Consider the following 57,671-nt stretch of genomic DNA (forward strand, 5'->3'; position numbering starts at 1 on the left):
GCGTCGAGTGCGTTCATCTCACCACCGGTAGAACGACGCCACCGTACCGGCGGGCGCCTTGCCCTGCCCCGGTGGCAACTGCACGAATCCCTGCGTGCGCGGCAGGGACGAAAAATCACCCGAGGTGCGTGAAGGTACTGGATAGGCCATCAGCCTCCCCTGCGTGTCGGTTTGTACGCGCGCGGGCACGAAGCTGGCCAGCGTCGGGTTGATGTCCACCGCCTCGTCCAGGCACACGTATTCGGGTGCCGCGGGCGACGCTCCCAGCGCTGCGCGCAGGGCTGGGCGCGCATAGCGCGTGGCGCACACCAGGGCGGACACGGGGTTGCCGGGCAAGGCGAACACCGCCTGCCCGCGCGGGCCGATACCGAACCACATCGGCTTGCCCGGCTTCTGCGCAATGCGATGGAACACCTTGCGCACGCCTTCCGCCGCCAGCGCCGCGGGCACGTAGTCGCGCTGCCCCATCGATACGCCACCGGAAAGCAACAGCACGTCGTGCTGCAGCAGCAGTTCGGCGATGCGCACGCGCGTGGCGTCTTCATCGTCGACGATATGCTCGGCGACGACGCGGTCGAAGCCGTCGAGCCGCAGCGCCGCACGCACGGCGGTGTCGTTGGAGCGGCGGATCTGTCCTTCGCCCAGGGGCGCATCGACCTCCACCAGTTCATCGCCGGTGGACACGATGGCGACCGACGGCATCGCCGCCACCTCGACCATCGCCACGCCATTGGCCGCCAGCAAGGCCATTTCCGCCGGCCCCAGGTGCATGCCCGGCGAGAGCAACAGGCTGCCTTGCGTACAATCCGAGCCACGCCGGTGGATGAACTGCCCTGCGGCGGGCTGGTAGCCGTCCGCCAGCGCGTAGCTGTCGCCATCGCGGTGCAATTGCTCCACCGGAATCACGCAGTCGGTGCCGGCCGGCAGCATGGCGCCGGTCGTCACCTCGAGGCACGCGTCATGCGCGGACAGCGATTGCATCCGCATGCCTGCCATCTGCGCGCCTGCCACGCGCAAGCGGCGCGGCAAGGTGGCGGACCAGTGCACGGCGATGCCATCCATCATCACGCGGTCGAATGGCGGATGATCGTGTTCGGCGTGCACGGCTTGCCGAAGTATCCGTCCTGCGGCATCGCCCAAGCGCACGCGCTCACTGCCAAACGAGGGCATGTGTTCGGCGATCAAGGCTTCCGCCTGGCTGACGCTGATCAGGTCGCTCATGGTTCCCATTGTGCGAGGAAGTATGGCCGCGTGGCACTGAGCATAGCGCGCCCGTCAAAGTCCCAGCGCAACGGCCTTCACCTGCGCCCAGGCCGTGCTGCCCGGCGCCAGCGCCAGGGCGTACCAGGATCGGCGCGTGATGCGGGCCAGCAGCGTGTTGCCGCCGGCATCGAGCTGCACGAGCAACTGCGAGGGATGATCCGCGTCGGCCACGGCGATGATGCGGCACGGCAGCTGGTTGAGCGCGCTGGTGCCTTCCTGCGGAGCCTTGGTCAGCACCACGTCGCGGGCGCCGATGCGGCAACGCAGCCGCTGGCCCACGCTTTCGTGGCGATACGGCAGCCACAGGCGCCCGCCGGCGAACTCCAGCGCGACCAGTTGGTCCTGCGCGTCGACATCCACCACCTGCCCGTCGATGACCGCGCCCACGGCTTCGCCCAAGGCCGGCGGCAGGTCCAGCCGGGTCAGGGTGTCCTGCAGGCTGCCCTGCGCCACCACGTGTCCCGCTTCCATCAGCACCAGATGGTCGGCCAGCCGCGCCACCTCGTCCACGTTGTGGCTCACGTAGATCATCGGCACGCGCAGCGTGGCATGCAGCGATTCCAGGCAAGCCATGAGGTCACCGCGCGCCGCGCCATCGAGCGCGGACAACGGCTCGTCGAACAGCAGCAGGGCGGGATCGGAAAGCAGCGCCTGCACCATCGCCACGCGCTGGCGCTCGCCACCGGAGAGGTGATCCACGCGACGCGGCAACAGGGGCCGCAAGCCGAAGCGATCAATCAGGCCTTCGCGATCCAGATGCGCCGGGCGGCCCGCGCGCCGATAGCCGAAATCCAGGTTGCCGGCGACGCTGCGATGGGTAAACAGGCTGGGCTCCTGGAAGACATAGCCGAGGCGCCGACGATGCGTGGGCACGAATACGCGATGCAGGCTGTCCTGCCACAGCTGCGATCCAAAACTCATCCGGCCCGACGCGTCGCGTTCCAGTCCCGCGATGGCGCGCAGGCAGCTGCTCTTGCCCGCGCCGGAAGGCCCGAACAAGGCGGTGATGCCCTGCGGCGGCAAGCGCAGGTCGATATCGAACGCGAGCGCACCGCGGCGCCAGGCGAGCTTGGCTTCCAGGCCGTGCGGGGAATCAGTCACGCGTCTGCCTGCGGGTGCGCAAGAGCGACATGGCGAGCAAGGCCGCGAACGACACCGCGAGCAGGCACAGCGACAGCACGTTGGCCTGGTGGTACTCGCCCGCCTGCACATGATCGTAGATGCGCATGGACAGCACGCGCGTCTGGCCCGGAATGTTGCCGCCGATCATCAGCACCACGCCGAACTCGCCCACCGTGTGGGCAAAACTAAGCACCGCTGCGGTCACCACGCCCGGCAAGGCCAGGGGCAAGGCGATGCTGAAGAAGCGGTCCAGCGGCCCCGCACGCAGGCAGGCGGCCACTTCCAGCGGGCGGTTGCCCACCGCTTCGAAGGCGTTCTGCAGCGGCTGCACCACGAACGGCAGCGAATACAGCATCGAGGCCACCACCAGTCCCTTGAAGGTGAACGGCAACGCCGCCAGCCCGAGCGCGGCCATGGCCCGCCCCACCACGCCGTTCGGCCCCAGCAGCATCAGCAGATAGAAACCCAGCACGGTCGGCGGCAACACCAGGGGCAGGGCCACCACGGCGGCGATGGGGCGCCGCCAGCGCGAGCGCGTATGCGCCAGCCACCACGCCAGCGGCAGGCCGAACAGCAGCAACAGCACCGTGACCGTCGTCGCCAGCCGCAGCGTCAGCCCCAACGCCTCGATGTCCGCATCCGTCAGCCAGGCCATGAGGGGCGCTCAGTGCGCGCCGTCCTCCGGCAGGTTGAAGCCGTAGCGCGCAAGCAGGGCCTTGGCCGGCGCCGACTGCACGTAGCGTGCGAAGTCCTGCGCAAGCGGGTTGTCCGCGCCGCGCCGGGTCAGTACGAAACTCTGCTTCAGCGGCTCGTACAGCGATGCCGGCACGGGCTCGGACGTGCCCTTGACGGGCGAGTTGATCACCAGCGATTCCGCCACCAGCCCCACCTGCGCGTTGCCGCTCTGCGCGAACTGCGCGGTCTGGCCGATGTTGTCGCCAAACACCAGCCGCGACTGCAGCTTGTCCCATACGCCCGCCGCACGCAGCGCCTGTTCGGCGCGCTTGCCGTACGGCGCATGCTGCGGATTGGCGATGGCGATGCGTCCGAAGCGAGGCTGCGCCAGGTCGGCGACCTGCACGCCGCGCATGTCGATGCTCGCGCTCCACATCACCAGGTGGCCAAATGCATAAGGCACCGGCGTACCGCCTGCCTTGCCGTGCTCCACCAGTTGCTGCGGGTAGCCGCTGTCCGCCGAGAAGAAGATCTCGAAGGGCGCGCCCTGCTCGATCTGCGTCAGCAGGTTGCCCGAGGAGCCATACACCACGTCGATGCGGCTGCCGGGATGATCGTGGCGATACGCCGCCGCCACCTCGTCCAGCGCCTGATGCAGGTCGGCCGCGGCGGCCACCGTGATGTGGTTGTCGGCGGGCGCGGCCATCGACGCGGATGCGAACACCGCCCCGAGGGCCAACAGGGCTTGCAACAGCCGACGCTTCATCGTGTCACTCCTGGTGCGGTGGTTGAGGATAGTCCAGCCCATCGTCTACTTGGCGCGACGATGGCGCACGCTGTCGCGCACGTCCACGTCGAACAGCAGTTCCAGTGGCTCGCCCTCGCCGCTTTCCAGCACAAACGTCAGCCCGTCGCGGGACGGCAAGGTGGCCGCGTAGGCGCGCAGGGAGTCTTCGGGCAGGTCGATCGTCCAGGCGACCGCCGGCCCACTGAAGCGTGCCGCCGCGCCGGCCACCGCGCGCAGCGTGCACGACAGCGACATGTCGTGTGTAAAACGCGTATGCGAAACCACGGGCTGGCCCACCAGCAGGCTGGCCAGCTCCACCTCGCCGATGCGCACGCGCAGGCTCTGCCCTTCGATCTGCAGTTTCATGATGCGACTCCTTGAGGGTCTGATCCGCCGAGCAGCGGCTCGTCGGGATGCAGGCTCGCCACGATGACTTGCGCGCCTGGCGCGACGGGGCCGGCGTCTTCCGGCAGCACGATCCAGGCCCCGGCCTGCGCGAACGGCTGGATGCGGAACGGCTGCTGCTGCGCGAGCACCTGCGCATGAAGCCGGCCGGTTTCATCCTGCGTCACGCGACCCCGCAGGAAATGGCGCAAGCCGGGCTTGGGCTGCTGCGGCGTATCGAGCACGGCCTGCCACGCGGGTTCGGCCGCCTGCCCACGCATGGCGCGCAGCAGCGGCGCGATGAAAAAGCGCAACCCCACCGCCACGGCCATGGGCGTACCGGGCAGGCCGAACACCATCGCATCGCCCAGCATCGCCGCCAGTTGCGGCTTGCCGGGGCGAATGCCGACCTTGTGGAACAGCAGGCGCGCGTCGAGTTCCGCCAGGGCGTCGGGCACGAAGTCGTAGCGTCCCATCGACACGGCGCCGGTGCTGACGATCAGATCGACACCCGCGCGTTGCGCACGCCGCATGGCGTCGGTGAAGCTCTGTCCGGTGTCGTCCACCGTTTCGCAAGACAGCACGTGCGCGCCCATCGCGGCGAGCGCCGCCGCGAGATACGGACCGTTGGAGGCGTAGATCTCGCCATCGCGCAGCGGCTGCGACGGATCCGCCTGCAATTCCTTGCCGGTGCAGATGATCGCCACCCGTGGCGCGCGCACCACCTCCACCGCGGCGATACCAAGCGCCGCGAACAACATCACGTGACTGGCCGCCACGCGGGTGCCGGCGGAGGCGATCACAGTGCCTTTCGCAACGTCGCTGCCGGCGTAACGGACGTTGGCCGTCGGCATCACCGCATCGAGCAGGCGGATGCGCGCGGGCGAACCGTCAGGCCGGCGTTCCAGCAGTTCCGTATGCTCGACCGGCACCACGGTATCGAGCCCATCGGGTAGACGCGCGCCGGTCATGATTTCCCAGGCCATGCCGGCGGATGCGCGCCGCGCATCGCCCGCGGCCTGCGAACCCTGCACCGCATGCTCCGAACCTGCCGCAAGCGCTTGCGGGGCGTGCAGGGCATAACCGTCCATCGCCGAATGATCGAACGAGGGCAAGTCCATCGGGCTCACCACATCGCGCGCCAGCACCTTGCCCACGGCCTCGCCCACCGGGTACGACAGCGCCTCTAGCCGCCTGGCGTGCTGCAAGATCCGCTGAAGGGCGTCGTGGTAAGCAATCATCCGAAGTCGTGGCCTGTGTCGTCGCGCGGGAAGCTGCCTCCCCGCCATGCTCTGCGCGGGGGCTGCCGTATGCAAGCGGCCAAGCTACCTTGATACGATGCGCGGTGTCGACCGAGGCCGTCCGCGCCCGGTCGACACGCGACCGTTTGCCGCCGCAACCGCAGGAGAACCGCCCGTGTCCGACCGCGCAGAGACATCGCCGGGTGTTGCCGTCCGCACGGTCGACCGCTGGCGAAACGGCGCGTCGTCGCACGAGGAAGACCTCATCGCCGAGGAAATCCCCGTCGCCATGGTCTACAACGGCGCCAGCTTCGCCGTGATGATGGCCTCGCCGCACGACCTGGACGATTTCGCCCTGGGTTTCTCGCTGACCGAGCGCCTGGTCAACGACGCATCGCAACTGCTGCAGCTGGAAACGCATGCCCTGCTCGAAGGCATCGAGCTGGCCATGCGCGTCACCGACAACGCTCCGGGCGCGCATCTGGACAAGGCGCGGGAACGCCTGCTGCCGGGCCGCAGCGGCTGCGGCATCTGCGGCACGCGGGACCTGGAAAACGCGGTGCGCCACGACGGCGCGGCGGGCGCTGGCCCCAGTCTGACCCGCGAAGCACTGGAACGCGCGCTGCAGGAACTCAAGGCGCGCCAGCCGATGAACCTCGCCACCGGCGCGGTGCACGCGGCGGCCTGGGCCGATGCCTCGGGCCATATTCTTCATGTGCGCGAGGACGTCGGCCGCCACAACGCGCTGGACAAGCTGATCGGAGCCATCCATCGCGCTGGCGTTGATGTGGATGCGGGATTCGCCCTGGTCACCAGCCGCGCCAGCTACGAAATGGTGACCAAGGCGGCGAGCGTCGGCATCGCCGTGCTGGCCGCGATCTCCGCGCCGACGGCACTTGCTGTCGAACTTGCGCGCAGTGCGGGCATTACGTTGATCGGCTTTGCGCGTCCGGGGAGTCACAATGTGTATACGCATCCGGAGAGGCTGGGGCCCTAGCCTTTTTCGACATCACCGTTTCGACATCACCGCGAGGTTCACTCCCCTCACCGTCATTCCGGCGCAGGCCGGAAGGGCTTTTCAACAGCCGAAGGGCTGGTCATCCAGTGGCCTCGGTGCACGGTTTTCGCGAAAGAGCCAAAAGTTCTGGCTGCACGCGACAACCAACCATCGTCGCTACTGGATTCCGGCCTGCGCCGGAATGACGAGCAAGGTAATGGGTGCTCACACGAGATTTTGAACAAGCGCCTTGCAATCAAGGCCGATCGGTCGTCCCACCATCCACCACCTCGATGATGGTGACACTGCGCACCCAGCGCGCAGGTCGCTTGTCGCCGGGAACGAGCAGGCGCAGCGGCCCGTCCTTGTCCAGCGGCTTGCCGTCGCGCGTATCCACCAGCAGCACCTGCGTGTGCCCCAGCGTCGGATCGAGATCGGCCAGCCCGAACACCACCTGGTACTTGTCCGCGGCCGTGACTCGGACGAAGGATGCCAGCGCCTTGCCACGCAGCGGCTTGTCCAAGGGCACGCCGGCCTTGGCCAGCACGTCTTCCAGCTTTACGCCGCGCCACTGGGCGGCTGGCTCGTCGTGTGCCGAAGCGGTGACCTCTTCATGCGGCATGCCAGCCAACGCAGCGGCGTCGAGCGTCAGCGCGGGCTTGCCCTGCACCCTCACGCTTACGCCCGCGGGAGCGGGCGACACGGGCGCATCGGCAGCGTTCGCCAAGAAGGCGAGACACGTGGCAAGCATCAAGCACCCGAAGAAGTACTTAGTCGACAGCGTTGTTGCCATGCACAGCTCCTTTTGTCATGGAAATTCACATCGCCTCTACTGCCAAGCCGGCCGGCGATACGTAGACTTTGCCCGTTCGCATCCAAGCATGCTTTGCCAGCCGTCACCAAGATCGATGGCTGGACTGACTCAGGTCAGCACCCCAGGGGTTACATCGCTCTAGCTTAAGCGCAGATAGGGGTGAGCCGTCCTGCCGAGAGGAGGTGCGCGTGGAACCGACGACCAACCCAAGCTCGCGCCAGCAGGAACGCACCGCGTTTCTGCTGCTGCTCGTGCTGTTTCCCGTGCTGTCGGTGATGTTCATCGCCGCCTTCGGCTTTGCCGTGTGGTTCTGGCAGATGTTCGTGAGCGGGCCGCCCCATGTCTGACGCCATCGCCTCCCCGCAAGGGAATGCCATGAAGGACGAGCACCACATTTCCAGCCTCGTCGTGCTGCATCGCCCGGATGCCATCGCCGCGCTCGGCGCCTTCGTGGAGCAGCACGCCGCGCTGGACATCGCCGTTCAAGGCGATTGCCGCTGCGTGGTGGTGTGCGAGACCGACAGCCAGCGCGCCGTGATGGACCACATCGACGCGCTGGAAGCCCTGCCCGGCGTCATCAACGTATCGCTGATCTACCACCACGTGGAACCCTGCGCCGTGATGGACGACGTGGTGCACACCGCGGCAACGCCCCAAGGAGTCGACGCATGACGCTGAACCTGACGCGACGGGAATTCATCCGCAACACCGCCGTGGCGGTGGCCGCGAACGTGGCCGGGCTGGCCGTGCCCGCCAGCGCCACCAACGTGCTGCTGGAAGGCGACCTGACCCAGCTCAAGTGGAGCAAGGCGCCCTGCCGTTTCTGCGGCACCGGCTGCGGCGTCAATGTGGCGGTGAAGGATGGCCGCGTGGTGGCCACGCACGGCGACCAGCTGGCGGAGGTCAACCGCGGCATCAACTGCGTGAAGGGTTATTTCCTCTCCAAGATCATGTACGGCGCGGACCGGCTCACCGCGCCCCTGCTGCGCAAGAAGGATGGCGTCTACGCCAAGGACGGCACGTTCACCGAAGTGTCGTGGGACGAAGCCTTCGACGTGATGGCGCAGCAGTTCAAGCGCGTGCTCAAGGAGAAAGGCCCCGAGTACGTCGGCATGTTCGGTTCCGGCCAGTGGACGGTGTGGGAAGGCTATGCCGCCAACAAGCTGTTCAAGGCCGGCTTCCGCAGCAACAACCTGGACCCCAACGCACGCCATTGCATGGCCTCGGCCGTGATGGGCTTCATGCGTACCTTCGGCATGGACGAGCCGATGGGGTGCTACGACGACATCGAAGCCGCCGACGCCTTCGTGCTGTGGGGCTCGAACATGGCGGAGATGCACCCGATCCTGTGGACACGCGTGACCGACCGGCGGCTGTCCAACCCCAACGTCAAGGTGGCGGTGCTGTCGACCTTCGAGCACCGCAGCTTCGAGCTGGCCGATATCCCTATCGTCTTCACGCCGCAGACGGACCTGGTGATCCTCAACTACATCGCCAACCACATTATTCAGAGCGGCCGCGTCAACCAGGATTTCGTCGACAAGCACACCACGTTCAAGCGCGGCGTCACCGATATCGGCTACGGCCTGCGTCCGGACAATCCGCTGGAGGTGAATGCGAAAAACGCCAAGGATCCGAACGCCGGCGAAGCCATCGACTTCGAGCAGTTCGCCGCCTTCGTCAAGCCCTACACGCTGGAAAAAGCCGTCGAAATGACGGGCGTGGAAAAGGGCTGGCTGGAAAAACTGGCCGAGTTGTACGCCGACCCGAAGACCAAGGTCGTGTCGTTCTGGACCATGGGCTTCAACCAGCACACGCGCGGCGTGTGGGCCAACAACATGGTCTACAACCTGCACCTGCTCACCGGCAAGATTTCCACGCCGGGCAACAGCCCGTTCTCGCTCACCGGCCAGCCATCCGCCTGCGGCACCGCGCGCGAAGTGGGCACCTTCAGCCATCGCCTGCCGGCCGACATGGTGGTGACCAACCCCGAGCACCGCAAGCACGCGGAGGAGATCTGGAAGATCCCGCACGGCATCATCCAGCCCAAGCCCGGCTACCACGCCGTGCAGCAGAACCGCATGCTGCGCGACGGCAAGCTCAGCGCGTACTGGGTGCAGGTGAACAACAACGTGCAGGCCGGCGCCAACCTGATGCAGGAGACCTACCTCGGCTATCGCGACCCGCGCAACTTCATCGTCGTGTCCGATGCCTACCCTACGGTCACCGCGCAGTCGGCCGATCTCATTCTTCCCGCCGCCATGTGGGTGGAGAAGGAAGGCGCCTACGGCAATGCCGAGCGCCGCACGCAGTTCTGGCATCAGCTGGTGAAGGCGCCGGGCCAGGCGCGCTCGGACCTGTGGCAGCTGATGGAATTCTCCAAGCGCTTCACCACCGACGAGGTGTGGCCCGCCGACATCCTCGCGGCGAACCCGCAGTTCAAGGGCAAAACGCTGTTCGAGGTGCTGTACCGCAACGGCAACGTGGACAAGTTCCCCAGCTCGGACATCGAAGCCGGCTACGACAACGACGAAGCGGCCGCCTTCGGCTTCTACGTGCAGAAAGGGCTGTTCGAGGAATACGCCACGTTTGGCCGCGGCCATGGCCACGACCTTGCACCGTTCGACGATTACCACAAGGCGCGCGGCCTGCGCTGGCCCGTGGTCGACGGCAAGGAAACGCGCTGGCGCTATCGCGAAGGTTCCGACCCGTACGTGAAGGCGGGGACGCAGTTCCAGTTCTACGGCAACCCTGACGGCCGCGCGGTGATCTGGGCCCTGCCCTATGAACCGCCCGCCGAGATGCCCGACAAGGAATACGACCTATGGCTGTCCACCGGCCGCGTGCTGGAACACTGGCATTCCGGTTCGATGACCATGCGCGTGCCCGAGCTGTACCGCGCCGTCCCTGAGGCGGTGGTGTTCATGAACCCCGACGACGCCCGCGCGCGCGGACTCAAGCGCGGCGACGAAGTGAAGGTGATCTCCCGCCGCGGCGAAATGCGCTCGCGGGTGGAGACGCGCGGACGCAACCGCCCGCCGCCGGGCCTGGTGTTCGTGCCGTGGTTCGACGCCGGCCAGCTGATCAACAAGGTGACGCTGGACGCGACCGATCCCATCTCCAAGCAGACCGACTACAAGAAGTGCGCGGTCAAGGTCGTGGCCGTCTAGGAGAACCATCCATGCGCGACAAGTCTCTGATGCTCATCGCGGTGCTGGTGGTGCTCGTGGCCGCCGCCGTGGGCTTTGCCGTCGGCAGGAAATCCACGCCCGAGCCGCACGTGGCCGCCGCTAGTACGACGACAACGCCCGCCGCCGCGAGCACGGCCGAACCCGTGGCGGCCGGCGACCAGATCGACGCCATCCGCCGGGGCGCGCCGGTCAATCAGGAAATCGCACCGCCCTTGATGGCGCGCGTGGAAAACGCGGACGTCAAGCGCAACCGCGCCTACCCGATGCAGCCGCCGACCATTCCGCACGCGATCGACAACTACCAGATCGACAAGAACTCCAACCGCTGCCTGCTGTGCCACGCGCGCGCCAACGCCGACAAGTTCCAGGCGCCGCCGGTCAGCGTGACGCACTACATGGATCGCAACGACCAGTTCCTCGCCACCATTTCGCCGCGCCGCTACTTCTGCAACCAGTGCCACGTGGTGCAGACCGACGCCAAGCCGCTGGTCGCCAATACCTTCAAGGACATCGACACCATCCTGTCCGAAGAACAAGACAAGAAGGCGAACTGACCATGTGGCCACGACTCAAGCGTTGGCTGCTCGCGCTGTGGCGGACCGTTCGCCGCCCAAGCATCCACTACAGTCTGGGCTTTCTCACGCTCGGCGGCTTCATCGCGGGCGTGCTGTTCTGGGGCGCGTTCAACACGGGCCTGGAGATGACCAACACCGAAGCGTTCTGCACGGGTTGCCATGAAATGCGCGACAACGTGTTCCAGGAACTGAAGACGACCATCCACTACACCAACCGCTCCGGCGTGCGCGCCACCTGTCCCGACTGCCATGTGCCGCACAAGTGGACGGACAAGATCGCCCGCAAGATGCAGGCGTCCAAGGAAGTCTGGGGCAAGCTGTTCGGCACGGTGGACACGCGCGAGAAATTCCTCGACCACCGCCTTGAACTGGCCGAGCACGAATGGGCGCGACTCAAAGCCAACGATTCGCTGGAATGCCGCAACTGCCACAACTACGCGTCGATGGACCTGACGCGGCAATCGACGCGCGCCGCCGAGATCCACAAGCGCTGGCTGGGCACGGGCGAGAAGACCTGCATCGACTGCCACAAGGGCATCGCGCATCACCTGCCGGACATGACGGGAATTCCGCAGGGGTAAGCGCGGTCCGCGCCACTCAGGCGTGCGGCGGCCCCTTCAACTCGACCATGTTGCCCTGCGGGTCGTACAGGTAGATGGACGGGCCCTCGCCCTTGGCGCCGTAGCGCGAGCCCACTTCGCCCACGCGCACGCCGTGCGCCTTCAGGTGCGCCACGATGGCGGCTTCGTCGTAGCCCTCCACCTGCAGGCAGAGGTGGTCCATGTTGTGCCCCTCCGCGCCTGGGCCGGCGCCACCCACGCGGCCGAGCTTGCCGTCCAGCGCGACCAGATCGATCAGGGAATCCCCGGCACGCAGCTGCACCAGCCCGATCTCGTCCTGCCGGCGCTCCTCCCGGCAGCCGAGTACCTCGCAGTAGAAGCGCTGCATGGCGGCCACGTCGGCCACGCGCAGCACCACGTGGTCGATCCGGGTGAGCTGGAACGGGGGTTTGGGCATGGGAAGCTCCGTGAACAGATTGGCCATGTTAGAGCGTCGGACTGGCCTCAGCGCCTAATTCGCCTCACCGTCCTTCCGGCGCAGGCCGGAATCCAGTAGCGAATGCGTAAGATGGGCGCGATATCTCCCGCTCTTGGGCCCGTTCGCGAAAATCCAACGTGGAGGCCACTGGATTCCGGCCTGCGCCGGAATGACGGTGAGGGAGAATGGCGTGCGGGAAGATCATGAACGGTCTCTCAGCTCCCGCTGAGACCCAATCCGCACCCAGGGAAGCAATCCCGGCCAAGGCCCCCTATAATCGCCGTTTAGCGTGTGGTGGGAGAAGCGGCGGGAGCCGCTGCCGAAGGCGCAACGCCCGTAATCGCTCAGGCCCCATACCATCACCCGCACCAACACTCTGGAGAGACCGGTTCAATCCGGCGCCGAAGGGGCACGAAGCCTGGGTTTCACCGCCCTGCCTTCCAAACTCTCAGGCAAAAGGACAGAGGGGCGCTTCGCGTGCGGCTTGCACGTTTCCTACGGACGCCCCTGCCAATGAGTCAGAACGCCAACCCTTCCCTGCGCGACCTCGAGCACCACGACGCCTTCATCGAGCGTCACATCGGCCCCAACGAAGCGGAAATCGCCACCATGCTGGCGCTGCTGGGCTACGACTCGCTGGAAGCGATGACCGACGCCATCGTGCCGGGCAAGATCAAGTCGCCCGCGCCGCTCGCCCTGCCGGCGCCGATCACCGAAGTGGAAGCGATCGCCAAGATCCGCGCCATCGCCGACAAGAACCAGGTGTTCAAGAGCTTCATCGGCCAGGGCTACTACGGCACGCTGACCCCGAACGTCATCCTGCGCAACATCCTGGAGAATCCGGCGTGGTACACGGCCTATACGCCGTACCAGGCGGAGATCTCGCAGGGCCGCATGGAGGCGCTCATCAACTTCCAGACCATGTGCGCCGACCTCACCGGCATGGAGATCGCCAACGCGTCCCTGCTCGACGAGGGCACCGCCGCCGCCGAGGCGATGACGCTGGCCAAGCGCTCGGCCAAGTCCAAGTCCAACACCTTCTTCGTTTCCCGCGCCGTGCACCCGCAGACGCTGGAAGTGCTCAAGACCCGCGCCGAGGCGATGGGCATCGACCTGCACATCGGCGACGACAGCGAAGCGGCCAGCGTCGACAGCTACGGCGTACTGCTGCAGTACCCCGACACCTTCGGCCGGATCAACGACTACAAGGCACTGGCCGATGCCGTGCACGCGCGCCACGGAGTGGTCTGCGTGGCCACCGACCTGCTCGCCCTGACCCTGATCGCCGCGCCGGGAGAATGGGGCGCCGACATCGTGGTGGGCAATACGCAGCGCTTCGGCGTGCCGTTCGGCTTCGGTGGCCCGCACGCCGCCTTCATGGCCTGCCGCGACAGCTACAAGCGCTCCATGCCGGGCCGCCTGATCGGCGTGTCCATCGACGCCGAAGGCAAGCCGGCCTACCGCCTCACCCTGCAGACGCGCGAGCAGCACATCCGCCGCGAGAAGGCCACCTCCAACATCTGTACCGCGCAGGTGCTGCTGGCCGTGATGGCGAGCATGTACGCCGTGTACCACGGTCCGGAAGGCCTCACCCGCATCGCCCGCCACGTGCATCGCCTCACCGCGATCCTGTTCGCTGCGCTGCGCCAGGCCGGCGTCGCCGCCGACGCGCACTTCTTCGATACGCTGCACATCACCGGCGTGGATGCCGAAGCACTGCACGCCAAGGCACGCGCCGCCGGCTTCAACCTGCGCGCCATCGACACCAGCAGCGTCGGCGTCAGCCTGGATGAAACCACCACGCGTGCCGACGTCGTTGCGCTGGCCGAGGTGTTCGGCGCCAAGATCACCGATATCGATGCCCTCGACGCCAGCGTGCACGACGCGCTGCCGCCGCAGCTGCTGCGCACCACCAAGTTCCTGACCCACCCGGCCTTCAACACGCACCACAGCGAGCACGAGCTGCTGCGCTACATGCGTTCGCTGGCCGACAAGGACCTGGCGATGGATCGCACCATGATCCCGCTGGGCAGCTGCACCATGAAGCTCAACGCCACCGCCGAGATGATCCCGGTGACGTGGCCGGAGTTCGCCAACATCCATCCGCTGGCGCCGGCCGACCAGGCCAAGGGCTACAAGCAGCTCATCGACGAGCTGGAAGCGATGCTGGTGGAATGCACCGGCTACGACGCGGTCAGCCTGCAGCCGAACTCCGGTGCGCAAGGCGAATACGCCGGCCTGCTCGCCATCCGCGCCTACCACCGCTCGCGCGGCGAAGGCCACCGCGACATCTGCCTGATCCCGGAATCGGCCCACGGCACCAACCCGGCCTCCGCGCAGATGTGCGGCATGCAGGTGGTGGTGACCAAGTGCGACGCGAACGGCAACGTGGACGTGGCCGACATCCAGCGCGCCGCCGAGAAGTTCAGCGACCGCCTCGCCGCGCTGATGATCACCTACCCGTCCACGCACGGCGTGTTCGAGGAAGACATCGTCAAGATCTGCGAGATCGTGCACCAGCACGGCGGCCAGGTGTACACCGACGGCGCCAACATGAACGCGCTGGTCGGCGTGGCCAAGCCGGGCAAGTGGGGTTCGGACGTCTCGCACCTCAACCTGCACAAGACCTTCTGCATCCCGCACGGCGGCGGCGGCCCGGGCGTGGGCCCGTGCGCGGTGAAGTCGCATCTTGCCCCCTTCCTCCCGCGCACGTTCGGCGGCGAAGGCACCGTGGGCATGGTTTCCGCCGCGAGCTTCGGCTCCGCCTCCATCCTTCCGATCAGCTGGATGTACATCACCATGATGGGCGCCGCCGGCCTGCGCCGCGCCACCCAGGTGGCCCTGCTCAACGCCAACTACATCGCCAAGCGCCTGGCGCCGCACTACGAGACGCTCTACACCGGCCGCAACGGCCTGGTGGCGCATGAGTGCATTCTCGACCTGCGCCCGCTGAAGGACGCCACCGGCATCGGCGCGGAAGACGTGGCCAAGCGCCTCATCGACTTCGGCTTCCACGCCCCGACGCTGAGCTTCCCCGTCGCCGGCACGCTGATGGTCGAACCGACCGAAAGCGAGTCGCAGTACGAGCTGGACCGCTTCATCGACGCGATGATCCAGATCCGCGAGGAAATCCGCGCCGTGGAAGAAGGCAAGCTGGACCGCGAGGACAACCCGCTCAAGCACGCGCCGCACACCGCCGTGATGGTGTCGGCTTCCGAATGGACCCACGCCTACCCGCGCGAACTGGCCGCCTTCCCGCTGCCCAGCCTGCGCTTCCAGAAGTACTGGTCGCCGGTGGCCCGCGTGGACAACGTCTACGGCGACAAGAACGTGTTCTGCAGCTGCGTACCGGTGGAAGCGTTCAAGGGCGAGATCGAAGCCTTCAGCGAGCCGAACGTGGCGTAACGACGTTCCGCCTCGATGCGACACCAAGGGCCCCGCAGGGGCCCTTTCCTTTCACGTCCGAGTGCACGGGCCGCTTGAGTTAACTGGCGGCAAATGCCAACGGATCAGGCTGTCGCTAACGCCTACGGCGAGCCGCCATGATCAGGCTTGCTCCCGTGGGTAAGGTAGTGCCATGCGCAAGGCGATGACGCTCGCGTACGAGCAATCGCTCCATGGCGCGCACTATGAGGCCACCTTCGGTACCGTGAGCCACTTCGGCGGTCGTCGAGCGATGCAGCCCAAGCCTGTACGGCAACACGCGCACCACCGCAATCGGCAGGAGCAGAGGCGAGAAGAAATAGGAGGAAAACTCGATATCGAAGAACGGTGCCACCAATTTCTGGATCGATGCCTTGGTGTAACGCCGGAAGTGCCCTGCCAGTACGTCTGCATCCGACCACATCCAAGTGTAGGCCGGTACGGTAAGAAAGAGCATGCCGCCCGGTTTCAGGATCTCCGCCAGTTCGCGGATGAAGCCGTGGTCGTCCTCCACGTGTTCGATCACATCGAAGACCCCTACCGCAGCCGCCGAACCTTTGGCTACGCCCGCGTCCGACAGTGTCGAGCAGATCACGCGTGGTATGTGCCGCTTAAGGCGAGCGTTCGTCGCCCCTCGCTGGCCTGGCTCGACCAGCACCACGTCATGTCCCTCGTCCAGGAGCCGCCTGGCGACGTAGCCGTTGCCGCCGCCGACGTCATAAAAGACTCCATCGACGGGATAACGCCGCACCATCGACGCGATGCATTCGTTGCGATGACGAAACCAGAAGGACGTGTCCTCGACCCCGAAACAGGTGTCGTGGTCCTCGTCCGCATAAGAAACGTTATCAGGCGAGTGCGTCGGGTGCGTAGTCAACGGAAACAGGTCCTCGTGCCAGCCCGATCCAAAAAAAGAGGCGGTCGGCCTAGCTTACCGCCGCCGTCCGCTGGATAGCGAACGTGCGTTGCTCCCCGCGGCATTAATTGCCCACAAACCCTACGAACTGGGCAATCCGCTCAACCACATAGGCCTGCTGATCCGCACTGAGGCCGATCCAGAGTGGAAGGCGGATGATCCGCTCCGACAGCTCATCCGTAACCGCCAAGCTTCCCGACGTTCGACCAAAACGCAGGCCACCAGGCGAGGAATGCAGCGGAACATAATGGAATACCGCACCAATGCCCTGGTTCTTCAATGTAGCGAGCAAGGCTTGCCGGTCGAACTCGGGTGCAAGCAACACATAAAACATGTGGGCGTTGTGCTCGCAGCCGTCCGGGATGATCGGCCGCCGCAGGAAGCCTGCCCGCTCCAGCGGTTCGAGCATGTCGTAATAGCGTTGCCAGATGTCCAGCCTCTGCTGCGTGATGCCCTGCGATTCCTCCAACTGGGCCCACAGGAATGCCGCCACCAGCTCGCCCGGCAAAAAGGACGAACCGGCCTCCTGCCAGGTGTACTTGTCGACCTCACCGCGGAAGAAACGACTGCGATCGGTACCCTTTTCGCGGATGACCTCTGCCATGGACGCCATGGCCGGATCGTTCACCAGTAACGCACCGCCCTCGCCGGAAATGACGTTCTTGGTTTCATGAAAGCTGTAATTGCCCAGGTCGCCGATCGAACCCAAGGCGCGGCCATGGTAGGAGGCCATGACGCCTTGCGCCGCGTCCTCCACGACCTTGATGCCGTGACGGCGGGCCAAGGGCATGATGATGTCCATCTCGCAGCCGACTCCCGCGTAGTGCACGGGCACGATCGCCTTCGTTCTGGGTGTGATGGCCTCTTCTACAAGGCGCTCATCGAGGTTGAGCGTATCCTCCCTGATATCGACGAATACCGGCTTTGCGCCGCGCAATACGAAGGCATTGGCGGTCGACACGAACGTATATGACGGCATGATCACTTCATCGCCAACGCCAACGTCCAGCAGCATAGCCGACATTTCCAGGGCCGCGGTGCACGAATGGCTCAACAGCGCTTTGGACGTGCCGGTGTTGCGCTCCAGCCATGCGTGGCAACGCTTGGTAAAGGGCCCGTCACCCGCCAGCGCACCCTTGAAGTGCGCCTGCGAGATGTAATAGAGCTCCTTGCCCGTCATATGAGGCCGGTTGAAAGGAATGTAATCGCGTTCACTCATGGGTATGACCGGATTTGGATTGCCAAGCTAGGAGTGCCTTCGTGGCTAAAAGCAGTAGGAAGAATATCCAGACGTAGTTGACCAGATACGCGTAACGAGCCGCAGGGCGAAACGTCAGCACTATCTTTTCCGCATGATCCGGAACCATTACTCCCTGGAAGAAACCATTGACCGATAGTGCCGCCGCGGGCCGCCAAAGACCATCCACCAGGGCTAGCGCCTGCCAATCGGGATGATATTGCTGACTGATGATCAGCAGCGACGGCGATGCAGCGGAAACCGCCACCTCGATGGCATCGCCCTGATCTCTTACCACCCTTGATGGTAGGGACGGCAACGCCCTCGGATCGCCCACATCGGCATTCGACGTCTCTCGCGGCAGGGTCCGGTCGGCGAGCTGAAGCGACTGGCCCATATGCCGGGCCACATCGCACAGCCATATTCCATCGACCTGCGTCGAACAGGTCAGCGAGGGATCGGTCAGCCTGACCGAAGACAACACCAGCGCAACGTCGCTCATCCAAAATGCAGCCCCCGCGTAGTCGGGCGCGATCTGGCTGTTCCACCGCCCGAAGGTTACGGCCTCTCCCCCCAGGAGACGGAGAAATTGCTGGTAACGACGGGATGAAAGGCTATCGTAGCTATGCACCGAAGGCAGGCCGACGAGGGCGTTGAAGTTGGGCGGCAATGCAGCGATGCCGGGCGCTGCAATGGCAAAGCGCGCGTGGTCGTGCAGCCGCATAGCCACGGCTTCGACAAGGGGCGACTGCGTATGCATCTGGCTGGGGCGCTGCTTCAATAATGTAGGCGCCACCGCAAAGGCGAGCCAGCAGCCACAGGCAAGCATCAGCGCCGTAGCAAGGCGTATCCTCAAGCACACACCCATTACGAACAGCACGATAGTCACATCGACCACGAGCTGTGAACGGAGTATAGGCCATCCCTGCTGTACGCCGTAGGCGACGCTGCCGCCAATTAGCGCAAGCAAGAGCACGCCCGTGATCAGAGCAATACGCCACGAGCGGACCTGCTTATGCTCAAGTGCATCTATGGCATAAGCCTGGAGCATGACGCAGGGCATCAACAACATCGCCATCGGGTTGGTGCGTGACAACCCAAGCCCCAGATGGTCTACGCCGAACAGGTAGAGCGGCCGGACGGTCGCCACCAGGATGATCAGCACTACGGCGATCCACCACATGCGGCCGCCGCGAACCTTCGCGACGACGCCGGCGACAATCAAAGAGGTGGTCAGAAGACACAAACTGAGCCCGTTATAGACCACCGGATAATCTGGACGCGTGACGACACCGAACAGATTCGGCGTCGTCAGCAGCACGATCTCCCGACCAATATCGCCGAGCGACGACAAGTGCGGCAAGGCGGCCAGGAAGAAATCATTATCCGGCCGTAGCCGGGCCGATTGCAGCGTCGCATTGAAAAGATCGATCAGGATGGGTGCCGCCAACACGACAGCCGCCAGTCCGGCCAGCCCTGCCTGAAAGGCAAAGCGCAAGGCAACCCGCCGCCCTTCCCGATCGGACCGGAGCAGCAGAACGATCACGTAGCCACCCACGATGTAGGCCTGGTACACCGTCAGTTGCGGGTACGAGGTCATTAACAGGCTATAAGTGCAGAAGCACAAGCAAACCCAGCTGAAGAGATCGGCGCGGTCTGCCAACCGGCGCAACGACCAAGCACAACCCGCGCCCCAGCACCACGCGGCCAGGAACATCGGAAAAGCCAGCCAGTACGTCAACAGGGGCGAAGCTGCGTAGGTGATGGCCGATGTTAGCCCCGCGAGAGAAGTCAGGCCCAGTTGCCGACAGAACAGCAATATGAACCCTCCCGACAGGAAGGCCAGCAACAGGCTCCATGCAGTGATGAACCGCTCCGGCGACTGCGTCAGGGCTTGTAACAGCTGCGCAGGAAGGTAGACCGGACTGAAACCGGAAACATGGTATAGCGGCCTTCCCAGCTGGTTCTGTGAAGTCCAGAGCGCAACTCTGCCGGAACGCCTCCCATGGAGGAAGGCGTCGATCTCAGGAAGAAACGCGTTAGGGTAGTCGCTGAACTTCGCGTTCTCGAAACGTGGTTCCGTTTCGGCAGTGTCCTGAATGCCGAATTGCGTACCCAAGCGCGTGGGCGCCACCACTTCCCCACGCAGATAAGGCAGGAACAACAGAAGCATTATCAATGTGTAGCCCGCGAAGGACCCCGCATATGAGCGCATCCAGGCCATCACTGGTGCTTCCTGGGGAAGACAAAGAATTTCATCGCGAGGAAAAGGAGGGGAGCAACCACAATGATGGCCAACGCCTGAATCCATGCATGGGGATATCCCAGGTAATCCACGAAGATAAGAAGCAGACCGACATTGATGGCGTACCCTAGGCCCTGCGCCATCATGTAGCGTGCGCCGGAACTGACCATATTGCCCTGGTGCGAGAACGTCAGCTTTCGGTTGGCCAGGAATCCGAGCGAGGCGCACGACACGTACACGATGGTCATGGCGCCTTCCGGCCAGAACCCGAGTGAAGTCAGGGCCAGGTAGCACAGAAACGCCAATGCGTTGGTCGCCACGCCTATGACCGCATAACGGACAAGCTGGATCTGCCAATGGAGGCCTGTCACACCGGAATGTTTCCGCCGCGCGGACGGCAGCCCGGCGTCACACCTGAAACCCGGCGAACGTCACGCATGCAACGCCCCATTTTCGCTGGCAAGGTAACGTGCTTCGAGCTCAAGCAAGTCTTTCTTCCGGTCCTTGACCTTACGGGCGGGTACGCCGAAATAGATCGACCACGGATCGGTACTCTTGGTGACCATCGTCATCGCCCCCACTGCCGTGCCTTCTGCGAGCATGACCCCGGGGAGGATGATTGAAGACGTGCCGACAATGCTGTGCCTGCCGATCACGATCCTGGCCTTGGTCTCGCTCTTGAACTCGTCGGGCACCGTTGGATTGGTCATGGTTCGCCCAGAGTAGTCATCGCTCTGAGTGAATACATGGCAGCCGTATGCCAGCCCGGAAAAATCATCCATCATGACACCTTCTTCGCCACCGGCAAGATTCACGAACACAGCGAGGTGCACGTTGCGACCGATAGAGAGCTTTCCGGACAGCACGCAAAAATCGTCGATCCGGACGTTGTCGCCCAATGCAATCTGGTCCGCATTGTAGATGTTGGCCTTGTCGCTGATCAGGACGTTGGTACCGAGAGCTTTGAAGCCCATGGCCTCAAGCACCGGACGGGAGAGATAGCTCATGTTGGCATCGGCCTGTGTGTATTGTTCAAATCATCCCGGCGCAGTTGTGCCTGCACCCCCGGGGTGGTCCGGTACACGATGTAAAGAGGACGTCGCTTCGACTCGTCGAATGTTTTGCCCAGGTATACGCCCAAGACACCCAGCAAGCTGATGATGATGCCGCTGAGGAAATACATGGAGACGATCAGGCTGCTCCAACCGGTGATAGGTACACCGTAGACAAGCGCACGATAAGCGATGCAACCACCGTAGGCGAACGCTGCCAACGAAAGCAGAAAGCCTGCTTTGACCGCCAGGCGCAACGGCTTGTCCGAATGCGCGATGATGATTTCTGTGGCCAGCTTCCAGAGCTTGGCAAACGAATAGGACGTTTCACCGGCGAAACGATCGCCGTGAACGACGTCAATGCTCGTCGTCGGAAAGCCCACCCACGACACAAGGCCGCCGAAGAATCGCAGCCGCTCCCGCATCTGCCCAAGGCTTTCGACCACGCGGCGCGAGACGATCCGGAAGTTCCCGACCTCACCGTCGTACTTGATGTCAGCCAGATAACCGAACAAGCGATAGAACGCAGCGGAGGTCCAGCTCTTGAGGCGTGAATCCGTCCGCTGGCCTCGCCTGGCCAGCACCACCTCATAGCCTTCCTTTGCCTTGGCGTAAAGCCGAGGAATCTCCGCTGGATCATCCTGCAGGTCGCAATCCATCACCACGACCCAATCGCCATCACAGTGGTCCAGCCCAGCCGTAATGCCGTAGTGCTGGCCGAAATTACGACTGAACTGCAGGCCACGAACGCGCGGATCCGCCTCGGCCAGTTTCGTGATGATCTCCCACGAACCATCGCCGCCACAGTCTTCAACCAGGACAATCTCGTAATCGTCTGTAATCGATCGGAGCGCGACATTGAGCCGGCGGTAGAGCTCATCCAAGCATTCCTGCGCTTTGTATACCGGTATGACAACCGAAATGAGAGCCATGGTGGAGTCCGGTCACGTCGACCAAATCAGTGAATGCCCGGCGCGATCGACGGATCAACAACGGGAACGAAAAGGTAGGAGGATCCGGCCATCTCGGGCGATCGCTCAAACTTCCTTGAAAAATAAGCGAACTCGACAACATGAGTTCGCGAGAATCTCAAATCATCACGACCATCAAGGGGATCGTCCGCGACAAGGATGAAGGATGGAGGGGCCGCCCTCAACCGTAGGATTTCCTGTTCCTGGAACGCCTCTGACCTCGCGAACAGAGGATATAACTCCCACGTGGGCGAGCGGCGCCCCATCAACGCGTAAGCCCCCGGAAAAAAGGGCACGGCAATAAATGTTCCGCTATCGCCGGCATGCGCTGCTACCAGGGTCCTGAACAAGGAGACCTGGGCTGCGGTCGCTGCATCGACCTTGAGCGTATCGCCATAGGACTCGATCGTGACGGGCTGTGCTGCCGGCCGGTATTGCCATCCCGGGTGAAGTGATAGCGTGGCCATGATGCCCGTCGCTAGCATAACCGCTGTCACTCCCCATTTCAGCGTGAACGGCAAACGCAAAGCAAGGAGGCATACGCCAAGCAGCAGCGGAAAGAGACCCTGGGCAAGATGGCTGGCATCGGCCCGAGAAAAAGCAAAGTGCGCGTAGGGCAGACTGAGCATGGCGCAGGCGACGAACGCCGGTGGCACGGTGCGCCCCGCGAACCTCTGGCGAAAGCACCAGACGATAGAAAGCACACAGAACGCAGGCAATGCCAGGAAATAGAAGCCGACGAGAATCTGGGACACTACCTCCTGTCCTGGCGCCCCTCCCCAGGACAGCCTCCAGGGCCAGGGCACGGGCAACGAGATATTGGTACTTCCCTGGGCTAACAGCAGGAGTACCGAATCCGTGACTGCGCCAGCAAAACCGGGAAGGCAAAGCATCATCACGAACAATGGAAGCAAGCCTACGGCGAAGCCGATGCACCAGTAGCACAGGCCGCGGACGAAACTCATCACAGCCCCGCGACGGATGGACAGCCAGGCCATAGCGCCCACGCTCGCCACGCCTCCGTACAGACCGTGATTGCGTCCAAAACAGGCTACGAGGCCTACGATGGTGCCAACAGCGACATAGCGGGCGCGCACAGGGTGCTCAATCAACCATGACAAGGCTGCGAACAGGAACAGGCAAAGGGAGATGTCGAACAATTTGTGCCGGGGCACCATCCAGGCCAACAGCGTCAACGCCCAGGCCAGCACAAGCAAAAAGTGGCCGCGACGATCGTCAGGCAGCGTTTTGGCGACAACGCGAAGGGCGGCCCATAGGCCCAGAAACTCGAACCCCGCCAACGCCATGCGCACGCCGATAATGCCTTCGTTCCCCCTCAGTGCCATCCATGCTGCAGACCAATAGTAGCGACCGGGGTCATACGCCATGAAATCGCGCAGCGGAACCTCGCCATGCAGCACGCGCTGGACGCCATACCAAAGATAGCCCTCGTCGGACAGGCTCAAACCGAGCTTGCACTCCCATGCGAACATGAGGAGGACAAGTAAAAACGACGCGGCGAAGACATACGCGCTCCGCACCTTTATCAACTCAGTCATTGATTGGGGGTGGAAGCATTACTTGGAAATGCCCTCTGCGCGGGCATCATCGACAACATATACATAAGATTCGGCCCTCCCATTTCCGCGACGAGCAAGGCCATTGCGCACCCACAGCGACACAAGCCGACGATAGCCAATACGGGCCACCAACCGCTCTCCCTAGCCGATAACGATACCGCCTTGACCGAGGCACCGCAATGTAGCCGCTATCACGCTCAAGCTCCTGATTCCACGAGCAGTGCGCCTTGGTATCAGTGCTTCGTCCAAGGGCCATCGAGTTGCGTTCCGAGTTATACGGAACTGGCGGCCGGAAATGGACCGACAGCCCGGATAAGCGTCGCGAAACTCCCGGAAGACTCTCCGAAACCAACTCGCGAGCAACGCCTTTGCCGAGGACCTTCCACATGCATGCGAAGCCATTCTTCGACAACGTTGTCAGAAAAGCACGATATCGTTCTGAAGTCACCCAGGCGACTGAATCGGTCTAGTCGCGTCGCACCATTCCGCGCATCCATCCGTGACAGGCATTTCCGTCGAAATATCGCTGCATCGCCGCAAAAACGGCTGATTTGTGCGCATATGGCCATTCGTCCATATGCATGTCTCCCATCTTCGATTTTCACAACGAGCGTCACAGTTCGCGACCGCGTTTGCAGACAACGTTGTCATGACAGGACACCAAGGGGACATCGCCTCGGCACGGCAGGCCAGGCGAAACGGGATGTCCGGATCAGGGGAAACAGCGCCAGGGACAGCAGTCCATCCACGCGGAAAACCTCCGCCTCAGTGACGCAACACAACCAGGAGACGCTTCCATGCGATTGAAGAAGTCGGTTGTTTGGCTACGCACGGCACTCAATGCGATCGGCCCCACGGCAGGTGGCGCGATGGCGATGAGCCTGATGACGTTCGCTCCCGTGCAGACGGCGCATGCGCAAAGCACGCCCGCCTGCGCCGCGGCATGGAACGCGAGCACCGCCTACAGTGGCGGCGCCGTCGTCAGCGAGAACGGCACCAACTACGTCGCCAATTGGTGGACGCAGGGCAATGACCCGGCGACCAACAGCGGTCCCACCGGCTCGGGGCAGCCGTGGACCTCGCAAGGCGCGTGCGGCGGCAGCGGCTCGGGTGGTGGAAGCGGATCGGGCGGTGGCGGCGGCTCCTCGGGGACCTGCGCCGCGGCGTGGGTGTCCACCACGGCTTACAACGGCGGCGCCGTCGTCAGCGAGAACAGCGTCAACTACGTCGCCAACTGGTGGACGCAGGGCAACGACCCGGCCACCAGCAGCGGCCCCACCGGCTCGGGGCAGCCGTGGACGTCGCAAGGCTCCTGTACGGGCGGCGGCGGCACGGGTGGCGGTGGTACTGGCGGAGGCGGGACCGGTGGTGGCGGCACGGGCGGTGGTGGCACCGGTGGCGGCGGTACGACCAATCCGCCGGGTACAGGTGCAAACCTGCTCTACAGTCCGTACAAGGACGTGACGGTGAACCTCAACTGGAACACTAATGTCATGCAGACGGCAACGGCCACCGGCTCGGCGATTCCCGTCGTCGGCACCGGCAGCCTCAAGTCGAACTACGTGCCCAACCTGAGCGCCATCACCCTGGCCTTCGCCACCGGCCAGTGCGGCAGCGAGAACTGGGGCGGCGTGCCGGGCGCGAGCTTCGCCAGCGCGAACATCTCGGCACTGGCCAACGCCGGCCTGCCCTACGTGGTGGGCACGGGCGGCGCCGCGGGCACCTTCACCTGTGCAAGCACGTCGGCATTCGCGAGCTTCCTGTCGCGCTACATGTCCCCGCAGATGGTGGGCGTGGACTTCGACATCGAAGGCGGCCAGTCGCAGGCGGACATCAACAATCTGGTGGCCGCGGCCGTGTATGGCCAGAGCCTGTACCCCAACCTGCGCTTCTCGTTCACGCTGGCCACGCTGGCCTCGTCCGACGGCAGCTACGGCGGCCTCAACAGCCTTGGCGACATGACGGTCAAGGCGATCAAGGCCTCCTCGCTCACCAACTACACCATCAACCTGATGGTGATGGACTACGGCAGCCCCAGCGCGACCGTGTGCGTGGTGTCCAACGGCAAGTGCGACATGGGCCAGTCGGCCATCCAGGCCGTGACCAACTTGCAGCACACTTATGGCATCCCGGCCAGCAAGATCGAGCTGACCCCGATGATCGGCGTGAACGATGCCTCCGACGAGAACTTCAGCATCGCCAACACCGACACCATCACCAGCTACGCCGTGTCCAACGGGCTCGCCGGCCTGCACTTCTGGTCGCTCGATCGCGACAACCCGTGCAGCCAGACCACGGCTTCGTCCACCTGCAACTCGGTGCCCTCCACCACGCCGCTGCAGTACACGAAGCGTTTCCTGAGCGACCTGGGACGGTAAGCGACACCGCACTTGGGGGAATCCAGCGGGCGCCGCGTTGTGCGGCGCCCGTTTCTTTTCGAGCACCAACAAGCCAAACGTAAAGTTCTTTCAACACATCCGGCGGCAGACTGTTGCAAACTAGCGCCCGGAGCCCTGGCAACCAAGGACCCGGCTCCGCCCCTGTGCCACTGCCCGTGATGTATCGCCATGCAAGGACCCGCCCCGTTTTCCGTTCCGCCACCGATCCCGAGCCGGCAGACCCCGCCTGCTCCACCTGCGCCGACGCCCAGGCCACGCCGCGCCATCCCGCTCTGGGCGGGCATCCTGATCGGCGCCGTGCTGGCCGTGGTGCTGCTGTTCGGTGGGCTTGCCTGGTGGGGAGTGAAACTCTTCATCGGCCAGGCCACCACCGCGATGAACGAACACCCCGTGATCCAGCGCTGCATAGGCAAGATCGAGGATGTCTCGTTCGACATGGTCGCCACCGGCAACGACACGCGCGAGGACGGCTTCGCCTTCCGCGTGCGCGGCACGCGCGGCTCGGGCCTCGTGGATGCGGTGTTCACCTCGACGGATGCCGACCACGAAACGATCGATGCCGGCGAATTGCACATGGACAACGGCAAGACCGTGTCGTTGGGCGGTGATGATGACGATGAGGACGACGGCCAGGATCCTGGCTGCTCCTGATCGTTCCGGGCCTGTCCGCCGCGTCATCGACGTTTCGTAAAGAGGGCCTCGCGCAGTGAAGCCCTTTGCTCTTGGAGCCTGATCAAAATCTCCTGAGCAACGCCCGTTCCCTCACCGTCATCCCCGCGAAGGCGGGGATGACGGTGAGGGGAAAGGTGCACTCATGCGAGATGTTGAGCGCCCCTTACAGACGACTCGCCGCGCGACGAAGACGCATCAACCGCCGTTCTTGGGCAGCCACGCATCCACGTCCGGCAGGCGATAACCACGCACCATGATGCGATACTTGATGTTCGCCACAGCCGTTTCCGCATCGCGACGCGAACCGGCCGGCAGGTATTGGTTCGCATAGGCGTTGATCTTGTCGATCATCGCCGGGTTGAACGAGTTGCTGCCGAGCGCGGGGAAATAACGGCTGAGCGAACTGCCGTCGACCAGCTTCTCGACCTGTGCGCGATGTGCCAGCGCGAAGTCGAAGGCCAGCTCCGGATGCTGGCGCGAGACCGCGCTGATCATGCCGGCGCTGTTGGTGGCGCCGGGCTCATCGGTCAGGGCCAGATCCAGTGCACGCTGCGCCAGCGCATCGTCTTCCGCCGTGCCCAGCAGTCCGTACAGGCGATCCTTCACCAGCGGCGTCTTCTCCGCCTTCGCCTCGGCGTGCAGCTTGTCCCACGTGACGACATCCGCATGGCGCGCGACCACGGCGAGGATGGTCTTGCGCAGCGCTGCCGGCATGGCCTTGAGATCGGTCGCCTGCGCCGCGTAGCGACGGCGCGCTTCGGCCACCACGCTGGCATCATCGAGGCCAGACAACACGTTGATCAGATGCGAACGCAGGATGGTGGTCGGCACGCTCTCGCCGGGCTTGGCCTCCCAACCCACGCGCTGGAACACGGGATCCAGCAGCTTCACCGCGAAGGCGCGAAACGCCGCCTGCCGCTTCACGTCACCGCGGTAATAGGCATCCAGCCCCGAAAGATCGCCGGCAATCTCGTCCCATATCTGTGGATCGGCATCGAGCGGCGTGGCCTTGGCCAGGTCCAGGATGCCGGAGGCCGGCTGCAGGCCCGCCATGCCCAGCGCCCACGTATCGCCCATCAGGCCGAGCTGGTCGACCGGGGCGATCTTGGCGAAATCCTTCTTGATCGCCGCGAACTGCGCTGGCGCGTACAGCGTGCGGTAGTAGCCACTCTGCCCCGCGTTCATCAGCAAGGTGCCGCAGCCCGGCACGGTGAGCGTCGCCTGGCCATCCACCACGGTGCTCACTTCCTTGCCGCCGGCCGCGCGTGCGATCACCGGCACGTGCCAGTGCAACGGCTGCTTGTCCGGGCGATCACGGGTGAATTCGCCTTGCGTCAGCGTGATGTTGGTGGCGTGCTTGCTGCACGTGGCCGCCTCCACGCGTATCAGCGGAATGCCCGGCTGCAGCGTGAAGTCGTGCGCGATGGTGGTGATCTGCTTGCCCGGCGCCGCTTCATCCATCGCGCGCCACAGGTCGTCGGACACCGCGTTGCCGTACGCGTGGGCCTTGATGTAGTTGCGCACGCCGGTGCGCCAGTTGTCCTCGCCCACATAGGCCTCGAGCATGCGAATGACCGATTCGCCCTTGGAATAGGTGATCGCATCGAATGCCTGGCTGGCCTGGTCCACCGTTTCCACGCGCTGCACCACCGGATGCGTGGTGACCACCGCGTCGCGCGACATCGCCGACTCGCGCGCGCCGACGGTGTCCTGCAGCTTCGTGTTCCATTCCGGATGCAGCCGCGCGGTGGTGCGCGAGGCCATCCACGAGGCAAAGCCTTCGTTGAGCCAGAGGTCGTCCCACCAGCGCATGGTCACCAGATCGCCGAACCACTGGTGCGCCATTTCGTGCGCCGCGGTGCCGAACACGTTCTGCTTGTCCTGCAGGGTGGAGATGGACGGGTCCAGCAGCAGCGCGTATTCGAAGGTGTAGATGGCGCCCCAGTTCTCCATCGCCGAGAAGAACTGGCTGCTGCCCGGCGAGGCCACGTTGTCCAGCTTGGGCAGCGGATACTTCACGCCGAAGTAGTCGTTGTATTCCTTCAGCACCGCCTTGCCCGATTCCAGCGTAAAAGCGCCCTGCGACGACAAACCCTTCTGCGTGATCACGCCGATCTCGGTGCCGTCTTCGCTGGTGGTGACGCGATCGAAATCGCCCGCACCGAAGAACAGCAGATAGGTCGACATCTTCGGCGACGGCTGGAAGGTCACCTGGCTCAGGCCATGGCCCACGTCCTTCTTCGATGCCACCGGCATGTTGCTCACCGCCATCTGGTCGGAGGGCACGGTGGCGCTCAGGTTGAACGTGGCCTTGTAGTTGGGCTCGTCCCACGAAGGGATGAAGCGGCGCGCGTCGGAGTTCTCGAACTGCGTGTACAGCGCGCGCTGCTTGCCCGCCTTGGTGTCGTAGTCGATGGCGAACAGGCCGTTGGCCTGCGTGCCGATCTTGCCGGTGTAGCTCATCGCCAACTTGTAGCTGCCGACCGGGATGGGCTTGTCGAAGGTGAACGTGGCGGTCTGCGCCTCGTCGCTCACCGCCACCTTCGGCGCCTTGAACGCGCCCTTGCCTGTGGCGGGCGTCAGCGTCACCGAGGAAAAGCGCATGTCCAGCGCATTAAGCGTGATGCTTGCCGTGGGCTTGAGCACCTCGACATCGATGACCACCTTGCCGTCGAAACTCAGCGTCGCGGCATGCGGAACCACCGAGACGTCATAGTGCGTCGGACGCACGTCGCGCGGCAGTTGCGTGGTGGCCAGCGTCGATGCCGGCGCGTCCTGCGCCATAACGGCGCCAGCGGACGAAAGGCCGGCCAAAGCCAGCGCGATGGCGGATGCCAATCGAAGTCGCATGTCGGATCCCTGCAGTACGGGTTAAGCCCCATCCCCCCGGGGCACAAGGGCAAAGCTCAGCATGATGCGACAGGCGCCCCATATCGGGCAGCGCCGTAAGTCACGACCTCAGGCCAATATGACTGACAGGCGAGCCCTCCCGGTGAGAGACACGCGAAGCTGAGGGGCGCCACGGCCGGCAAGGCCGCCAACACACGCCGCCAAAACCGTCACTTTCGCCTGTCCGGCTCGCTCGCCAAGCGCTTGGCAGCCTGCGCGATGCCGGCGCTTATCGCGTCCCATACCACCGCTGGAAACGTCGCCGGCATTCGAGACGCGGCCTCGTCCAATGCTGCAGGCGTGCGCTGGGTCACCTCCTCGATCAGGCCGGGCGCCTCGGGCAATCCCAGTTTGTCCGCCATGGCGACCCAGTGCCACCGGTGAATGCCATAGAGATCGTAGTGACGGTTTCCTCCTGTAACCGACATGGCCATGCGGGCCTTATGGGGATCGAGCCTGTTCGCGCCCCGCCCCATGATGGGATAGGCGGAAAGGATGTCGTACAGCGGCGTCATGCGATACGTGCCGCCGGGGAGCAGGCGAAGGCTGAAGTTCTTGGCGTGGCCGTCAGTGGCTGCCATCAGCCAGAACAGCAACTGCGCCTTGAAAAAGGTGGCGCGATCTTCCGTGGCGCTCTGCGAACCGCGCAGAATCTCCATGATCTGGCGCATGCCGGGACCGCCATCGCTTTCGTACTTGAGCGATGGCGGCAGACCCAGAGCCTGGCAAAAATCTTCCTGGGGAATGCGCTGCCACCAGCGGCGGTCCCTGGATAGCGAACGATCGAAGCGCTCGACGACAAGTGCCTTCTGGTCTTCGAAGTGTCCGATCTCGGCGTTGGCGACAGGGAGACCAAAGGCACGCACGATCTCCATGCACAGCCATTCGATCTCCACCGAATGGCGCATGTCAGCCTGCATGTTGCCCACCAAGCCGAGTGGCAGCTTGAAGATGTGCGTGCTGGGTGTGGCCCCTTCGGGAATGCACCAGCGTCCACGATGCTTGAGCAGTGCGGTTTTTTCCTGCGCCCCTGCAATGGAAAGGCGGAAAGCCTCCCTTTCGTCATCCGCCAACGGGCCGCTGCTGGTGGTGTCGCGCAGCAACTGGGCAACGCCTGCTTCGCTCAGCGGATGCGCCTCGATGCGATGCGGATCGCCAGGCTCCTCACCCGCAGGCGTCAGTTGAAGGGCACCGGCGCAATCGCGGCCAATGGCGGCCAGCAGGTTGAAGGCCGATGTGGACGCGGCACGGTAGCGATCGCGGAGACGACGAAGAATGCGGTCGTTGTCAGGGATAAGGTTTTCGAAATAGGCCGCCACGGCGGGCGAGGACAAGGGAATGCTTTTGCCGTCCTCATAGCCAGGCGCAAACGGCAGCGAAAGCGACAGTGGCCGCCCTTCCGGTGCCTTTATCCAGCCTTCGTCATAGCGCAGGCGGTCATTCCCTTGCCGCCCGCGCTCCCACCGGCCCACGTAGAGGCCATTCATCCACAGGTCGAGAGCATTGATGCGTCGAGCCACGCGTTACCACTCCACCGTGGTTTTGGTTGCTTTCGGTGACGCCTTGCCCGCACGCGGCTGAAGGGCGATGTCCAGCCCAAGCAGCAGGCACAGCCTGTGGATACGATCAAAGGATGCACGGCCGGCATGGTTTTCCAGCTTGGACATGGCCTGCACCGAGATGCCCAGTTGCCCAGCCACATCAGCCTGGGTGAGTCCCTGGCGGATTCGCGCAGCGCGCAGAACGGTTCCGAGTTGGTCAGGGAGGCGAATGATTTCCATGATTCAACCTATAGGTTGAAAACGATAAAATCAACCTACAGGTTTAATAGGTTGAAATCAACCCCTAGGTTGATTTTCTGCCTGACCCACAAAAAACCCCGGACATCGCCGGGGTTCTTTGCTTATCGATCGAACCTCGATCAGGCGAACGGATCGTCCAGCACGATGGTGTCGTCGCGGTCGGCGCCGGTGGCGACGAGGGAGAGCTTGCAGCCCGACAGTTCTTCCACCGCGCGCAAGTAGGCGCGGGCGGCGGCGGGCAGCTTGTCCCATTCGCGGATGCCGGCGGTGGATTCTTCCCAGCCCGGGAACTCCAGGTACACCGGCTTGCACTCGGCCCAGCCGTCGGCGTCCAGCGGCGCCAGTTCGCGGCGCTTGCCGCGGTATTCGTAGGCGATGCAGACCTTGATGGTCGGCAGGCCGTCGAGCACGTCGAGCTTGGTGATGGCCAGGCCATTGATGCCGTTGATCTGCACGGCGCGCTTGAGCGCGACGAGGTCGATCCAGCCGCAGCGGCGCGGGCGGCCGGTACTGGCGCCGAACTCGTTGCCGACCTTGCGCAGGCGCTCGCCCATCTCGTCGTTGAGTTCGGTGGGGAACGGGCCGCCGCCGACACGCGTGGCGTAGGCCTTGCAGATGCCCAGCACGTAGTCGATGTCGCCCGCGCCCACGCCGGTGCCGGCGAGCGCGCCGCCCACGGTGGTGTTGGACGAGGTGACGTACGGATAGGTACCGTGGTCGATGTCGAGCAGCGCGCCCTGCGCGCCTTCATACAGGATGTGGCCACCGTCCTTGCGCACGTCGTGCAGGATGGTGGCGACGTCGTCGACCATCGGGCGGATGAACTCGCCATAGGCCAGGGCGTCGTCCAGCACCTGCTGGTAGTCGACCGGCTCGGCCTTCAGCCACTGGGTGAGGATGAAGTTGTGGTACTCCACGGCGGCCTTGATCTTCTCCGGCAGCTCGTGCGGGTACATCAGGTCGGCCACGCGCACGCTGCGGCGGGCCACCTTGTCCTCATAGGCCGGGCCGATGCCGCGGCCGGTGGTGCCGATGGCGCTCTTGCCGGCGGCGGCTTCGCGCGCCTTATCCACGGCGATGTGGTACGGCATGATCAGCGGCGTCGCCGGGCTGATCTTCAGGCGCGAGCGCACTTCCACGCCCTGCGCTTCCAGCTCTTCGATTTCCTGCTTGAGCGCCTGCGGCGACAGCACCACGCCGTTGCCGATCAGGCACAGCGCGTCGTCACGCAGGATGCCCGAGGGAATCAGGTGCAGCACGGTCTTCTTGCCGCCGATGACCAGCGTGTGGCCGGCGTTGTGGCCGCCCTGGAAGCGAGCGACGGCTTTGACCTCTTCGGTCAGCAGGTCGACGATCTTGCCCTTGCCTTCGTCGCCCCACTGCGCACCAAGGATGACTACTGACTTGCCCATGATGATCTTGCTCTCGTCAATTTGAAGAATCGGGTGCCCCTGGGGGCCAAATTGCCAAGGGAACGTTTCAACCTTGCCAGCGCAGGCTGGCCACCGGCGTCCACTCGCTCGCGAGCCACCGGAAGGATGATCACGCATCCCTGAAACCGTGATGGGTTGAGCGGCCCATCCGCCGCATTAACTCAATGCACCAGCTGCAACGCCACCAGGCCGATGATGATGGCCGCCGCGCCGAACAGGCGCAGCGCGCGCGGGCTGAGCTTCACCGCCTCGCGCATGGTGGCCTGCCAGCCACGCGGCGCGGCGAACAGCACCAGCCCTTCGATCACCAGCACCAGGCACAACGCGCCCAGCAATTCACGCGACATCGTCCGTCACCACTCAGTGCCGGGACGACGCGCCGTCGTTGAAATATTTCAGGAACTCCGAATCCGGCTTGAGCACCAGCACGCCCTTGCCGTCCTTGAAGGACGTACGGTACGCGGCCAGGCTTCGATAAAACGCGAAGAATTCCGGGTCCTGCCCATAGGCCTGCGCATAGATCGCCGCGGCCTGCGCATCGCCCTCGCCCTTCACCTTGGCTGCCTCGCGCTCGGCCTCGGCCTTGATCACCTGGGCCTGGCGATCGGCGTCGGCCTTGATGGTCTCGGCGGCCTGCTGGCCGGTGTAGCGCAGTTCGTTGGCGAGCTGGGCGCGTTCGGCGCGCATGCGCTTGTAGACCGACTCGCTCACTTCGTCGGGCAGGTCGATGCGCTTGATGCGCACGTCGATCACGGCAATGCCCAGGTTCTTGCGGGCGGCGGCGTCGGTCTGCTTGCGCACGCGCTCGGTGACGTCTTTGCGGCCGGCGGAAACCAGTTCCTGCAGGGTGCGGCCGTTGAACTCGAAGCGCAGCGCATCCTTCACGATGGGCGTGAGCCGGTTGGCCGCCTGCAGCTCGTCGCCGGCGGTGGCGCGGTAATAGGCAGCGTTGTCGGCGATGCGCCACTTCACGTAGAAGTCGACGTTGACGCTCTTCTTTTCCGAGGTGAAGTAACGCTCGGGCTGCGCTTCCAGGGTGAGGATGCGGTTGTCGAACGTCATCACCTGCTGGACGAACGGAAGCTTGGCGTGCAGGCCCGGCTGGTCGCCGGTGCGCACGATGCGGCCAAACTGCAGCACCAGCGCGGTCTGCCCTTCGTGCACCACGAACAGGCTGTTGAAGCCGAGCAGGACGATCAGCACGGTGATGATGGCGGAGCCGAACTTCATGGCTGCTTCTCCTTGCCGCCGCCGAGGCTGCTGTCGCTACCCGCCGATTGCATCACCGAGCCCACGCCCTGCACTTCCTTGCCGGTCGCGCGGTCCAGCGGGAGATAGATCATGTTGCGGCCGCCGGAACCATCCAGCACCTTGGGATTGTTGGACATCACGTCCTCGACGGTTTCCAGCCACAGGCGACGGCGCGTGACATCCGGCGCGGCCTTGTATTCCTTGAGGATGAGATTGAAGCGCGAGGCGTCACCGGTCGCGGTGGCCACGCGGGCGGCGGCGTAGCCCTGCGCTTCGGCGGCAATGCGCGAGGCGTCGCCGCGCGCCACCGGCACCACTTGGCTGGCGTAGGCGCGGGCGTTGTTCTCGGTGCCCTGCTTGTCTTCGCGCGCGGCGTTGACGTCGTCGAAGGCGTCCTTCACTTCCTGCGGCGGCGCGACATTCTGGAAGCTCACGTCGGTGACCACGAGGCCCGCGTCGTATTCGTCCAGCGTGGCCTGCAGGATCTCGCGGGTCTGCTGCTGCAGCGTGTCGCGGGTCTGCGCCTTGACGGAAGCCGGAATGGCGGCGGGCGCGACGGTGGCCACGGCCGGCGCGGAGGAAGCGCTGGCCACGCTGCTCGCCGATGCCGGTGCCGGCACGGCGGCCACGGCCTCGGTGCCCTGGCTGGTGAGGATGTTGTCCATCACGTTGGCGCCCACCACCGTGCGCACGGCGGCTTCGGCGGCCTGGCGCAGGGTGTCTTCCGGCGGGCCGCTCAGCGAGAACAGGAACTTGCGCGCGTCCGACACCTGGTACTGCACGTTGAAGTCGACCGAGATGATGTTCTCGTCGCTGGTCAGCATGCGTACCTTGTCCGACACCGAGCGGATTTCGGTGGTGCCGACCTTGGTGACGGTTTCGATGGGGCTGGGCGCCTTCAAGTGGAAGCCCGGCTGCAAGGTGCGGGCGTACTTGCCGAAACGCAGCACAACGCCGGCCTGGCGGGCGTCCACTATGGTGAAGCTGCTCATGCCGACCCACACGATCACGAAGGCCAGCAGGATGGTGAAGATGCCGCCGGCGCCGCCGCCGAGCTTGCCGAAGCGGTTGCGCAGCTGCTTGAGCATGTCTTCCAGCCCCGGCTTGTTGCCAGGCTGGCGGTTCCTGTTCCACGGATCACGTTGCCCGTTGTTGCCGGGTTCGTTCCAGGCCATGGTCAGTCTCCTTGAGGCCGCTGGGAGGCCGGCTGCATTGGCCGGAAAACACATTGAACGGGTTGGGACATGGTCTCGGGTGCTTGTCGTGGCAAGTGTGCCGTCCAGGCCCTGATGGCCGCACAAACGCCGTCCATTCTACCAGACCCGGGAGACGATTCCTCACTCGCCCGGCGCCTTGCCGCACCGCGGCGGCCCGCCGCGGCTCGCGGGAACGGGGCCACCGTTAGAGAGCTTCGGGCTCTTCCATCGTGCCAAGCAGGTCTTTCAGCAGGGCCGCTTCGGCCGCGCCACCGCCGCTCAGCGGCGCGATGACGCTGCGCGGGGCGTCGATGGTCAGGCGCCAGCCGTCCTCGTCCACCGTTTCGCCAACGATGGCGCCCGCCGCCTTGAGGCGAGCATGCAGGCGGCCTGCGGAATGCGGCAGGCGCAGTTCGGACTGCACGCGGTCGCCACCGAGCAATTCGCCCAGCGCCTGCCGCAGCAGATCCAGACCCTGCCCGGTCGCGGCCGATAGCCACACTGTGGTGGGACGGCCCTCGCCGTCGCGATCGATGCGCGGCTCGGCGCCGGCCAGGTCGATCTTGTTCATCACCCGCAGCTGCGGCAGGTCGCCCGCGTCGATTTCCTCGAGCACGCTGTCGACCACGTGCGCGAGGCGCTCGCGCTCCTCGTCCGCGGCGTCGCTCACGTGCAGCAGCAGGTCGGCGTCGCGCGCCTCGGCCAGGGTGCCGCGGAAGGCGGCCACCAGGTCATGCGGCAATTCGCGGATGAAACCTACCGTGTCCGCCAGCACCGCGGGGCCGCACGACAGGCCGTCCAGCTTGCGCACGGTGGGGTCCAGCGTGGCGAACAGCAGATTGGCGGCGAACACCTCGCCCTCGGTCAGCACGTTGAACAGGGTCGACTTGCCGGCGTTGGTGTAGCCCACCAAGGCGACCCTGGGCACGGTGTTGCGCAGGCGCGCGCGGCGCTGCTGTCCGCGCTGGGTCTGCACTTTCTCCAGGCGCTTGGTGAGCATCTTCACGCGCTCGGCCAGCAGTCGGCGGTCGGTTTCCAGCTGGGTTTCGCCGGGGCCGCGGTTGCCGATGGCGCCGCCGCGCTGGGCATCAAGGTGGGTCCAGCCGCGCACCAGGCGCGTGGCGAGGTGCTTGAGCTGGGCCAGTTCCACCTCGAGCTTGCCTTCGTGCGAGCGGGCGCGCTGGGCGAAGATGTCCAGGATCAGCCCCGCGCGATCCACCACGCGGATGCCCAGATGCTTTTCGAGGTTGCGCTCCTGCACGGGCGACAGCAGATGGTCGATCAGCACGAGGTCCGCGCCCATGGCGCGCGCGGCTTCGGCCACTTCGTCGGCCTTGCCGGTACCGATGTAGTAACGGGGATTGGGCACGTCCACGCGCGCCGTGACGCTGCCGAGGATCTCGGCACCGGCGGAACGGACCAGCTCGGCGAATTCTTCGGCGCGGCGCTCCGCATCGCCCATGCCACGGGCATGCGGCAAGACCAGGAGGGCGCGTTCGCCTTTCTTTTGACGATCAAACACGAGGGCGGAAAGACCTTTATGGAATCGTCGCGCCGTGGGCCCCGGCGGGGCCCACGGCGCGAATCGGAGTGGAAAGTGTATGTGGTTACGCCGCCGCGCGATTGCGGCCCGGGGCGCCTTCCCTACTCAGATGGGTCGACCGCCTCGATGAATCAAGCTTCCGCTTCGGCCGCGCCCGCGCCTTCGCCGTGCCCGTCGTGGCCATTGCCGACGCGGACGTTGCGGCTGGGTACCACGGTGGAGATGGCATGCTTGTAGACCATCTGGCTCACCTGGTTGCGCAGCAGCACGACAAACTGATCGAACGACTCGATCGTGCCTTGCAGCTTGATGCCGTTGACCAGGTAGATGGCGACCGGAACGCGCTCGCGGCGCAGTGCATTGAGAAATGGATCTTGCAACGATTGCCCTTTGGACATTTCTTGTTCTCCCCTCGCAACGGACGGACCGGGATAAAAGACGCATGCAGCGCCCCGGTCCAAGGCCGAGGAATATTAACCACTTTTAAATCGTTGATGAAAGAGCAAATGCACGCTTTCATCATGTGTGAAAAAGACGTTCACAAATTGCTGCGTAGCACTATGCACGATCGCCCACGAACAATGCCATCGCATCGGTGGCGATACGCAGAATATCCGGCTTTTCCGGGTCGATCACCCGTGCGTCGAGCTCGCTGCGCAGCCAGGTGATCTGCCGTTTCGCCAGCTGCCGCGTGGCGAAGATGCCGCGATCGCGACATTCCGCGGCGCTGGTTTGGCCGTCCAGATGCTCCCAGGCCTGGCGATACCCCACCGCCCGGATGGCGGGAAGATCGGCATGCAGGTCGCCGCGCGAGCGCAACGCGCGGACCTCGTCCAGGAAGCCGTGCTCGAGCATCGCATCGAAGCGCTGGGCGATCCGCGCATGCAGCGGCGCGCGATCGGCCGGCACGAGCGCCAGCTTGAGCACGCGCCAGGGAAAACGCTCGCCACTGCCACCGCGTTGCAGCTCGGACAATGGGCGTCCGGAGAGTTCGATCACTTCCAGCGCGCGCTGGATGCGCTGCGCGTCATTGGGGCCGATGCGCACGGCCGCCGTGGGATCGAGCCGTTGCAGGCGCGCGTGCAACGCGGGCCAGCCCTCCGCCGAGGCCTCCGCGGCAAGACGCTCCCGGATGGCAGGGTTGGCCTCCGGCAACGGGGACAAGCCCTGCTGGAGCGCGCGGAAATACAGCCCGGTGCCGCCCACCAGCAAGGGCAGCTTGCCCTGCGCGGTGATGTCCTGCATCGCGGTGACTGCATCGCCGCGGAAATCCGCGGCCGAATAGGGCTCGGCCGGATCGCGGATATCGATCAGCCGGTGCGGATAACGCGCCAGCGTCGCCGCGTCGGGCTTGGCGGAGCCGATATCGAGGCCGCGATAGACCAGCGCCGAATCCACGCTCACCAGCTCCACCGGAAAGCGGTCGCTCAACGCGCAGGCCAGCGCTGTCTTGCCCGACGCGGTCGGGCCCATCAGGAACACGGCGAGCGGGCGCTGATCGATCGGCATCCGCCCATTGTAGCGGTGAACCCGCCGCCGCCCGCAGCAACGCGCCCGTCAGGTGTAGAACTCCACCTTGCCGCCGACGAGGTGGTACATCGAGCCGACGATCTTGATCTTGCCGTCTTTCTCCAGCCCGGCGAGCACATCGCTGCGGCGGCGAATCTCGTCGACGGTGCGGCGGACATTGGTCGCCGCCACTGCGTCCACGAAGGCGTCGTTCTTGCTCGAACGCTCGCCGTTGAACGTAGTGGCGTCCACCGCAGGCCAGATCTTCTCGAGCAAGCCGGTGAGGTTGCCCAGCTTGGCGCCATCGATCGCGCCCTTGATGGCGCCGCACGCGGTGTGGCCCATCACCAGCACCAGCTTGGAGCCGGCGATGGCGCAGGCGAATTCCAGGCTGCCCAGCAAGTCGTCATTGGCGATGTTGCCGGCGACGCGCCCGGTGAAGGTTTCGCCGATGCCCGTGTCGAGGATGATCTCGGTGGGCGCGCGCGAGTCGATGCAGCCCAGGATGACCGCCGCGGGATACTGCCCGCCCGCGCTGGCCTTCTTTTGCGCCAGGTAGTCGTGGCCCTGCATCTTGCCTGCGCGGAAACGCTCGTTGCCTTCGCGGAGCATGGCGATGACCTGATCCGGCGTCATCGCGTCGCGCTGCTCACGGGTCAACGCGGCTGCCTGGGCGAGTCCAGGCAGCAGCCACGACGCGCCGCCCACGGCCGCAAAGGCGGCCATACCCAAAGAGGAGGTCAACAGTGCGCGGCGCGAGGCGTCCGCTGCACCCGCGCAACAGCCTTCGTGCTGAGGATTCATGACGCCCCCGAAGCGAGATGAGTCCCTCAACTTCGCGCCAGGGGCGATGAAACCGGCGTGAACCCTGCGCGCCGGTAGATACCTTCGCGGGTCAGTGCGCGGGCACGCCCATTTCCTTCAGCAACTGCGGCGCGGGATAGACCTTGTCCATCAGCCAGCGCATATAGCGCAGGTCGACGTGGATGGCACGCTTGTAGCGCGGATCGAACATCCAGCTCGCACTCACCGCTTCCCAATTGCTGTCGAAGTTGAGGCCGACCAGTTCACCCTTCGCATTGAGCACGGGCGAGCCGGAGTTGCCGCCGGTGGTGTCCAGGTTGCTCAGGAAGTCGACCGGCATGGCGCCCGACTTCGCATCGGCGTAGCCCTCGTAATCACCCTTCGCGATGGCGTCGAGCAAGGGCTTGGGCGCATCGAACGGCACCGCGCCGGTGTTCTTCTCCACGATGCCGGCCGTGGTGGTCAACGGTTCGTACGACACGGCGTCGCGCGCTTTCAAGGGCGTGACCTTGCCGTAGCTCACGCGCAGCGTGGAGTTGGCATCGGGATACACCGCCCTGCCCTGTTTTTCGCGGAAAGCGATGAGTGCATCCATATAGGCGGGGCGCAGGCGCAGCAGATCGCCCTCGCGTGCCTTGCGTTCGTCTTCCACGCGCAACAGGGCGGGCTGCAACTGCGCCGCGAGCGACAGCAGTGCGTCGTCGGACGTGCGCACGGCCTCCGGCTCGGCTTTCAGCCAGGCCAGGCGCTGCGCTTCGTCGCCAAGATGCGTGGCGCCGTAGAGCTGATCCAGCTTCTGCGACAATGCCTGGGGCGTGCGGCCGAACGCGGCGTCGAATTCCGGCAGGCGCTGCGCATCGGGCAGCTGCTGGTAGCGGGTGAGCAAGGCGGTGAGCAAGCGCTTCTCGATCTTCGGATCGTAGCGGCGCTGCACCTGTCGCAAGGTGCCGCCGATCAGCTCCTCGTCGCGCACCTGATAGCCCGCCTCGCGCTGGGCGTCCGGGCTGGCACGCTCATGGGCCAGGCGTTGCAGCGTGATCGCCGAACGCATCAGCTGCGTCTGCGACTGCATCAGGGCCAGCAGAAGATCGCGCTCGCGCGTGGCATTGGCGGCGGCGATCAGCCGGCTCACCTCGTCGATCTGCGGACGCAGCATGGCTGCCTGCGGCTGGCTGGCGAGCCACGCGAGCATGGCGTCTTCGTCCTTGCGGCGCACGGCGACCGCATCGCTGCGCTTGAGCCCGTCCAGCTCGCCCTGGAAACGCTTGATGCTGTTCTTCAGCGATTGCAGCTGGGAGGCATAACGGATCGCCGCCTGCCGGTCGTCGCGGCCGGTGTCCTCGATGATGCGCTGCAGTTGCTGCATCACCTCCACCGTGGTCGGCAGGCGCCACTGCACCTGATCGGCGAACTCAGCCGCCGTGCGATGGCGATAGGTGATGCCCGGATAACCGGCCAGCATCACGAAATCGCCTTCGCGCACACCGTCGCGCGCGACCTGCAGGTGCGCCGGCGGGTGATAGGGAACATTGTCCTTGGCGTAATCGGCGGGCTTGCCGTCCGGGCCGACGTAGGCACGCAGCAGCGTGAAGTCGCCGGCATGACGCGGCCAGACGAAGTTGTCCACCTCGTCGCCATAGTTGCCGATAGCGCGCGGCGGTGCGTACACCAGGCGCACGTCGCGCAGCTCGAGCTGCTTCACCAGGTAGAAATCGCGGCCATAGAACATGTTGACCACGCTGCAACGCACGCCGGGCTCGCGTTCGCATTCGGCCACCAGCGTCTTGCTGATCGCATCCACCGCGTCGAAATACGCGCGCCCCCTCTTGCCCTTGGCCGCCGCGAGCACCTTGTCGCTGATCCTGTCGAAGCCGGTGGTGACGCGCAGCCGGAAATCCGGGTTGGCGGGCAGCTCTTCCCCGCGCTCGTGCGACACGAAACCGTTCTGGATCAGGTCGCGCTGTGCATTGCTGTTGTACTGGATGACGCCGAAGGCCACGTGATGGTTGGTAAGCACCAGGCCATCGTCGCTGACGAAGGAGCCCGTGGCGCCGCCGACCTTCACCACCGCGTTGAGCGGCGCCTTGGTCAGGTCGGCCAGGTCGGCCGGGTTGCCCTGGAAACCGGCGGCGCGCAGCGGCTTGCTGATGGAGGGCAATTGCGAAGGCATCCACATCCCTTCGTCCGCCTGCGCGGCGGGCGCAAGCACCATGGCCATCGCCAGACCCAGCTTCCTCAAACGCATCATATTCCCTTAAGTCACCGCAATAACTTGCGACATTAGAACGAAGCCGCCCGTGTCGGCAACGCTGCGCCGCACACCGGATCACCGGCAGGATGGCGCGCCTTCGCCCACCGGTGGCGGCAGAGCCAGGAACACCGTGCTCCACAACTGTGCAGCGTTGGATTCGTCCTCGTGCGCGCCCTCCGCGCCGAACGGTTCGATGCGGTAATGGCCGTTGGCATACGACCAGGACCACAGCTCCGAGGTACGCATGGAACCGGCCGCGCAGATCACGCGCCACAACGCGGTTTGCGCGGCCGTCAGGTGTGCGCGGGTGGTTTCGGGCAGGTCGGTGCGCGCCAGCTGGCGCTTCAGTCCGGCCGCCATGATCGCCTGTTGCCAGGCCCAGACCACGGTGCCGTGATATGCGTTGTTGCCGAAGCGCGGCCACACCTCGTGATCGGCATACGCGGGATTGGCCACCACCATGCCGGCGTCGGTGATCAGCCCCGCCGGAAAGGGACGCATCAAGGTGCCGACGTCACGATCCAGCGTGGCCGCATCCGGATGGCCAAACAGCAGGCCAAAGCCTTCGTCCGAATTCAGCACGGGCACGGGATGTCCCTCGGCATCCAGCGAAATGGCGGGAAACTGCAGCGGCGCGTTGCCCAGCGACTTCAATGCGGCGGCATCCGCCACGCCGATCTGCTGGGCGTAGTCGCGCACCTGTTGCGCGGCGCGCTCGTTGGATAGATTGACGGTGAACAGCGCGCCGGCATGACGCTCCCAATCGCCCGCGCTCGCGGCGGCGGCGCGCAGGCGCGTGCGTTGCGCCGGCGTGGTGTAGTCGTCCAGCAGGCCCGCGTCGAGGAACTGGCCGATGGCGCGCAGCGCCGCCGGCATCCACACGGCATTGACGTCGTAGGGATAGCGGCCACGACCAATGCCTTCATTGCTGTCGCGCCACTGCCCCACCTTGGCGTTGGGCTTGAGCGCGACCAGGTTGGAATACACCGGCTTGCGCGCGAAGGCCTCGCTGCTGGCCGCGACGAACAGCAGGTTGCGCACCAGCGCGTCGCCCTGCCGCTGCCCGTCGACCTTGCTGGCGAGGAACGCGCGTGCGCCATCGCGGCCGCGCGGATCCTCCAGCAGCCACGCGGCGGCGACCGGCGGCAGCATGTAGTCGTCGTCCACCATCACATAGTCGTAGATCGGCGAGGCCGAAGATTTGCCCTGCTCCTTCAGATGCTGGAGCACCGCGAATTCGCCGATGCCCTCCTCGTGCGCGACCTGGCCGTCCGGCGAAAGCCGCGCCAGCACCGACGCGATGCCCGCATCCACGGCGGCGGGCTGCAGCACCGGCATCAGCAGGCGCAGCGACATCAGGGTGTCGCGTCCGAAATAGGTGTCGAAGCGCCAGGAGCCGGCGAGGAACTTCTCGCGATAGCTGAGGAACTGCAAGGCCTGGCGGCTGCGCGCGTCCGGCTGGGCCTTGTCGTTGAGCAGATCGGTGAACGGCGTCAGCGGCGTCTCGCCGGTGCTGGCCTCGATGCGCAGATGCACGGCCTCGCCGGCGCGATCGGGGTGCAGCGCGATACGGCCGTCCTCGCGCACGAAGCGCCCGTCGTTCGTGCTCAGCGCGATGGCATAACCCGGGGCGCCGTCCAGCCGCGGACGTTCCCAACGGACGGAGCGCTCCGTCAGCTGCGGCTCGGCGACGATCTTCGGCGTGGCGGCGGCCTGTTCCGCATAACCCTGGCCCAGCTGGTAGTCGCGCAACACGCGGATGCTGCCCAGCACGGCGTCCTTGATCACCAGGGTATCGCCCGTGACGGTGGCCTGGGCGGCGATGCCGTTCAACACGTGGCCGTTGACGGTGTGCGTCAGGCCGGTGACCGGCCCCAGCGTCCACCGCACGCGCGTGATGGTGGGCTCGAACCAGATTCCGGCGCCGCTGTTCCCGGCGGGAAACGCCACCAGGATGCGCGGCTTGTCGCCGGAATTGAGCAGCAGATTGGCAGCCACGTTGCCCTGCTGGAAGAACGCGTTCTCGATGTTGCCCTCGGTGATGCGGAACTGCAGCGGCGCCGCAGCCGCGGGTGCCTGGGGCTGCACCGCCCATGCCGCCGGCAACGCTGCCAGGCCCACGACCAGCGCCATCGAAGCGGCGGCCGAACGCCACCAGCCTTTCCGCCCCGCCGCCCCTGCCGGCCGGCCCATCGTCTTCAAACGCATGCTCCCACCTCCGTCCAGCGACGTGCAAAGCTGCGACAGTAAAAGGCAAGGTACCGGATGGGCAACGCTGCAGTGCAGGAAGCCCCGGCTCCGCCCGGCTTCTATAATGTCGGTTTTCCCGCCCATCCCCACGGAAATCCCATGCCTCAGATGATGAAAGCCCTGGTCAAGCGCAACCCCGAACAGGGCATCTGGATGGAAGAAGTGCCCGTCCCCGAGGTCGGCCCCAACGAGGTGCTGATCAAGATGGAGAAAACCGCCATCTGCGGTACCGACCTGCACATCTACAAGTGGGACGACTGGTCCCAGCGCACCATCAAGCCCGGCCTGACCATCGGCCACGAGTTCGTCGGGCGCATCGTGGAAATCGGCCCCGGCGTCACCGGCTACAAGATCGGCGACCGCGTCTCGGCCGAGGGCCACATCGTGTGCGGCCACTGCCGCAACTGCCGCGCGGGCCGCCAGCACCTGTGCCCGAACACCATCGGCATCGGCGTGAACCGCAACGGCGCCTTCGCCGAATACATGACCATGCCGGCCTCGAACCTGTGGCCGATCCCGGACCAGATCCCCTCCGAGCTGGCCGCCTTCTTCGACCCCTACGGCAACGCCGCGCACTGCGCGCTGGAGTTCGACCTGATCGGCGAGGACGTGCTGATCACCGGCGCCGGCCCCATCGGCATCATCGCCGCCGGCATCGCCAAGCACGTGGGCGCCCGCAACGTGGTGGTCACCGACATCAACGACTACCGCCTGAAGCTGGCGGCGGACATGGGCGCCACGCGCGTGGTGAACGTGGCCAACCAGTCGCTGAAGGACGTAATGAAGGACCTGCACATGGAAGGCTTCGACGTGGGCCTGGAAATGAGCGGCAACCCGCGCGCCTTCAACGACATGCTCGACTGCATGTACCACGGCGGCAAGATCGCCCTGCTTGGCATCCTGCCCAAGGGCGCCGGCATCGACTGGGACAAGGTGATCTTCAAGGGCCTCACCCTGCAGGGCATCTACGGCCGCCGCATGTACGAGACCTGGTACAAGATGACCCAGATGGTGCTCACCGGCTTCCCGCTGCAGAAGGTGCTCACCCACCAGATCCACATCGACGACTTCCAGAAGGGCTTCGACCTGATGGATGCCGGCAAGTGCGGCAAGGTCGTGTGCTCCTGGAACTGAGCGAATCCTGTCACACCCCGGGTTTCCAACCGGAAAATCCATGCTGAAATCTCGGCCGCCCTAGTACACTCGGGCTCAGGGCGGCCGACAGAATCGCTGGGATTGTGAAGGTGCAGGGCATTGAGCCTGTTCACGGTCCTCGCGTGGTCCGCGCCGGGAGTTGTTTGCCCGCCAGACAAGGAAGAACGAGGGAGTGTATGTCGATACACGACCGAGTGATGACGCGGGCTGGTGGGCAAACAAACCCGGCCCAGAGGGTTGCTCACCTGCGGCTGCCTGGACATGGCCCGCGGCTTGACCTGACCACCAGTCAGGCGCCACGCCACGATCCATGCCCAGGCAGCCGCAGGTGAGCAACGCGAACGACGCGAGGACCGTGAACAGGCTCAGAAGCCATGCACGGTCGGCGCGATGTCATGGGAGCATCGTGATGGCAGGCCTTTTCAGCAACCCTCGTCTGGCCGCAGGACGCGACCGCGCCCTCGCCATCGCCAAGTCGCGCCGCACGCGCAAGATCAGCCTGATCCTTGCCATCGTGGTGGTCGTGTTCGGCGTTCTGGGCTTCCTCGCCGCGCCGGGCATCATCCGCAGCCAGATCGAGAAGCATGCCTCGGCGGCGCTGCAACGCCCGGTCACGCTGGGGGCGGTGCATCTGAATCCTTATACCTTGCGGCTTGAGCTGGACCAACTGCACATCGCCGACCAGGACGGCAAATCATCCTTCGTCGATATCGACCAGGCCGTGATCAATGCGTCGTGGTCGTCCGTGTTCCGCCTGAAGCCGGTGCTGGACGAGCTGTCGCTGCAAGGGCCGCGCATCCACTTCGTGCGTACCAGCGACCAGCGCTTCAACTTCAGCGACATCATCGACCGACTGAACGCCACGCCGTCGGACCCGAACGCCCCGCCCACGCGGTTCGCCATCTCCAACATCAGCGTGCACAACGGCGACATCCAGTTCGACGACGACGCGCTGAAGACCAAGCATCACGTCGAGAACCTGGAACTGGGCATTCCCTTCATCGCCAACCTGCCCAGCGACACCGACGTCTTCGTGCAACCGCTGCTGTCGATGAAGGTGGATGGCAGCCCGCTGCGCGTGGAAGGCCATACCAAGCCCTTCGCGGACAGCCGCGAATCCACCGTGGGTTTCCGGCTCGACCGCTTCGACCTCGCGCGCTACATGGGCTACGTGCCCGCCAAGCTGCCGGTGGCCATACCCAAGGGCCTGCTCAGCGGCGATCTCACCCTGCACTTCGTGCAGGCCAAGCCGGCGCCGCAGCTGCAGCTGACCGGCAAGCTCGCATTGGATGATTTCGCGCTCAACAGCAGCGACGGCCAGGCGATCCTGACTCTCGGCAAGGGCGCGGCGGACCTGACCGACGTGCAACCGCTGCAGTCGCGCTACGTACTGGGCACGCTGACGCTGGATCAGGCGCAGCTCTATTACACGTCCACGGCGGATGGCCGCAGCAACTTCGACACGCTGACCGCGCCTTCGCCGCAGCCCGCCAACACCAAGGCCCAGCCGACCGACTTGCGCATCGGCTCGATCACGCTGGCCAACAGCGCCATCCACTACGGCAACGCCACCGGCAAGATCGACCTGGGCAAGCTGCATGGCGGCATCCAGGGCTTGAGCATGCTCCCCGCGCCACCGGCAAAACTCGATGTGACGTCGGAGTTCTTCGGCGGCGAGCTCTCCATGAAGGGCACGGTGGATCTTGCCAAGGACAAGCTGCTGGCGACGCTCAACACCAGGCAGGTCGACCTGGCGCCGCTGCAGGCCGCCACCTACCAGGGACTCGCGGCGCGCCTGACCGGCGGCAAGCTGGACTCGATCGGCCAGCTGCAGGTGGATTGGGGCAAGCCGTTCAACGTGCACCTGAGCGACGCCCATACCACCGTCACCGATTTCGCGATGGAGCCGCAGTTCAAGGGTCACGGCTCGCCGGTGGCGTGGAAGACGCTGGAGTCGGAGATCAAGCTGATCGACCTGGCCACGCAACAGGCGCAGCTTGGCACGGTGAAGGCAACGGGATTGGCGCTCGACGTCCAGCGCAACAGCAACAAGTACATCAGCCTCGTCGACCTGTTCGCCGCCAAGGACGCGCCCAAGAAGAAAGCCGCGGACAACAGCCCGCCCTGGCACTGGAGCATCGAGCACCTGGCGTTCGACAACGCCGCCGTGGTGTTCACCGACCTCGCCGCAGGCGGCAAGCCGGTGAAGATCAAGATCGACTCGCTCAGTGGCGGCATGGACAACCTGAGCGACAAGCTCAACGAACCGCGCGAGATGAAGTTGTCGGGCAACGTCGACAAGGGCAGTTTCACCGCCAACGGCAAGGTGCAGCCGCTGCCGACGCTGGCGGACATCCAGCTCGATACCAAGCGCCTGGATATCTCCACCTTCCAGCCGTACATCAGCGTGCCGCTGAACGTGACCATTTCCAGCGCGCGCGTCAGCAGCAGCGGCAAGCTGCATTACGACGGCCGCAGCGCCGAACCCAAGCTCACCTACAAGGGCAATGCCGCGCTGGAACAGGTGCGCATCCAGGACAAGCTCACCGGCGACGACTTCCTGCGCTGGCGCACGCTCAGCGGCAACCAGCTTGACGTCTCCTACGGCTACGGCGCGCCGCGCATGCACGTGGGCACCCTGGTGCTCAGCTCGTTCTACGCGCGCATGATCGTCAACTCGAACGGCACACTGAACCTCACCGAGGTCGTGGCCAATCCGGAACAGGCCCCCGTGTCGGTGACGCGCGGCGAGAACGAGCAGCCCGTCGCCGGAGCCAAACCCGCCGAGGCGACGCCTGGGCCCGCACCGGCGCCTGCCCCGGCGGTCGCAGCGACGCCGGCGCCCGCCTCCTCCGCGCCGACGGAGCCGGCGGCCGATATCCGCATTGGCGGCGTCACGCTGGTCAACGGCCAGCTCAACTACACCGACAACTTCATCAAGCCCAACTACACCGCCAACATGACCAAGGTGACCGGCAAGATCGGCGCCTTCGGCACCAAGCCGGGCGATCCGCCGGCCGACCTGTCGGTGCAGGCGGCGTTGAACGACGACTCCCCGATCGACATCGACGGCACCATCAACCCGCTCCAGCCCGTGGCCTTCCTCGACATCAAGGGCAAGGCCAACGAGGTGGAGCTGACCGGCATGAGCGCGTATTCCACCAAGTACACCGGCTACCCCATCACCGCGGGCAAGCTGACGGTGGACGTGCACTACATGCTGGACCAGCGCAAGCTCAATGCGGACAACCACATCTTCATCACGCAGCTGACCTTTGGCGATCGCGACGAGAGCCCGGGCGTCAAGCATCTTCCCGTGAAGCTCGCCGTGGCGCTGCTGAAGGACACGCAGGGCAATATCGACGTGAACGTGCCGGTGTCCGGCTCGCTGGACGATCCGCAGTTCAGCATGGGCGGCCTGATCTGGCGCGCCATCGGCAACCTGATCGCCAAGGCGGCCACCGCGCCGTTCCGACTGCTCGGCGCCGCCTTCGGCGGCAGCAACCACGAAGACCTGGGCTATGTGGAGTTCGATCCGGGCTCGGCCGTGCTCGACAAGAACGCGCAGGAGCGCCTCGGCAAGATCGTCGCCATGCTCAACCAGAAAACCGCGCTGAACCTCGACATCATCGGTCGCGTCGATCCGTCGAAGGATCAGGACGGCCTGCGCAAGGTCACCGTGGACAACATGGTGCGCCGCCAGAAGGCGCTCGACGACGGCGGCAAGAACGCCGACACCTCGGACGCGGCGCTCGCCGCGGTCAACGTGACGCCCGACGAGTACGACAAGTACCTCAAGCGCGCGTACAAGGACGACGACTTCAAGGGCAAGCCGAAGAACTTCATCGGCCTCAAGAAATCGCTCGAACCCGATGACATGCGCAGCCTGATGGAAACCAACGTGGCCGTTGACGATGCCGCCATGCGCGACCTCGCACAGCGCCGCGCCGCCGCCGTGCAAAGCTGGCTCAAGGGCAAGCTGGACGACAAGCGCGTATCGATCAAGGACCCCAAGCTCGATGCCAAGGGCATCGACGACAAGGGCCGGACGACGCGGGTGGAGTTCGGGTTGCATCAGTGATGCTTCGGCGTGGCAGAGCACGCCAAAGCAAGGCCAAAGCGCCAATCCGGCGAAACACCACCTGAGCCGTCATTCCGGCGCAGGCCGGAATCCAGTGGCGAGAGCATTCGGTTTTCGCCACAGGGCAGACGCCCTTTTGAAGATCCCTGTGGCGCCTCGTGAAAACCGGGCGATGTCGCTACTGGATTCCGGCCTGCGCCGGAATGACGGCCCATTGCAGCCCACGGCGAGTCGGCCAGCCGATTCCTTCCCACCCAGCCCCCAAGGGGTCAAAATAGCCTTTTGACCCAGCTGGAATTCCCCCATGAGCTACCCCGGCCAGTCGCGCTTCGCCAGCGAACTCGAATCGATCCGTGAGCAGGGCCTGTTCAAGGCCGAGCGCATCATCACCTCGCCGCAGTCGGCGAAGATCCGCCTCGACAGCGGCAAGGAAGTGCTCAACTTCTGCGCCAACAACTACCTGGGCTTGGCCGATCATCCCGACGTGATCCAGGCGGCCAAGGACGCGCTGGACACGCACGGCTTCGGCATGGCTTCGGTACGCTTCATCTGCGGCACGCAGGACCTGCACAAGGCGCTGGAGAAGAAGATCGCCGACTTCTTCGGCACCGAGGACACCATCCTCTACGCCGCCTGCTTCGATGCCAACGGCGGCCTGTTCGAGCCGCTGCTGGGCGAAGAAGACGCGATCATCTCCGACGCGCTCAACCACGCCTCCATCATCGACGGCATCCGCCTGTGCAAGGCCAAGCGCTTCCGTTACGCCAACTGCGACATGGCCGACCTGGAAAAGCAGCTGCAGGCCGCCGACGCTGCCGGCGCACGCACCAAGCTGATCACCACCGATGGCGCCTTCTCGATGGATGGCTTCATCGCGCCGCTCGACCAGATCACGGCGCTGGCCGAGAAGTACAACGCGCTCGTGCACATCGACGAATGCCATTGCACCGGCTTCCTCGGCGACACCGGCCGCGGCTCGGCGGAAGTCAACGGCGTGCTGAACAAGATCGACATCATCACCGGCACCCTGGGCAAGGCGCTGGGCGGCGCGCTGGGCGGCTTCACCACCGGCCACAAGGAAGTGATCGAGATGCTGCGCCAGCGCTCGCGCCCGTACCTGTTCTCCAACTCGCTGCCGCCGCACGTGGTCGCTGCCGGCATCAAGGTGTTCGACATGCTGTCCGCCGCGGGCGACCTGCGCGAACAGGTCAAGGAGAACACGCGCTATTTCCGTGAGCAGATGACCAAGGCGGGCTTCGACATCAAGCCCGGCGTGCACCCCATCGTGCCGGTCATGATCTACGACGCGAAGAAGGCGCAGGCGATGGCGAGCGAACTGCTCGACGAAGGCATCTACGTCACTGGCTTCTTCTACCCGGTGGTGCCGCAGGGCCAGGCGCGCATCCGCACGCAGATGAGCGCGGCGCATACGCGCGAACACCTCGACCAGGCCATTGCGGCCTTCACCAAGGTCGGCAAGAAGCTGGGCGTGATCTGAAACTCGAGCCGTCGCCTTGCCTCACGGGGCAAGGCGACGCGTTCCTGACCAATGCCTGCCAGGAGCCGCCTTCAAGCCCCGGCCTCGCCACCCAGCCGCCGGGCCTCCTCCGGCGACAGATGCCTCCACTGCCCTTTGGGCAACTCACCGAGCGCCAGCGGCCCGATCGCCACGCGTATCAAGCGCAGCACGTCGATACCGTGCGCCCCCAGCAGCCGCCGGATATGCCGGTTGCGCCCTTCGTCCAGCACGATTTCCAGCCACGCGTTCTTTTCACCATGGCGCAGCAGCGTCGCGCGCCGCGCGGCCAGGCGCTCGCCTTCTTCCACGATGCCCTCGACCAACCGGTCGAGCAGCACCTGATCCGGTATATCGTTGACCTGCACGTGGTAGGTCTTGTCCACGTGATGCCGCGGTTCGGTAAGGCGCGCCGCCCACACGCTGTCGTTGCTCAACAGCAGCAGGCCTTCGCTGGCCTTGTCGAGCCGGCCCACCGGTCCCAGCCAGGGCAAGCCGGCGTCCTTCAGCAGGTCATAGACCGTGTCCCGCCCACGCTCGTCGGCGGCACTCACCACGATGCCGCGCGGCTTGTTGAGCGCAATGTAGACGCGCGTGCTCGCGGCCACCGGTGCATCGTCGAGCAGGATGCGCTGCCGCTCCGGATCGGCGGGACGCTCCGGATCGAGCACCACCTTGCCGTCCACCCGCACCCTGCCCTCGCGTATCGCCTTCTCGGCCTGGCTGCGCGAGCACACGCCCATCTTGCTGAGCACACGCGCCAGGCCGTGGCGTGGCGCCGACGACGTGGAGGCGCGTGATGAGGGACGGGACGAACGCATGGGGAAACTCAGGCCAAAGAACGACACCGCGCATGGTAGGCGATACCGCCCACGCTTCGCGCAAAAAGAAAAGCCCGGCTTGCGCCGGGCTTTTCGGTACTGCTGAACAGATCCGATTACTGCTGGACCTGGAGTTCGGTGCGACGGTTCTGAGCGCGGCCAGCGTCCGTACCGTTGTCGCCGATCGGGTCGTTCTTGCCGTGACCGATGGGACCGACCAGACGATCGGCAGTGATGCCGTGCGCGGTCAGGTACTTGTACACGATGGCGGCGCGACGCTCGGACAGATCCTGGTTGTAGGCGTCCTTACCGACCGAGTCGGTGTAGCCGGCAACCGTGACCTTGACCTGCGGGTAACGCTGCAGGGTGTCGACAGCCTGGTCGAGGATGGCGACCGAGTCAGCGGTCGGCTCAGCCAGCGCCTTCTTGATGTCCGTCTCGCCCTTCTTCGGGCGGTCGAACTTGAAGTTGACGCCGCGCAGGTCGATCACGACCTTCTGCGGGCAGCCATCCGGACCGACGATCGTGCCTTCCGGCAGATCCGGGCACTTGTTGTCGCACAGGTTCACGCCGTTGCGGAACTGCTTGGAGCAGTCCGGAGCAACCGGAGCCACCGGGGCCGGGGCCGGAGCAGCAGCCGGCTCGCCGAAGCGGGACACGATGCTGAAGCCCAGGAACCAGTCGCCGTAGCCGTTCTTCGACGGCTGGCTCTTGTCGTCCCAGTCGTAGCGGTAGCCGGCTTCCACGCGGAAGTCGGTGCTGTCGGTGATGGTCTTGGAGACACCACCGCCGAGCTCGGCGGCCGGCGACCAGGCCTTGTCGGCCGGGTTCGAGTGGTAGCTGCCCATCACGCCCACGAGGGCGTACGGACGCCATGCGTTCCAGTCGCCGTAGTAGAAGCGAGCGGCGACGCCGACGTTGTTGTTCGACCAACGCTGGCTGTTGCCACCGTCGATGGTGCGCTTCGTGCGATCGAAGAACACATCGAGCGAGGTGTACGAGTTAATGAAGCGACCAAAGCCCAGGCCGTAGTAGACCTGACGGCTGTTGGTGTTGCGATCGGTATCGTTGTAGTAGCCGCCCACGGTCGGAGCGATGTACCAGCGGTCATCATAGCTCGGCGTGGTCGCACCAGAGGTGCTGTCTTGCGCATGCGCGGCACCCACGCCGCCCAGGGCCAGGGCGATCAGGAAATACAAGCCCTTACGATTCATCAGGTGTCTCCTCGTTTTATTGGTATTTCGCGTCCGTTCCACCCCAGACGGAAAACGCGCGTCAAAACTGACTTCTACTCCGGGACTTTTCCTATCCCGTGCTTTGCGTCCCGATCGAAGGAAGTGTCACAAGATCAAAGCGCGGCGGAGTGTAGCAAAACCGTTAAGAGCATCGCACGCATAAATAGACGCAGGTGGTGAACGCCTGTTCAGGCAGTTGATCGAAAAGCGAACACGCTATCGATCAACTGCGACAATGTGTCACCACAAAACAACGCGTTACTTCGCGATGCGCGCTTGCAAAAAAAGAAAAGCCCGGTTTTCACCGGGCTTTTCTGACTTTCCGAGAGTTGTCGGATTACTGCTGAACCTGCAACTCCGTACGACGGTTGCGGGCGCGGCCTGCATCCGTGTCGTTGGTGTCGATCGGATCGTTCTTGCCGTGACCGATCGGACCATCCAGGCGGCTGGCAGCGATGCCATGCGCAGTCAGGTAGTCGTACACGATCTTCGCACGACGCTCCGACAGGCTCTGGTTGTACGCGTCCTTGCCGATCGAGTCGGTGTAACCGGCGACGGTCACGCGCACGTTCGGATAACGCTGCAAGGTGTCGACGGCCTGGTCGAGCACGGCCAGCGAGTCCTTGGTCGGTTCGGCCAGCGACTTGGCGATGTCCTTCTCGCCCTTCTTCGGACGGTCGAACTTGAAGTTGACGCCGCGCAGGTCGATCACGACCTTCTGCGGGCAGCCGTCCGGACCGACGATCGTGCCTTCCGGCAGATCCGGGCACTTGTTGTCGCACAGGTTCACGCCGTTGCGGAACTGCTTGGAGCAGTCCGGAGCCGGCGGCGGCGGCGGCGGAGCCGGCGGGGCCGGCGGCGCACCGATGCGCGACACGATGCTGAAGCCCAGGAACCAGTCGCCGTAACCGTTCTTGTTCGGCTGGGTCTTGTCGTCCCAGTCGTAGCGGTAGCCGCCTTCCACGCGGACATCGGAACTGTCGGTGATGGTCTTGGACACACCCACGCCCACTTCGGCGGCCGGATCGAAGCCGTGATCGAAGTTGTTGATGTGCTGGCTGCCCATCACGCCGCCGAGCAGGTACGGGCGCCATGCCGTCCAGTCGAGGAAGTAGTAGCGGGCGGCCAGGCCGTAGGTGTTGTTCGACCAACGGCCGCCACCGGCAGCCGCGTCAACGGTGCGCTTGGTGCGGTCGCCGAAGAAATCCAGCGAGAAGTTGGGCGAGAAGAAGCGGCCGAAACCGATGCCGTAGTAGAACTGGCGGCTATTCGTGTTGCGGTCGGTGTCGTTGTAGTAACCGCCAACGGTCGGTGCGATGTACCAGCGATCGTCGTAGGTCGGCGTTGTGGTCGGAGCGGTGCTGCTGCCAGCGGCAGTATTGTCCTGCGCGTGAACGGCGCCTGCGCCGCCCAGGGCGAGGGCAATCAGGATGTACAAGCCCTTACGTTTCATCAGGTGTCTCCTCGTTTATTGGTGTACGCGTCCGTTCACCCCAGACGGGAAAAGCAATCAGGCCGAGGTTCCGAGTTCCCGGTGAAACACGACCTGACTTGAACCAGTGGTGCTTGTTTACCCGAAACGGGCGCGGAGTAGTTTAGCAAAAGTTAAACAATTGCAAATCGACCCCAAACGCCCGTTCATTTTCTGCTCACGCCGTCTTTACAGCGTGAAGAAACCCAGGAAATCCGCGATGGGCATTGCGTCCAGCCCGGCCGGGTCGGCGGTGGCGTTCAGGATGGTCCGGACCTGGCGGGCCGGCAGGTGACCGCGCAGAGCCCCCTCGAACTTCCTCAGCAGGAGCGGGATGCCCTCGGCTCGGCGCCTGCGATGGCCGATGGGATAGTCGACGGTGACCTTCTCCGTATGGGTGCCGTCCGTGAAGAACACCTGGACCGCGTTGCCGATGTAGCGCTTGCCGGGGTCGAAGTAGTCGCGGGTGAACTGCGGGTTCTCGCGGACCACCGTCTTGGCGCGCAGCGCATCGATGCGCGGGTCGGCGGCCACGTCGTCGGTGTAGTCGTCGGCAGTGAGACGACCGAAGATCAGCGGCACGGCCACCATATATTGAATGCAGTGGTCGCGGTCGGCGTAGTCCGCCAGTGGGCCGGTCTTGTCGATGATGCGCATGCCCGCCTCCTGCGTCTCGATCTCTACCCGCTCGATCTGGTCGATCCTGCCCGCCACGGCAGCATGGAGGCGCATGGCGCATTCCACCGCCGTCTGGGCGTGGAATTCGGCCGGAAAGCTGATCTTGAACAGCACGTTCTCCATCACATAGCTGCCGAACGGCCGTTCGAACTGGAAGGCGTCACCCTTGAAGGCCACGTCGTAGTAGCCCCAGGTTTTGGCGGTCAGAGCCGAGGGGTAGCCGACCACATCGCGGTACACCGCATTGATGGCGTGGGTGACGGCGCGCCGGCAGGCGTCGCCCGCCGCCCAGCTCTTGCGCGGCCCGGTATTGGGGGCGTGGCGGTAGGTGCGCAAGGCGCCGTTGTCGATCCAGCTGTGCGATACAGCCGTGATGACCTGCTCCCGCGTGCCGCCCAGCATGGCCGTGGCGACGGCCGTGGAGGCCAGGCGGACCAGGATCACGTGGTCCTGGCCGACGCGGTTGAAACTGTTCCTGAGGGCGTAGCAGCCCTGGATCTCATGGGCCTTGATGGCCCAGGTCAGCACCTCGCGCACTGTCAACCGCCTACCACCCTCGCGCGCGGCCTTGCGGTCGAGGTAGTCGGCGACGGCGAGGATGCTGCCCAGGTTGTCCGATGGATGGCCCCACTCCGCCGCCAGCCAGGTGTCGTTGAAGTCCAGCCAGCGGATCTGGGTGCCGATGGCGAAGGCGGCCTGCACCGGATCCAGCTCGTGGCTAGTGCCCGGCACGCGCGCACCGCCCGGCAGGACGGCACCGGGCACGACCGGCCCCAGATGCTTGACGCACTCGGGAAACCGCATCGCCATCATGGCGGTGGCCAGTGAATCCAGCAGCACGTAACGCGCCGTGTCGTACGCCTCGGTGGAGTCGATCGTGCCGTCGAGCACGTAGCCGGCCACGTCGACCATCTCCTGGTCGGGATCGGGACGCCGGGCGGAACGAAGGTCATGCGCATTCATGGGAAAGCCTCGCAACCTCAAGGGATGTGCCGCACGGATTGTCGAACGGGCGACCATGTTCGCGGCGTGCAGGCCATGGGGCCGTCATCGATAGGCGTCGCCACTCGACCAAGGTCGCGCACGCACCCTGCGGGTGGGTCTCGCCTGGGAGGCTGCAGTAGAATGGCGGGCTTGATACCGCGATGTCTCCATCGTGCCTTCGTATCGGGCAGCGGCGCGTGCGCCGTGTGTCGGCCTGCCATCCGCCGAGCGTCAACTCCAGGGTTCTCGACATTATGAATACCGTCTACCGCACTTCCCTTCCCGGCACGTCGCTGGACTATTTCGACGCGCGCGCCGCCGTGGAGGCGATCCAGCCCGGCGCCTATGACACGCTGCCCTACACCTCGCGCGTGCTTGCCGAGAACCTGGTGCGCCGTTGCGATCCGGCCATCCTCACCGAGTCGCTGAAGCAGATCATCGAGCGCAAGCGCGAGCGCGATTTCCCCTGGTTTCCGGCGCGCGTGGTCTGCCACGACATCCTGGGCCAGACGGCGCTGGTGGACCTGGCGGGCCTGCGCGATGCCATCGCCGAACGCGGCGGCGACCCTGCCAAGGTGAATCCGGTGGTGCCGGTGCAGCTGATCGTCGACCATTCGCTGGCGGTGGAATGCGGCGGCTTCGACCCGAACGCCTTCGCCAAGAATCGCGCCATCGAGGATCGCCGCAACGAAGACCGCTTCGACTTCATCAACTGGACCAAGAAGGCGTTCGAGAACGTCGACGTGATTCCGCCGGGCAACGGCATCATGCACCAGATCAACCTGGAGAAGATGTCGCCGGTGATCCAGGTGCAGGAAGGCGTCGCCTATCCGGATACCTGCGTGGGTACCGACAGCCACACGCCGCACGTGGATGCGCTGGGCGTCATCGCCATCGGCGTGGGCGGCCTGGAAGCGGAAAACGTGATGCTCGGCCGCGCCTCGTGGATGCGCCTGCCCGACATCATCGGCGTGGAGCTCACCGGCAAGCGCCAACCCGGCATTACCGCCACCGACATCGTGCTCGCACTCACCGAATTCCTGCGCAAGGAAAAGGTGGTTGGCGCGTACCTGGAATTCCGCGGCGAAGGCGCGTCCAGCCTGACGCTGGGCGACCGCGCGACCATCTCCAACATGGCACCCGAATACGGCGCCACCGCCGCGATGTTCTTCATCGACAACCAGACCCTCGACTATCTGCGCCTCACCGGCCGCAGCGACGAGCAGGTCAAGCTGGTCGAAACCTATGCCAAGACCGCCGGCCTGTGGGCCGACACGCTGGCGCATGCACAGTACGAGCGCACGCTGACCTTCGACCTGTCCTCCGTCGTGCGCAACATGGCGGGCCCGTCCAATCCGCACAAGCGCCTGCCGACGTCCGATCTCGCCGCGCGCGGCATCGCCGGCGAGTGGAAGGAAGAGCCGGGCCAGATGCCCGATGGCGCAGTGATCATCGCCGCCATCACCAGTTGCACCAACACCAGCAACCCGCGCAACGTGATCGCCGCCGCCCTGCTCGCCCGCAATGCGAATGCACGCGGCCTTGCGCGCAAGCCGTGGGTGAAGAGTTCGCTCGCGCCCGGCTCCAAGGCCGTGGAGCTGTATCTGAAGGAAGCGAACCTGCTGCCGGATCTGGAAAAGCTTGGCTTCGGCATCGTCGCCTTCGCCTGCACCACGTGCAACGGCATGTCGGGCGCGCTGGATCCGAAGATCCAGCAGGAAATCATCGACCGCGACCTGTATGCCACCGCCGTGCTGTCCGGCAACCGCAATTTCGACGGCCGCATCCATCCGTATGCGAAGCAGGCCTTCCTGGCTTCGCCGCCGCTGGTGGTCGCCTACGCCATCGCCGGCACCATCCGCTTCGACATCGAAAAGGACGTGCTGGGCGTGGACGCCAACGGCCAGCCGGTGACGCTCAAGGACATCTGGCCCAGCGACGAGGAGATCGACGCCATCGTGTCCTCCAGCGTGAAGCCCGAGCAGTTCCGCAAGGTCTACGAGCCGATGTTCGCGCGCAGCGGCAGCACGGGCACCCGGGCCGCGCCGCTGTACGACTGGCGTCCGCAGAGCACTTACATCCGCCGCCCGCCGTACTGGGAAGGCGCCCTCGCCGGTGAGCGCACGCTCAAGGGCATGCGTCCGCTGGCCGTGCTCGGCGACAACATCACCACCGACCATCTGTCGCCGTCGAACGCCATCCTGGCCAACAGCGCCGCGG

The 57,671-nt window shown here is 65.0% G+C and carries 46 protein-coding genes and 1 riboswitch (2 of these 47 cut by a window edge); of the genes, 13 read left to right on the forward strand and 33 right to left on the reverse strand.

The window, feature by feature from the left end; all coding sequences use genetic code 11:
• The 7 genes in view from moaA to glp are tightly spaced (at most 54 nt apart) and all read right to left on the reverse strand, a layout consistent with a single transcriptional unit that may run on beyond the window.
• Positions 1 to 17 carry the start of a GTP 3',8-cyclase MoaA gene (gene moaA, locus BDW41_RS02020; RefSeq protein ID WP_074547137.1) on the reverse strand. The gene continues 1,030 nt to the left of window position 1, outside the view, so the window shows 17 of its 1,047 coding nt (coding positions 1-17); its start codon is at positions 15 to 17; its stop codon lies off the left edge, out of view.
• A 1-nt stretch (position 18) separates the two neighbouring features.
• Positions 19 to 1,221, reverse strand: coding sequence for a molybdopterin molybdotransferase MoeA (locus tag BDW41_RS02025; protein WP_074547136.1), 1,203 nt, complete (start codon positions 1,219 to 1,221; stop codon positions 19 to 21).
• Positions 1,222 to 1,275: 54 nt separating this feature from the next.
• Positions 1,276 to 2,364 carry a molybdenum ABC transporter ATP-binding protein gene (gene modC, locus BDW41_RS02030; protein WP_074547135.1) on the reverse strand — a complete coding sequence of 363 codons (1,089 nt, stop codon included), beginning with the start codon at positions 2,362 to 2,364 and terminating at the stop codon, positions 1,276 to 1,278.
• Positions 2,357 to 3,040 carry a molybdate ABC transporter permease subunit gene (modB, locus tag BDW41_RS02035; protein ID WP_074547134.1) on the reverse strand — a complete coding sequence of 228 codons (684 nt, stop codon included), beginning with the start codon at positions 3,038 to 3,040 and terminating at the stop codon, positions 2,357 to 2,359. Before modB ends, modC begins: the two co-directional genes overlap by 8 nt.
• A gap of 9 nt (positions 3,041 to 3,049) precedes the next feature.
• Positions 3,050 to 3,826 carry a molybdate ABC transporter substrate-binding protein gene (gene modA, locus BDW41_RS02040; RefSeq protein ID WP_074547133.1) on the reverse strand — a complete coding sequence of 259 codons (777 nt, stop codon included), beginning with the start codon at positions 3,824 to 3,826 and terminating at the stop codon, positions 3,050 to 3,052.
• 45 nt (positions 3,827 to 3,871) lie between these two features.
• On the reverse strand, positions 3,872 to 4,213 hold the full coding sequence (locus BDW41_RS02045; protein WP_074547132.1) for a hypothetical protein: 342 nt from the start codon (positions 4,211 to 4,213) through the stop codon (positions 3,872 to 3,874).
• Positions 4,210 to 5,472: a gephyrin-like molybdotransferase Glp gene (gene glp / locus BDW41_RS02050; RefSeq protein WP_074547131.1), complete on the reverse strand. Its 1,263-nt coding sequence runs from the start codon at positions 5,470 to 5,472 to the stop codon at positions 4,210 to 4,212. The genes BDW41_RS02045 and glp overlap by 4 nt, the downstream gene beginning before the upstream one ends.
• Before the next feature lie 175 nt (positions 5,473 to 5,647).
• Here glp and fdhD point away from each other — a divergent pair, with 175 nt between their 5' ends.
• Positions 5,648 to 6,469 carry a formate dehydrogenase accessory sulfurtransferase FdhD gene (gene fdhD, locus BDW41_RS02055; RefSeq protein ID WP_074547130.1) on the forward strand — a complete coding sequence of 274 codons (822 nt, stop codon included), beginning with the start codon at positions 5,648 to 5,650 and terminating at the stop codon, positions 6,467 to 6,469.
• A 256-nt stretch (positions 6,470 to 6,725) separates the two neighbouring features.
• Here fdhD and BDW41_RS02060 read toward each other — a convergent pair whose 3' ends face one another.
• Positions 6,726 to 7,262 carry a molybdopterin-dependent oxidoreductase gene (locus BDW41_RS02060; protein WP_199535247.1) on the reverse strand — a complete coding sequence of 179 codons (537 nt, stop codon included), beginning with the start codon at positions 7,260 to 7,262 and terminating at the stop codon, positions 6,726 to 6,728.
• 209 nt (positions 7,263 to 7,471) lie between these two features.
• On the opposite strand from BDW41_RS02060, the gene BDW41_RS02065 reads away from it, so the two are divergent.
• Genes BDW41_RS02065 through BDW41_RS02085 form a run of 5 tightly spaced genes read left to right on the forward strand, consistent with a single transcriptional unit; the run spans position 7,472 to position 11,630 of the window.
• Complete coding sequence (locus BDW41_RS02065) at positions 7,472 to 7,630, forward strand: nitrate reductase (RefSeq protein ID WP_074547128.1); 159 nt, start codon at positions 7,472 to 7,474, stop codon at positions 7,628 to 7,630.
• On the forward strand, positions 7,623 to 7,955 hold the full coding sequence (locus tag BDW41_RS02070) for a chaperone NapD (protein WP_233496738.1): 333 nt from the start codon (positions 7,623 to 7,625) through the stop codon (positions 7,953 to 7,955). Before BDW41_RS02065 ends, BDW41_RS02070 begins: the two co-directional genes overlap by 8 nt.
• Entirely contained in the window at positions 7,952 to 10,453 is a 2,502-nt protein-coding gene (gene napA, locus BDW41_RS02075) for a periplasmic nitrate reductase subunit alpha (protein WP_233496739.1), read from the forward strand. Before BDW41_RS02070 ends, napA begins: the two co-directional genes overlap by 4 nt.
• Positions 10,454 to 10,464: 11 nt before the next feature.
• On the forward strand, positions 10,465 to 11,028 hold the full coding sequence (locus tag BDW41_RS02080; RefSeq protein WP_074547126.1) for a nitrate reductase cytochrome c-type subunit: 564 nt from the start codon (positions 10,465 to 10,467) through the stop codon (positions 11,026 to 11,028).
• Between the two features lie 2 nt (positions 11,029 to 11,030).
• Complete coding sequence (locus BDW41_RS02085) at positions 11,031 to 11,630, forward strand: cytochrome c3 family protein (protein ID WP_074547125.1); 600 nt, start codon at positions 11,031 to 11,033, stop codon at positions 11,628 to 11,630.
• A gap of 16 nt (positions 11,631 to 11,646) precedes the next feature.
• Here BDW41_RS02085 and BDW41_RS02090 read toward each other — a convergent pair whose 3' ends face one another.
• Positions 11,647 to 12,066: a VOC family protein gene (locus BDW41_RS02090; protein WP_074547330.1), complete on the reverse strand. Its 420-nt coding sequence runs from the start codon at positions 12,064 to 12,066 to the stop codon at positions 11,647 to 11,649.
• Between the two features lie 387 nt (positions 12,067 to 12,453).
• Positions 12,454 to 12,561: riboswitch (glycine riboswitch) on the forward strand.
• 39 nt (positions 12,562 to 12,600) lie between these two features.
• Between BDW41_RS02090 and gcvP the strand changes: the two genes are divergently transcribed.
• Entirely contained in the window at positions 12,601 to 15,492 is a 2,892-nt protein-coding gene (gcvP, locus tag BDW41_RS02095; RefSeq protein WP_074547124.1) for an aminomethyl-transferring glycine dehydrogenase, read from the forward strand.
• A 115-nt stretch (positions 15,493 to 15,607) separates the two neighbouring features.
• On the opposite strand, the gene BDW41_RS02100 is transcribed toward gcvP, so the two are convergent.
• The 7 genes from BDW41_RS02100 to BDW41_RS02130 form a co-directional block, all read right to left on the reverse strand.
• Entirely contained in the window at positions 15,608 to 16,387 is a 780-nt protein-coding gene (locus BDW41_RS02100) for a class I SAM-dependent methyltransferase (protein ID WP_074547123.1), read from the reverse strand.
• 103 nt (positions 16,388 to 16,490) lie between these two features.
• Complete coding sequence (gene rffA / locus BDW41_RS02105; RefSeq protein WP_074547122.1) at positions 16,491 to 17,645, reverse strand: dTDP-4-amino-4,6-dideoxygalactose transaminase; 1,155 nt, start codon at positions 17,643 to 17,645, stop codon at positions 16,491 to 16,493.
• Complete coding sequence (locus BDW41_RS02110) at positions 17,638 to 19,887, reverse strand: hypothetical protein (protein ID WP_074547121.1); 2,250 nt, start codon at positions 19,885 to 19,887, stop codon at positions 17,638 to 17,640. The genes rffA and BDW41_RS02110 overlap by 8 nt, the downstream gene beginning before the upstream one ends.
• Complete coding sequence (locus BDW41_RS02115) at positions 19,887 to 20,279, reverse strand: GtrA family protein (RefSeq protein WP_074547120.1); 393 nt, start codon at positions 20,277 to 20,279, stop codon at positions 19,887 to 19,889. The genes BDW41_RS02110 and BDW41_RS02115 overlap by 1 nt, the downstream gene beginning before the upstream one ends.
• Before the next feature lie 60 nt (positions 20,280 to 20,339).
• Positions 20,340 to 20,915: an acyltransferase gene (locus tag BDW41_RS02120; protein ID WP_074547119.1), complete on the reverse strand. Its 576-nt coding sequence runs from the start codon at positions 20,913 to 20,915 to the stop codon at positions 20,340 to 20,342.
• Complete coding sequence (locus BDW41_RS02125) at positions 20,912 to 21,892, reverse strand: glycosyltransferase family 2 protein (protein ID WP_074547118.1); 981 nt, start codon at positions 21,890 to 21,892, stop codon at positions 20,912 to 20,914. Before BDW41_RS02125 ends, BDW41_RS02120 begins: the two co-directional genes overlap by 4 nt.
• A gap of 26 nt (positions 21,893 to 21,918) precedes the next feature.
• Positions 21,919 to 23,490, reverse strand: a complete 1,572-nt coding sequence (locus BDW41_RS02130) for a hypothetical protein (RefSeq protein ID WP_074547117.1) — start codon at positions 23,488 to 23,490, stop codon at positions 21,919 to 21,921.
• A gap of 818 nt (positions 23,491 to 24,308) precedes the next feature.
• Between BDW41_RS02130 and BDW41_RS23485 the strand changes: the two genes are divergently transcribed.
• Together BDW41_RS23485 and BDW41_RS02140 are read left to right on the forward strand one after the other, a co-directional pair.
• The gene (locus BDW41_RS23485) at positions 24,309 to 25,889 is read left to right on the forward strand and encodes a carbohydrate-binding protein (RefSeq protein ID WP_074547116.1); all 1,581 of its coding nucleotides are present in this window, start codon (positions 24,309 to 24,311) and stop codon (positions 25,887 to 25,889) included.
• Between the two features lie 189 nt (positions 25,890 to 26,078).
• The gene (locus BDW41_RS02140) at positions 26,079 to 26,561 is read left to right on the forward strand and encodes a hypothetical protein (protein WP_146217285.1); all 483 of its coding nucleotides are present in this window, start codon (positions 26,079 to 26,081) and stop codon (positions 26,559 to 26,561) included.
• 216 nt (positions 26,562 to 26,777) lie between these two features.
• Here the strand turns inward: BDW41_RS02140 and BDW41_RS02145 are convergent, their stop codons facing one another.
• From BDW41_RS02145 to BDW41_RS02205, 13 genes are all read right to left on the reverse strand, one after another.
• Entirely contained in the window at positions 26,778 to 29,432 is a 2,655-nt protein-coding gene (locus BDW41_RS02145; RefSeq protein ID WP_074547114.1) for a M1 family metallopeptidase, read from the reverse strand.
• A 209-nt stretch (positions 29,433 to 29,641) separates the two neighbouring features.
• Entirely contained in the window at positions 29,642 to 30,991 is a 1,350-nt protein-coding gene (locus tag BDW41_RS02150) for a type II toxin-antitoxin system HipA family toxin (protein ID WP_233496740.1), read from the reverse strand.
• Between the two features lie 3 nt (positions 30,992 to 30,994).
• Complete coding sequence (locus tag BDW41_RS02155) at positions 30,995 to 31,252, reverse strand: helix-turn-helix transcriptional regulator (RefSeq protein WP_074547112.1); 258 nt, start codon at positions 31,250 to 31,252, stop codon at positions 30,995 to 30,997.
• A 140-nt stretch (positions 31,253 to 31,392) separates the two neighbouring features.
• Positions 31,393 to 32,685 carry an adenylosuccinate synthase gene (locus BDW41_RS02160; protein ID WP_074547111.1) on the reverse strand — a complete coding sequence of 431 codons (1,293 nt, stop codon included), beginning with the start codon at positions 32,683 to 32,685 and terminating at the stop codon, positions 31,393 to 31,395.
• 182 nt (positions 32,686 to 32,867) lie between these two features.
• Positions 32,868 to 33,053, reverse strand: a complete 186-nt coding sequence (locus tag BDW41_RS02165) for a DUF2065 domain-containing protein (protein WP_074547110.1) — start codon at positions 33,051 to 33,053, stop codon at positions 32,868 to 32,870.
• Positions 33,054 to 33,066: 13 nt separating this feature from the next.
• Positions 33,067 to 33,936, reverse strand: a complete 870-nt coding sequence (gene hflC / locus BDW41_RS02170) for a protease modulator HflC (protein WP_074547109.1) — start codon at positions 33,934 to 33,936, stop codon at positions 33,067 to 33,069.
• Positions 33,933 to 35,132 carry an FtsH protease activity modulator HflK gene (gene hflK, locus BDW41_RS02175; protein ID WP_074547108.1) on the reverse strand — a complete coding sequence of 400 codons (1,200 nt, stop codon included), beginning with the start codon at positions 35,130 to 35,132 and terminating at the stop codon, positions 33,933 to 33,935. The genes hflC and hflK overlap by 4 nt, the downstream gene beginning before the upstream one ends.
• 226 nt (positions 35,133 to 35,358) lie before the next feature.
• Positions 35,359 to 36,675, reverse strand: coding sequence for a ribosome rescue GTPase HflX (hflX, locus tag BDW41_RS02180; RefSeq protein ID WP_074547107.1), 1,317 nt, complete (start codon positions 36,673 to 36,675; stop codon positions 35,359 to 35,361).
• 152 nt (positions 36,676 to 36,827) lie between these two features.
• Positions 36,828 to 37,094, reverse strand: coding sequence for an RNA chaperone Hfq (gene hfq, locus BDW41_RS02185; protein WP_074547106.1), 267 nt, complete (start codon positions 37,092 to 37,094; stop codon positions 36,828 to 36,830).
• Between the two features lie 160 nt (positions 37,095 to 37,254).
• The gene (gene miaA, locus BDW41_RS02190; protein WP_074547105.1) at positions 37,255 to 38,205 is read right to left on the reverse strand and encodes a tRNA (adenosine(37)-N6)-dimethylallyltransferase MiaA; all 951 of its coding nucleotides are present in this window, start codon (positions 38,203 to 38,205) and stop codon (positions 37,255 to 37,257) included.
• Positions 38,206 to 38,253: 48 nt separating this feature from the next.
• On the reverse strand, positions 38,254 to 39,009 hold the full coding sequence (locus BDW41_RS02195) for a carbonic anhydrase family protein (RefSeq protein ID WP_074547104.1): 756 nt from the start codon (positions 39,007 to 39,009) through the stop codon (positions 38,254 to 38,256).
• A gap of 91 nt (positions 39,010 to 39,100) precedes the next feature.
• A complete protein-coding gene (locus BDW41_RS02200) occupies positions 39,101 to 41,254 on the reverse strand; it encodes a S46 family peptidase (RefSeq protein ID WP_074547329.1) in 2,154 nt (717 codons plus the stop codon).
• Between the two features lie 81 nt (positions 41,255 to 41,335).
• Complete coding sequence (locus tag BDW41_RS02205; protein ID WP_074547103.1) at positions 41,336 to 43,468, reverse strand: hypothetical protein; 2,133 nt, start codon at positions 43,466 to 43,468, stop codon at positions 41,336 to 41,338.
• Between the two features lie 141 nt (positions 43,469 to 43,609).
• Here BDW41_RS02205 and tdh point away from each other — a divergent pair, with 141 nt between their 5' ends.
• From tdh to kbl, 3 genes are all read left to right on the forward strand, one after another.
• A complete protein-coding gene (gene tdh / locus BDW41_RS02210) occupies positions 43,610 to 44,644 on the forward strand; it encodes an L-threonine 3-dehydrogenase (protein ID WP_199535249.1) in 1,035 nt (344 codons plus the stop codon).
• A 430-nt stretch (positions 44,645 to 45,074) separates the two neighbouring features.
• The gene (locus BDW41_RS02215; RefSeq protein WP_074547102.1) at positions 45,075 to 48,746 is read left to right on the forward strand and encodes a DUF748 domain-containing protein; all 3,672 of its coding nucleotides are present in this window, start codon (positions 45,075 to 45,077) and stop codon (positions 48,744 to 48,746) included.
• Between the two features lie 304 nt (positions 48,747 to 49,050).
• Positions 49,051 to 50,244, forward strand: coding sequence for a glycine C-acetyltransferase (kbl, locus tag BDW41_RS02220; RefSeq protein WP_074547101.1), 1,194 nt, complete (start codon positions 49,051 to 49,053; stop codon positions 50,242 to 50,244).
• Positions 50,245 to 50,315: 71 nt separating this feature from the next.
• On the opposite strand, the gene BDW41_RS02225 is transcribed toward kbl, so the two are convergent.
• The 4 genes from BDW41_RS02225 to BDW41_RS02240 all read right to left on the reverse strand — a co-directional run bounded on the left by BDW41_RS02225 (position 50,316) and on the right by BDW41_RS02240 (position 55,430).
• The gene (locus tag BDW41_RS02225) at positions 50,316 to 51,083 is read right to left on the reverse strand and encodes a pseudouridine synthase (RefSeq protein WP_074547100.1); all 768 of its coding nucleotides are present in this window, start codon (positions 51,081 to 51,083) and stop codon (positions 50,316 to 50,318) included.
• A 116-nt stretch (positions 51,084 to 51,199) separates the two neighbouring features.
• Entirely contained in the window at positions 51,200 to 52,297 is a 1,098-nt protein-coding gene (locus BDW41_RS02230) for an OmpA family protein (protein WP_074547099.1), read from the reverse strand.
• Positions 52,298 to 52,655: 358 nt separating this feature from the next.
• Positions 52,656 to 53,771 carry an OmpA family protein gene (locus BDW41_RS02235; protein ID WP_074547098.1) on the reverse strand — a complete coding sequence of 372 codons (1,116 nt, stop codon included), beginning with the start codon at positions 53,769 to 53,771 and terminating at the stop codon, positions 52,656 to 52,658.
• 207 nt (positions 53,772 to 53,978) lie between these two features.
• A complete protein-coding gene (locus tag BDW41_RS02240) occupies positions 53,979 to 55,430 on the reverse strand; it encodes a bifunctional 2-methylcitrate dehydratase/aconitate hydratase (protein WP_074547097.1) in 1,452 nt (483 codons plus the stop codon).
• Between the two features lie 275 nt (positions 55,431 to 55,705).
• Between BDW41_RS02240 and acnD the strand changes: the two genes are divergently transcribed.
• Positions 55,706 to 57,671 carry the 5' portion of a Fe/S-dependent 2-methylisocitrate dehydratase AcnD gene (acnD, locus tag BDW41_RS02245; protein ID WP_074547096.1) on the forward strand. Its footprint extends 629 nt past the window's final position, so 1,966 of the gene's 2,595 nt are visible here — the first part of the coding sequence; it begins with the start codon at positions 55,706 to 55,708; its stop codon lies beyond the right edge, outside the window.

Origin of the sequence: Dyella sp. AtDHG13 (assembly GCF_003201105.1) — a bacterium.
GTDB classification, from domain to species: Bacteria; Pseudomonadota; Gammaproteobacteria; order Xanthomonadales; family Rhodanobacteraceae; genus Dyella; species Dyella jiangningensis_B.

Bases quoted from the DNA above. Each gene is read 5' to 3' on its own strand.
- BDW41_RS02025 (WP_074547136.1), bottom strand. From the start codon at position 1,221: ATGAGCGACCTGATCAGCGTCAGCCAGGCGGAAGCCTTGATCGCCGAA.
- modB (WP_074547134.1), bottom strand. From the start codon at position 3,040: ATGGCCTGGCTGACGGATGCGGACATCGAGGCGTTGGGGCTGACGCTG.
- modA (WP_074547133.1), bottom strand. From the start codon at position 3,826: ATGAAGCGTCGGCTGTTGCAAGCCCTGTTGGCCCTCGGGGCGGTGTTC.
- BDW41_RS02045 (WP_074547132.1), bottom strand. From the start codon at position 4,213: ATGAAACTGCAGATCGAAGGGCAGAGCCTGCGCGTGCGCATCGGCGAG.
- glp (WP_074547131.1), bottom strand. From the start codon at position 5,472: ATGATTGCTTACCACGACGCCCTTCAGCGGATCTTGCAGCACGCCAGG.
- BDW41_RS02060 (WP_199535247.1), bottom strand. From the start codon at position 7,262: ATGGCAACAACGCTGTCGACTAAGTACTTCTTCGGGTGCTTGATGCTT.
- BDW41_RS02070 (WP_233496738.1), top strand. From the start codon at position 7,623: ATGTCTGACGCCATCGCCTCCCCGCAAGGGAATGCCATGAAGGACGAG.
- napA (WP_233496739.1), top strand. From the start codon at position 7,952: ATGACGCTGAACCTGACGCGACGGGAATTCATCCGCAACACCGCCGTG.
- BDW41_RS02080 (WP_074547126.1), top strand. From the start codon at position 10,465: ATGCGCGACAAGTCTCTGATGCTCATCGCGGTGCTGGTGGTGCTCGTG.
- BDW41_RS02085 (WP_074547125.1), top strand. From the start codon at position 11,031: ATGTGGCCACGACTCAAGCGTTGGCTGCTCGCGCTGTGGCGGACCGTT.
- BDW41_RS02090 (WP_074547330.1), bottom strand. From the start codon at position 12,066: ATGCCCAAACCCCCGTTCCAGCTCACCCGGATCGACCACGTGGTGCTG.
- gcvP (WP_074547124.1), top strand. From the start codon at position 12,601: ATGAGTCAGAACGCCAACCCTTCCCTGCGCGACCTCGAGCACCACGAC.
- rffA (WP_074547122.1), bottom strand. From the start codon at position 17,645: ATGAGTGAACGCGATTACATTCCTTTCAACCGGCCTCATATGACGGGC.
- BDW41_RS02110 (WP_074547121.1), bottom strand. From the start codon at position 19,887: ATGGCCTGGATGCGCTCATATGCGGGGTCCTTCGCGGGCTACACATTG.
- BDW41_RS02120 (WP_074547119.1), bottom strand. From the start codon at position 20,915: ATGAGCTATCTCTCCCGTCCGGTGCTTGAGGCCATGGGCTTCAAAGCT.
- BDW41_RS02125 (WP_074547118.1), bottom strand. From the start codon at position 21,892: ATGGCTCTCATTTCGGTTGTCATACCGGTATACAAAGCGCAGGAATGC.
- BDW41_RS02130 (WP_074547117.1), bottom strand. From the start codon at position 23,490: ATGACTGAGTTGATAAAGGTGCGGAGCGCGTATGTCTTCGCCGCGTCG.
- BDW41_RS23485 (WP_074547116.1), top strand. From the start codon at position 24,309: ATGCGATTGAAGAAGTCGGTTGTTTGGCTACGCACGGCACTCAATGCG.
- BDW41_RS02140 (WP_146217285.1), top strand. From the start codon at position 26,079: ATGCAAGGACCCGCCCCGTTTTCCGTTCCGCCACCGATCCCGAGCCGG.
- BDW41_RS02145 (WP_074547114.1), bottom strand. From the start codon at position 29,432: ATGCGACTTCGATTGGCATCCGCCATCGCGCTGGCTTTGGCCGGCCTT.
- BDW41_RS02155 (WP_074547112.1), bottom strand. From the start codon at position 31,252: ATGGAAATCATTCGCCTCCCTGACCAACTCGGAACCGTTCTGCGCGCT.
- BDW41_RS02160 (WP_074547111.1), bottom strand. From the start codon at position 32,685: ATGGGCAAGTCAGTAGTCATCCTTGGTGCGCAGTGGGGCGACGAAGGC.
- BDW41_RS02165 (WP_074547110.1), bottom strand. From the start codon at position 33,053: ATGTCGCGTGAATTGCTGGGCGCGTTGTGCCTGGTGCTGGTGATCGAA.
- hflC (WP_074547109.1), bottom strand. From the start codon at position 33,936: ATGAAGTTCGGCTCCGCCATCATCACCGTGCTGATCGTCCTGCTCGGC.
- hflK (WP_074547108.1), bottom strand. From the start codon at position 35,132: ATGGCCTGGAACGAACCCGGCAACAACGGGCAACGTGATCCGTGGAAC.
- hfq (WP_074547106.1), bottom strand. From the start codon at position 37,094: ATGTCCAAAGGGCAATCGTTGCAAGATCCATTTCTCAATGCACTGCGC.
- miaA (WP_074547105.1), bottom strand. From the start codon at position 38,205: ATGCCGATCGATCAGCGCCCGCTCGCCGTGTTCCTGATGGGCCCGACC.
- BDW41_RS02195 (WP_074547104.1), bottom strand. From the start codon at position 39,009: ATGAATCCTCAGCACGAAGGCTGTTGCGCGGGTGCAGCGGACGCCTCG.
- BDW41_RS02200 (WP_074547329.1), bottom strand. From the start codon at position 41,254: ATGCGTTTGAGGAAGCTGGGTCTGGCGATGGCCATGGTGCTTGCGCCC.
- BDW41_RS02205 (WP_074547103.1), bottom strand. From the start codon at position 43,468: ATGCGTTTGAAGACGATGGGCCGGCCGGCAGGGGCGGCGGGGCGGAAA.
- tdh (WP_199535249.1), top strand. From the start codon at position 43,610: ATGCCTCAGATGATGAAAGCCCTGGTCAAGCGCAACCCCGAACAGGGC.
- BDW41_RS02215 (WP_074547102.1), top strand. From the start codon at position 45,075: ATGGCAGGCCTTTTCAGCAACCCTCGTCTGGCCGCAGGACGCGACCGC.
- kbl (WP_074547101.1), top strand. From the start codon at position 49,051: ATGAGCTACCCCGGCCAGTCGCGCTTCGCCAGCGAACTCGAATCGATC.
- BDW41_RS02225 (WP_074547100.1), bottom strand. From the start codon at position 51,083: ATGCGTTCGTCCCGTCCCTCATCACGCGCCTCCACGTCGTCGGCGCCA.
- BDW41_RS02230 (WP_074547099.1), bottom strand. From the start codon at position 52,297: ATGAATCGTAAGGGCTTGTATTTCCTGATCGCCCTGGCCCTGGGCGGC.
- BDW41_RS02235 (WP_074547098.1), bottom strand. From the start codon at position 53,771: ATGAAACGTAAGGGCTTGTACATCCTGATTGCCCTCGCCCTGGGCGGC.
- BDW41_RS02240 (WP_074547097.1), bottom strand. From the start codon at position 55,430: ATGAATGCGCATGACCTTCGTTCCGCCCGGCGTCCCGATCCCGACCAG.